The organism is Ensifer sp., from assembly GCF_035999135.1.
GTDB lineage: Bacteria > Pseudomonadota > Alphaproteobacteria > Rhizobiales > Rhizobiaceae > Ensifer.
The window spans coordinates 110,694-156,125 of record NZ_DASYGZ010000037.1 but is presented as its reverse complement, the minus strand read 5'-3'; the positions used below and the strand labels follow the sequence as shown (position 1 = coordinate 156,125).

The 45,432-nt window shown below is 58.6% G+C and carries 55 protein-coding genes, 5 tRNA genes and 2 pseudogenes (1 of these 62 cut by a window edge); 41 read left to right on the top strand and 21 right to left on the bottom strand.

The genetic code is table 11. The features are described from left to right. The first annotated feature begins 175 nt into the window (after nucleotides 1–175). From VGO12_RS03595 to VGO12_RS03585, 3 genes are all read left to right on the top strand, one after another. Nucleotides 176–754: a cold-shock protein gene (locus VGO12_RS03595; protein WP_327511357.1), complete on the top strand. Its 579-nt coding sequence runs from the start codon at nucleotides 176–178 to the stop codon at nucleotides 752–754. Further along, entirely contained in the window at nucleotides 754–1,236 is a 483-nt protein-coding gene (locus tag VGO12_RS03590) for a DUF192 domain-containing protein (RefSeq protein ID WP_327511356.1), read from the top strand. The genes VGO12_RS03595 and VGO12_RS03590 overlap by 1 nt, the downstream gene beginning before the upstream one ends. A 162-nt stretch (nucleotides 1,237–1,398) precedes the next feature. Then, nucleotides 1,399–2,046: an outer membrane protein gene (locus tag VGO12_RS03585; protein ID WP_327511355.1), complete on the top strand. Its 648-nt coding sequence runs from the start codon at nucleotides 1,399–1,401 to the stop codon at nucleotides 2,044–2,046. A gap of 56 nt (nucleotides 2,047–2,102) precedes the next feature. Here VGO12_RS03585 and VGO12_RS03580 read toward each other — a convergent pair whose 3' ends face one another. After that, nucleotides 2,103–2,903 (bottom strand): DUF1062 domain-containing protein, encoded by an 801-nt coding sequence (locus VGO12_RS03580; protein WP_327511354.1) that lies wholly within the window; start codon nucleotides 2,901–2,903, stop codon nucleotides 2,103–2,105. A 372-nt stretch (nucleotides 2,904–3,275) separates the two neighbouring features. Next, entirely contained in the window at nucleotides 3,276–4,457 is a 1,182-nt protein-coding gene (locus VGO12_RS03575) for a GGDEF domain-containing protein (RefSeq protein ID WP_327511353.1), read from the bottom strand. 241 nt (nucleotides 4,458–4,698) lie between these two features. On the opposite strand from VGO12_RS03575, the gene VGO12_RS03570 reads away from it, so the two are divergent. Beyond that, nucleotides 4,699–4,775: transfer RNA gene (locus VGO12_RS03570), tRNA-Pro, on the top strand. A 312-nt stretch (nucleotides 4,776–5,087) separates the two neighbouring features. Here VGO12_RS03570 and VGO12_RS03565 read toward each other — a convergent pair. After that, nucleotides 5,088–5,339 (bottom strand): hypothetical protein, encoded by a 252-nt coding sequence (locus tag VGO12_RS03565; protein WP_327511352.1) that lies wholly within the window; start codon nucleotides 5,337–5,339, stop codon nucleotides 5,088–5,090. 224 nt (nucleotides 5,340–5,563) lie between these two features. Here VGO12_RS03565 and VGO12_RS03560 point away from each other — a divergent pair, with 224 nt between their 5' ends. Both VGO12_RS03560 and VGO12_RS03555 read left to right on the top strand, forming a co-directional pair. Continuing rightward, the gene (locus tag VGO12_RS03560; RefSeq protein ID WP_034791376.1) at nucleotides 5,564–5,869 is read left to right on the top strand and encodes an ETC complex I subunit; all 306 of its coding nucleotides are present in this window, start codon (nucleotides 5,564–5,566) and stop codon (nucleotides 5,867–5,869) included. 34 nt (nucleotides 5,870–5,903) lie between these two features. Beyond that, a tRNA-Arg gene (locus tag VGO12_RS03555) sits at nucleotides 5,904–5,980 on the top strand. A 79-nt stretch (nucleotides 5,981–6,059) separates the two neighbouring features. On the opposite strand, the gene VGO12_RS03550 is transcribed toward VGO12_RS03555, so the two are convergent. Then, the gene (locus VGO12_RS03550) at nucleotides 6,060–6,269 is read right to left on the bottom strand and encodes a hypothetical protein (protein ID WP_327511351.1); all 210 of its coding nucleotides are present in this window, start codon (nucleotides 6,267–6,269) and stop codon (nucleotides 6,060–6,062) included. Next, nucleotides 6,266–6,589 (bottom strand): tyrosine-type recombinase/integrase, encoded by a 324-nt coding sequence (locus VGO12_RS03545; RefSeq protein WP_327511350.1) that lies wholly within the window; start codon nucleotides 6,587–6,589, stop codon nucleotides 6,266–6,268. The genes VGO12_RS03550 and VGO12_RS03545 overlap by 4 nt, the downstream gene beginning before the upstream one ends. Nucleotides 6,590–6,872: 283 nt before the next feature. On the opposite strand from VGO12_RS03545, the gene VGO12_RS03540 reads away from it, so the two are divergent. Both VGO12_RS03540 and VGO12_RS03535 read left to right on the top strand, forming a co-directional pair. Beyond that, nucleotides 6,873–8,222: a hypothetical protein gene (locus VGO12_RS03540; protein WP_327511349.1), complete on the top strand. Its 1,350-nt coding sequence runs from the start codon at nucleotides 6,873–6,875 to the stop codon at nucleotides 8,220–8,222. A 915-nt stretch (nucleotides 8,223–9,137) separates the two neighbouring features. Continuing rightward, a complete protein-coding gene (locus tag VGO12_RS03535; protein ID WP_327511348.1) occupies nucleotides 9,138–10,154 on the top strand; it encodes a hypothetical protein in 1,017 nt (338 codons plus the stop codon). A 102-nt stretch (nucleotides 10,155–10,256) separates the two neighbouring features. On the opposite strand, the gene VGO12_RS03530 is transcribed toward VGO12_RS03535, so the two are convergent. From VGO12_RS03530 to VGO12_RS03520, 3 genes are all read right to left on the bottom strand, one after another. After that, nucleotides 10,257–11,309, bottom strand: coding sequence for a GSCFA domain-containing protein (locus VGO12_RS03530; RefSeq protein ID WP_327511347.1), 1,053 nt, complete (start codon nucleotides 11,307–11,309; stop codon nucleotides 10,257–10,259). Next, nucleotides 11,306–12,124 carry a hypothetical protein gene (locus VGO12_RS03525; RefSeq protein ID WP_327511346.1) on the bottom strand — a complete coding sequence of 273 codons (819 nt, stop codon included), beginning with the start codon at nucleotides 12,122–12,124 and terminating at the stop codon, nucleotides 11,306–11,308. Before VGO12_RS03525 ends, VGO12_RS03530 begins: the two co-directional genes overlap by 4 nt. 161 nt (nucleotides 12,125–12,285) lie before the next feature. After that, nucleotides 12,286–12,501, bottom strand: a complete 216-nt coding sequence (locus VGO12_RS03520; protein WP_327511345.1) for a hypothetical protein — start codon at nucleotides 12,499–12,501, stop codon at nucleotides 12,286–12,288. 397 nt (nucleotides 12,502–12,898) lie between these two features. Between VGO12_RS03520 and VGO12_RS03515 the strand changes: the two genes are divergently transcribed. From VGO12_RS03515 to VGO12_RS32205, 6 genes are all read left to right on the top strand, one after another. After that, nucleotides 12,899–13,423 carry an N-acetylmuramoyl-L-alanine amidase gene (locus tag VGO12_RS03515; RefSeq protein ID WP_327511344.1) on the top strand — a complete coding sequence of 175 codons (525 nt, stop codon included), beginning with the start codon at nucleotides 12,899–12,901 and terminating at the stop codon, nucleotides 13,421–13,423. A gap of 26 nt (nucleotides 13,424–13,449) precedes the next feature. After that, entirely contained in the window at nucleotides 13,450–13,749 is a 300-nt protein-coding gene (locus VGO12_RS03510; RefSeq protein WP_327511343.1) for a cell wall anchor protein, read from the top strand. A gap of 11 nt (nucleotides 13,750–13,760) precedes the next feature. Continuing rightward, a complete protein-coding gene (locus tag VGO12_RS03505) occupies nucleotides 13,761–14,186 on the top strand; it encodes a hypothetical protein (RefSeq protein ID WP_327511342.1) in 426 nt (141 codons plus the stop codon). A 53-nt stretch (nucleotides 14,187–14,239) separates the two neighbouring features. Then, on the top strand, nucleotides 14,240–14,722 hold the full coding sequence (locus tag VGO12_RS32210; RefSeq protein ID WP_414650667.1) for an HNH endonuclease: 483 nt from the start codon (nucleotides 14,240–14,242) through the stop codon (nucleotides 14,720–14,722). Next, the gene (locus VGO12_RS03500; protein WP_327511341.1) at nucleotides 14,689–15,054 is read left to right on the top strand and encodes a hypothetical protein; all 366 of its coding nucleotides are present in this window, start codon (nucleotides 14,689–14,691) and stop codon (nucleotides 15,052–15,054) included. The genes VGO12_RS32210 and VGO12_RS03500 overlap by 34 nt, the downstream gene beginning before the upstream one ends. A gap of 913 nt (nucleotides 15,055–15,967) precedes the next feature. Further along, complete coding sequence (locus tag VGO12_RS32205; RefSeq protein ID WP_414650666.1) at nucleotides 15,968–16,114, top strand: DUF1515 family protein; 147 nt, start codon at nucleotides 15,968–15,970, stop codon at nucleotides 16,112–16,114. 26 nt (nucleotides 16,115–16,140) lie between these two features. On the opposite strand, the gene VGO12_RS03495 is transcribed toward VGO12_RS32205, so the two are convergent. The 3 genes and pseudogenes from VGO12_RS03495 to VGO12_RS03485 all read right to left on the bottom strand — a co-directional run bounded on the left by VGO12_RS03495 (nucleotide 16,141) and on the right by VGO12_RS03485 (nucleotide 18,565). Further along, the gene (locus tag VGO12_RS03495) at nucleotides 16,141–17,079 is read right to left on the bottom strand and encodes a hypothetical protein (RefSeq protein WP_327511340.1); all 939 of its coding nucleotides are present in this window, start codon (nucleotides 17,077–17,079) and stop codon (nucleotides 16,141–16,143) included. A 228-nt stretch (nucleotides 17,080–17,307) separates the two neighbouring features. Beyond that, nucleotides 17,308–17,811: a thermonuclease family protein gene (locus VGO12_RS03490; RefSeq protein ID WP_327511339.1), complete on the bottom strand. Its 504-nt coding sequence runs from the start codon at nucleotides 17,809–17,811 to the stop codon at nucleotides 17,308–17,310. Beyond that, nucleotides 17,808–18,565: pseudogene (locus VGO12_RS03485) on the bottom strand (SOS response-associated peptidase). Before VGO12_RS03485 ends, VGO12_RS03490 begins: the two are co-directional and overlap by 4 nt. A gap of 133 nt (nucleotides 18,566–18,698) precedes the next feature. On the opposite strand from VGO12_RS03485, the gene VGO12_RS03480 reads away from it, so the two are divergent. Continuing rightward, nucleotides 18,699–18,881, top strand: a complete 183-nt coding sequence (locus tag VGO12_RS03480) for a hypothetical protein (protein ID WP_327511338.1) — start codon at nucleotides 18,699–18,701, stop codon at nucleotides 18,879–18,881. 23 nt (nucleotides 18,882–18,904) lie between these two features. On the opposite strand, the gene VGO12_RS03475 is transcribed toward VGO12_RS03480, so the two are convergent. The 5 genes from VGO12_RS03475 to VGO12_RS03460 all read right to left on the bottom strand — a co-directional run bounded on the left by VGO12_RS03475 (nucleotide 18,905) and on the right by VGO12_RS03460 (nucleotide 22,504). Further along, entirely contained in the window at nucleotides 18,905–19,318 is a 414-nt protein-coding gene (locus VGO12_RS03475) for a hypothetical protein (RefSeq protein WP_327511336.1), read from the bottom strand. A gap of 252 nt (nucleotides 19,319–19,570) precedes the next feature. Then, nucleotides 19,571–19,798, bottom strand: a complete 228-nt coding sequence (locus VGO12_RS03470) for a hypothetical protein (protein WP_327511335.1) — start codon at nucleotides 19,796–19,798, stop codon at nucleotides 19,571–19,573. Nucleotides 19,799–19,933: 135 nt separating this feature from the next. Next, the gene (locus VGO12_RS03465) at nucleotides 19,934–20,197 is read right to left on the bottom strand and encodes a hypothetical protein (protein WP_327511334.1); all 264 of its coding nucleotides are present in this window, start codon (nucleotides 20,195–20,197) and stop codon (nucleotides 19,934–19,936) included. 594 nt (nucleotides 20,198–20,791) lie between these two features. Next, on the bottom strand, nucleotides 20,792–21,634 hold the full coding sequence (locus VGO12_RS32200) for a DUF1036 domain-containing protein (protein WP_414650665.1): 843 nt from the start codon (nucleotides 21,632–21,634) through the stop codon (nucleotides 20,792–20,794). Nucleotides 21,635–22,312: 678 nt separating this feature from the next. Then, complete coding sequence (locus VGO12_RS03460; RefSeq protein ID WP_327511333.1) at nucleotides 22,313–22,504, bottom strand: hypothetical protein; 192 nt, start codon at nucleotides 22,502–22,504, stop codon at nucleotides 22,313–22,315. A gap of 299 nt (nucleotides 22,505–22,803) precedes the next feature. Between VGO12_RS03460 and VGO12_RS03455 the strand changes: the two genes are divergently transcribed. Further along, nucleotides 22,804–23,787, top strand: coding sequence for a GlxA family transcriptional regulator (locus VGO12_RS03455; protein ID WP_327511365.1), 984 nt, complete (start codon nucleotides 22,804–22,806; stop codon nucleotides 23,785–23,787). 64 nt (nucleotides 23,788–23,851) lie between these two features. Here VGO12_RS03455 and VGO12_RS03450 read toward each other — a convergent pair whose 3' ends face one another. From VGO12_RS03450 to VGO12_RS03435, 4 genes are all read right to left on the bottom strand, one after another. Beyond that, the gene (locus VGO12_RS03450; protein ID WP_327511332.1) at nucleotides 23,852–24,112 is read right to left on the bottom strand and encodes a hypothetical protein; all 261 of its coding nucleotides are present in this window, start codon (nucleotides 24,110–24,112) and stop codon (nucleotides 23,852–23,854) included. 156 nt (nucleotides 24,113–24,268) lie between these two features. Continuing rightward, nucleotides 24,269–24,523 carry a YMGG-like glycine zipper-containing protein gene (locus VGO12_RS03445; RefSeq protein ID WP_327511331.1) on the bottom strand — a complete coding sequence of 85 codons (255 nt, stop codon included), beginning with the start codon at nucleotides 24,521–24,523 and terminating at the stop codon, nucleotides 24,269–24,271. A gap of 220 nt (nucleotides 24,524–24,743) precedes the next feature. Then, on the bottom strand, nucleotides 24,744–25,556 hold the full coding sequence (locus VGO12_RS03440; RefSeq protein ID WP_327511330.1) for a hypothetical protein: 813 nt from the start codon (nucleotides 25,554–25,556) through the stop codon (nucleotides 24,744–24,746). Nucleotides 25,557–26,029: 473 nt separating this feature from the next. Continuing rightward, a complete protein-coding gene (locus tag VGO12_RS03435; RefSeq protein ID WP_327511329.1) occupies nucleotides 26,030–27,205 on the bottom strand; it encodes a site-specific integrase in 1,176 nt (391 codons plus the stop codon). Between the two features lie 181 nt (nucleotides 27,206–27,386). Between VGO12_RS03435 and VGO12_RS03430 the strand changes: the two genes are divergently transcribed. The 24 genes and pseudogenes from VGO12_RS03430 to VGO12_RS03315 all read left to right on the top strand — a co-directional run. Further along, nucleotides 27,387–27,590 (top strand): helix-turn-helix domain-containing protein, encoded by a 204-nt coding sequence (locus VGO12_RS03430; protein WP_327511328.1) that lies wholly within the window; start codon nucleotides 27,387–27,389, stop codon nucleotides 27,588–27,590. Between the two features lie 97 nt (nucleotides 27,591–27,687). After that, nucleotides 27,688–28,263, top strand: a complete 576-nt coding sequence (locus VGO12_RS03425; protein ID WP_327511327.1) for a hypothetical protein — start codon at nucleotides 27,688–27,690, stop codon at nucleotides 28,261–28,263. Beyond that, nucleotides 28,263–28,547, top strand: coding sequence for a hypothetical protein (locus tag VGO12_RS03420; RefSeq protein ID WP_327511326.1), 285 nt, complete (start codon nucleotides 28,263–28,265; stop codon nucleotides 28,545–28,547). Before VGO12_RS03425 ends, VGO12_RS03420 begins: the two co-directional genes overlap by 1 nt. Further along, the gene (locus tag VGO12_RS03415; RefSeq protein ID WP_327511325.1) at nucleotides 28,516–30,693 is read left to right on the top strand and encodes a bifunctional DNA primase/polymerase; all 2,178 of its coding nucleotides are present in this window, start codon (nucleotides 28,516–28,518) and stop codon (nucleotides 30,691–30,693) included. The genes VGO12_RS03420 and VGO12_RS03415 overlap by 32 nt, the downstream gene beginning before the upstream one ends. A gap of 154 nt (nucleotides 30,694–30,847) precedes the next feature. Beyond that, nucleotides 30,848–31,252: a hypothetical protein gene (locus VGO12_RS03410; RefSeq protein ID WP_327511324.1), complete on the top strand. Its 405-nt coding sequence runs from the start codon at nucleotides 30,848–30,850 to the stop codon at nucleotides 31,250–31,252. Next, on the top strand, nucleotides 31,249–32,415 hold the full coding sequence (locus VGO12_RS03405; protein WP_327511323.1) for a hypothetical protein: 1,167 nt from the start codon (nucleotides 31,249–31,251) through the stop codon (nucleotides 32,413–32,415). The genes VGO12_RS03410 and VGO12_RS03405 overlap by 4 nt, the downstream gene beginning before the upstream one ends. Before the next feature lie 336 nt (nucleotides 32,416–32,751). Next, nucleotides 32,752–32,826 (top strand) — tRNA-Met (locus VGO12_RS03400). Between the two features lie 148 nt (nucleotides 32,827–32,974). Further along, nucleotides 32,975–33,093, top strand: a tRNA-Ser gene (locus tag VGO12_RS03395). Nucleotides 33,094–33,099: 6 nt separating this feature from the next. After that, nucleotides 33,100–33,185 (top strand) — tRNA-OTHER (locus VGO12_RS03390). Between the two features lie 490 nt (nucleotides 33,186–33,675). Continuing rightward, nucleotides 33,676–34,074, top strand: a complete 399-nt coding sequence (locus VGO12_RS03385) for a hypothetical protein (RefSeq protein WP_327511322.1) — start codon at nucleotides 33,676–33,678, stop codon at nucleotides 34,072–34,074. Continuing rightward, a complete protein-coding gene (locus VGO12_RS03380; protein ID WP_327511321.1) occupies nucleotides 34,031–35,983 on the top strand; it encodes a terminase large subunit in 1,953 nt (650 codons plus the stop codon). Before VGO12_RS03385 ends, VGO12_RS03380 begins: the two co-directional genes overlap by 44 nt. 8 nt (nucleotides 35,984–35,991) lie before the next feature. Continuing rightward, entirely contained in the window at nucleotides 35,992–37,245 is a 1,254-nt protein-coding gene (locus tag VGO12_RS03375) for a phage portal protein (RefSeq protein WP_327511320.1), read from the top strand. Beyond that, nucleotides 37,242–37,841 (top strand): HK97 family phage prohead protease, encoded by a 600-nt coding sequence (locus VGO12_RS03370; RefSeq protein ID WP_327511319.1) that lies wholly within the window; start codon nucleotides 37,242–37,244, stop codon nucleotides 37,839–37,841. The genes VGO12_RS03375 and VGO12_RS03370 overlap by 4 nt, the downstream gene beginning before the upstream one ends. A gap of 83 nt (nucleotides 37,842–37,924) precedes the next feature. Beyond that, nucleotides 37,925–39,208 carry a phage major capsid protein gene (locus tag VGO12_RS03365; protein ID WP_327511318.1) on the top strand — a complete coding sequence of 428 codons (1,284 nt, stop codon included), beginning with the start codon at nucleotides 37,925–37,927 and terminating at the stop codon, nucleotides 39,206–39,208. Between the two features lie 48 nt (nucleotides 39,209–39,256). Beyond that, nucleotides 39,257–39,487, top strand: a complete 231-nt coding sequence (locus VGO12_RS03360; RefSeq protein ID WP_327511317.1) for a hypothetical protein — start codon at nucleotides 39,257–39,259, stop codon at nucleotides 39,485–39,487. Next, nucleotides 39,447–39,992, top strand: a complete 546-nt coding sequence (locus VGO12_RS03355) for a head-tail connector protein (RefSeq protein WP_327511316.1) — start codon at nucleotides 39,447–39,449, stop codon at nucleotides 39,990–39,992. Before VGO12_RS03360 ends, VGO12_RS03355 begins: the two co-directional genes overlap by 41 nt. Before the next feature lie 18 nt (nucleotides 39,993–40,010). Then, nucleotides 40,011–40,415, top strand: coding sequence for a hypothetical protein (locus tag VGO12_RS03350; RefSeq protein ID WP_327511315.1), 405 nt, complete (start codon nucleotides 40,011–40,013; stop codon nucleotides 40,413–40,415). A 3-nt stretch (nucleotides 40,416–40,418) separates the two neighbouring features. Next, nucleotides 40,419–40,601: a hypothetical protein gene (locus VGO12_RS03345; protein ID WP_327511314.1), complete on the top strand. Its 183-nt coding sequence runs from the start codon at nucleotides 40,419–40,421 to the stop codon at nucleotides 40,599–40,601. After that, nucleotides 40,585–40,938, top strand: coding sequence for a head-tail adaptor protein (locus tag VGO12_RS03340; RefSeq protein WP_327511313.1), 354 nt, complete (start codon nucleotides 40,585–40,587; stop codon nucleotides 40,936–40,938). The genes VGO12_RS03345 and VGO12_RS03340 overlap by 17 nt, the downstream gene beginning before the upstream one ends. 27 nt (nucleotides 40,939–40,965) lie before the next feature. Next, nucleotides 40,966–41,457 carry an HK97 gp10 family phage protein gene (locus VGO12_RS03335; protein WP_327511312.1) on the top strand — a complete coding sequence of 164 codons (492 nt, stop codon included), beginning with the start codon at nucleotides 40,966–40,968 and terminating at the stop codon, nucleotides 41,455–41,457. 18 nt (nucleotides 41,458–41,475) lie between these two features. Next, nucleotides 41,476–41,892 carry a DUF3168 domain-containing protein gene (locus VGO12_RS03330; protein ID WP_327511311.1) on the top strand — a complete coding sequence of 139 codons (417 nt, stop codon included), beginning with the start codon at nucleotides 41,476–41,478 and terminating at the stop codon, nucleotides 41,890–41,892. A gap of 65 nt (nucleotides 41,893–41,957) precedes the next feature. After that, nucleotides 41,958–42,389, top strand: coding sequence for a phage tail tube protein (locus VGO12_RS03325; protein ID WP_327511364.1), 432 nt, complete (start codon nucleotides 41,958–41,960; stop codon nucleotides 42,387–42,389). A gap of 24 nt (nucleotides 42,390–42,413) precedes the next feature. Further along, nucleotides 42,414–42,779 (top strand): hypothetical protein, encoded by a 366-nt coding sequence (locus tag VGO12_RS03320; protein WP_327511310.1) that lies wholly within the window; start codon nucleotides 42,414–42,416, stop codon nucleotides 42,777–42,779. A gap of 38 nt (nucleotides 42,780–42,817) precedes the next feature. Further along, nucleotides 42,818–42,994, top strand: a pseudogene (locus tag VGO12_RS03315) (phage tail assembly chaperone); the annotation flags it as partial. Here the strand turns inward: VGO12_RS03315 and VGO12_RS03310 are convergent. Further along, entirely contained in the window at nucleotides 42,991–43,236 is a 246-nt protein-coding gene (locus VGO12_RS03310; protein ID WP_327511309.1) for a hypothetical protein, read from the bottom strand. The pseudogene VGO12_RS03315 and the gene VGO12_RS03310 overlap by 4 nt on opposite strands. Nucleotides 43,237–43,296: 60 nt before the next feature. Between VGO12_RS03310 and VGO12_RS03305 the strand changes: the two genes are divergently transcribed. Then, on the top strand, nucleotides 43,297–45,432 hold the 5' portion of the coding sequence (locus VGO12_RS03305) for a M15 family metallopeptidase (RefSeq protein WP_327511308.1). It continues 930 nt past the right edge of the window; only the first 2,136 of its 3,066 coding nucleotides appear in the window; the start codon lies at nucleotides 43,297–43,299; the stop codon falls past the right edge of the window.

The following is a 45,432-nucleotide window of genomic DNA, read 5'->3' as shown; positions in this document are numbered from 1 at the left end:
AAGATGGCGTATAGTGGGCTGTCAGCAAGCCAGAGGCAAGGCTGCGTCCCCATATTAGTTCTCGGCCAAAATATGCCGAGGGTCTTGCGTATCCGCGGCGGGACGATGTTATTCTGGTCAATAAGAATCAGTTAACCGTATTGGTAGTCGCGCGTAAACGAGGGGCTGGGAGAGAATGGCGGATAGGACATCTTCAAAAGACGTCATGCACGGTGACGATTTTGGCAGCGACGCTCTCGACCTCATCGAAATCACCGGCGTGATCAAGTGGTTCGACGTCGCCAAGGGCTTTGGCTTCATCGTGCCCGACAATGGCATGCAGGACGTGCTGGTTCACGTCACCTGCCTCAGGCGCGATGGATACCAGACGGTTCTCGAGGGCGCGCGTGTCGTCGCCCTCATCCAGAAGCGGGATCGCGGCTACCAGGCGTTTCGCATCCTTTCCATGGACCAGTCGACGGCCGTGCACCCGTCGCAGCTTCCACCGGTCAGAACCCACGTCCAGGTCACGGCGACGAGCGGCCTGGAACGGGTCCTGGTGAAGTGGTTCAACCGCACCAAGGGGTTCGGCTTCCTGACCCGGGGCGAGGGGACGGAGGATATCTTCGTCCATATGGAAACGTTGCGGCGCTTCGGCCTGACGGAACTGCGGCCGGGACAGGTCGTGCTCATTCGCTTCGGCGATGGCGAGAAGGGCCTGATGGCGGCGGAAATTCACCCTGACGGCCCGTCGCCGACAACGCGGTCGCACTGATGGCAATTCTGCGCGATCTCCTCTCCAAAAGCGCCCTCCTGGCGCTTTTTTTGTTCGCCCTGGCGACGGCGAGCCTGGCGGAAGTCGAGTTCGCCACGGACAAGATGCGCCTGGTGACGGCGGACAAGGTTGTTCACGAACTGACGGTTGAGCTGGCGGTCGAGCCGGATCAGCGTGAGCAGGGGCTGATGTTTCGCAAATCCATGCCAGCGGACCACGGCATGCTGTTCGATTTCGGCGAGACCCGCCGCGTCATGATGTGGATGAAGAACACCTACCTGCCGCTCGATATGCTTTTCGTCGACACCAAGGGTACGGTGCGCACGATCCGCGAAGGTGCGGTACCCTTTTCCGAGGCGATCATCGATTCCGGCGAGCCGGTTGCCTTCGTGCTCGAGCTCAATGCCGGCACGGTCAAGCGGCTTCAGATCCGCCCCGGCGATCGCCTCGAAGGTGCCCGCGTTCCCGCTCAGCACCCGTGATTTTTCAGGCGGCATCAGATTCCGCCTTGTTCTTCCGCGATCAGCCTCTAAATTATTGGCGACGGTGATTTGGTTTTCCCGGTAGTGACCGCAACGTTCATATCGGCAGATATGACCTTTCGGTTGCTCATGTTCTTCTGAGTACAACAGGAGGCATCTGCGGTGATCCGGAATGTGCTTGTTGCAGTCGTTGCGGCCTTTGCATCTGCCGAGGCGTCGCTTGCTGCCGATCTCAGCGAAACGCTGCAGCCCCCGCCGCTTGTCGAGACGACGCCGGTGTTTGTCTGGACCGGAGGATATGTCGGTCTTCAGGGTGGTGGCGGTTGGCTGAACGGCGATTTCAGTGCGCCCGGCGGCAGCGCGTCGCGGGATTTCAATGGCGGCCTGCTCGGCGCCTTCGCGGGCTTCAATTATCAGCAGGGCGATTGGGTGCTCGGCGTCGAAGGCGACGTCAACTACAACTGGAATGACAGGACGTTCGATATTTTCGGAACGTCGACCGAGGTCGGCACGGATGTCTCCGGCTCGATCAGGGGCCGCGTCGGCTACGTGCTGAACGACAAGGCGCTGCTCTACGGCACCGGCGGATGGGCTGTGACGAGGGGCTTCGTCGACGTGCCCGGGGCCTCGAAAGAAAAGGAAACCTTCAACGGCTGGACCATCGGCGCCGGTGTCGACTATTCGTTCACCGACAAGGTTTTTGGACGCGCCGAGTACCGCTACAACGACTTTGGCGACAAGGATGTCGGTGGCGTCAACGTCGATGTCGACCAGCACCAGTTTACGGTCGGTGTCGGCGTAAAATTCTAATCTTGGCAATGATCGAAAAGGGCGCCGGCACCGGCCGGCGCCCTTTTTTTTGACATTCAGCCTGGAGGTGGCTCCGCCAGCGCGCGCTCGATGATCTCGGCCCGGTCGGGTTGCGATGACAGGTCGAGAACGATTCGTGTTCCGTTCCGGATGGGCCGCTGCAGACCTTTGCGCGTGCTCGGCGTGACAACAAGCCGCTCGGCGTCAACGAGCCGGGCAAGCCTTGCGCGCGACAAACCGAGCTCCGCTGACAGCAGGCGATCGAGGCGCAGGCTTGCCGTCATCGCCACGATGAGATCGATCCCAATATGGGTGCAGTCTTGCGGTCGACCGCTCAGCGCGCGGCGCATTACGCTGGATGCCGAAAATTCCTCGACGCGGTCGCAACTGCGGCGAAGGTCGTCGATGTCGAACGCGAAGCGGCGAATCCAGGGCCCGTCGTTGTTCTGAAGCGCATCGAGCAGTGCTGGCGAAATGTCGCGCACGTTGCGACGCTCGAAAATTGGCCGGTTCCATGAATCGTCGCATTCGTTGCAGCGGTAGATCAGCCAGGCGTCGAGGCGCTGGCCGTTGGCGTTGAGCCGTGTCTTGCCGCTCGATTCGAAGGGACGCTGGCGGCGGCAGCGACTGCAGGCAAGCCACGGTCGTGGCGCGGTTTGTGGTTCGATGGTCCACTGGACCGTCAATGTATGGGACATGTCGTCTGGTTCTTCCGATTGGAAGTCCATCGAGACGACGGTTTGAGCACCCGTTCCGGGGACACGGTCTGGCAGCGTTTGTAGGTGACGGTTCCGCCCCGCGACTTCGTGCGTCCGATAAGACGCGCTGCGCGTTAGGACCTGGATCGGCAATGCCATTCCGGTCTCGAACCGTCACCTCAACGAACGCAAGAAAAATCAATCCGATAGCGGTTGCTGCCATCGGGCGTGCGGGGTGAAACTAGCGAGACCGGATTTTACAAAGGCAAAGCGAAACTCCCGGAGGGACAGCGCGGAAGGTGGCTGCCGGACTGTACTATCCGATCGCGACTGCCGTGAAAAGTGCGCTCACGTCATGCTGCGCGCCAGGGTCGCATTTTCGGACATGTAGGTGAAATTTTGCCACACGCGAATTTTGAAGCTTGGGGTAGAATAGACCCTATACCTCCAAGCTGAAGCGGCTCTGAAAAGCGTGAATGCGAGCCGCTTCCCTTTTTGTGGGTGCAACCGCAACTGCCCGATCCACGCGCGTCAACTGGCGCGGTTGAGGCGCGCGACGGGAGGTTCCGGCATCAGCGAAGGGCAGGATGAGACGTCGCGGTTGCGGCCACCGCGTTTGGCCTCGTAGAGCGCGCCGTCCGCCCGGTTGAACAAATCCTCCCACGAACGTTCCACACCTTCGGCAACGGCGAGCCCGAGGCTGACGGTCAATCGCACCTGCTCCCCATTGCTGGGAACCCTGAGATCTTCAACGGCGAGCCGCAGGCGTTCAGCGATGGATTGTGCCTGTTCTTCGCTCGTTGCGGGAAGGTAGAGCCCGAATTCCTCGCCGCCGAGGCGGGCAAAACGATCCCCCTTGCGCAGGTTGTCCCTGACGAGATCGGCAAAGGCCACCAGGACCTGGTCGCCCGCGCGATGACCGTAGCGGTCGTTGATGCGCTTGAAGAAATCGATGTCCATGAGGATCAGGCAGTCGCCGCGCCAATTCGAGGCGGGCAACCGTGCGAAAAACGAGCGGCGGTTCCCAGCACCTGTCAACGCATCGGTCTCCGCCGAACGCCGCAATTCCGCCCCGGCCCTCTCCTTGACGAGCACGAGCGCGAAAAGAGCGATCGCAAAGTGGCAGATGATCGAGAGAAAGAAGGCGTAGGATGGGGTGATGGGGATGATGCCCGGCCTGATGACGCCGGCAACGACCGCAAGGCACAGGCTGGCGCCAACCGCCATCGCCGCCGCCAGGAGCACGCGCGCTGGCAGCGGCTCCTTGGCGCGGTCGGAAACGATCGCCAGTGCGGCCGCCGCGAGGAAGGCGGAGGCCGTGGTGTTGAAGAGCCCGGCGCGAACCCAGTTGACCACGTGGAAGTGCGTGGCAAGGCCGATCAAGGCGCCAATGAGCGGAACGCCAAGCGCCAGCCAGTCCGTCTTGCGGCGCCGGCCGGCGCTCAGGCGACGGATGCCGATCCAGAACAGGGCATATCCACCGATCCCGAGGGAGAAACTCGAAAGCGTCCAGAGATAGGCCGGCAGCAACTTCTGCTCACCGTAGCCCGCAAGCGTCGACGCCAGAGCCAGAAACAGAAAACCGCTCGCAAGGATGCCAAGTCCCTCGTCCCGCGGTGATTGCCAGCGCGCATAGAGAAAGCAGACGGCGCCGACAAGGAACGACGATCTGTGAAGCAGCAGGACAGTGGCGAGGTCGAGTTGGGCTGTCATCGGAGGGCTCGGTCGGCGTGGAAAGGAGAGGGCACGGCGCGGTTGCGTCCGGTTGCCAGTAACCGCAATGAATTGAGCGATTGCTAAATTCGAATGACAAACCCGTGATTGCTCGCGTTTCGGGAAATTTTGTCGTCTCCGAAAGCCGTTGCCCCGCGCGACGACGGCGCAATCCGCTGTGGGCAAGGAAATTACATCTTGCAGCCCCCGAGCGAAGCGTGTATCTCCGGCGCCGTTGGCACGGAGTGTAGCGCAGTCTGGTAGCGCATCTGGTTTGGGACCAGAGGGTCGGGAGTTCGAATCTCTCCACTCCGACCATCTAATCATATGAGATCATCCATATTTTAGAGATCGTTTCGTCACTCGCACATGGCCTTGTGAGTGTGTTGCGAGCGTGCGTTGAATTCGCCTGCCGCGCTTGCTGACGTTTTAACATGATCTGGTCCGCCGCTGTCACAGGCGATCGGCGATCCGCCGGGCCTTGATTTTTCGGATCAAGCCGACGTCTTGGATGCTCTCGTTGATCGATCGGGGGCGACCACCGCGGATGTCGTGAATTTCACTCGCGGCGAGACCTGGTCGTCAGTTCCAACGAAGAAATTGAAGCGCGTCGGGCGTTCGCGCAGGGCGTCAGTTCAATTTCGCGTTCCGGGTCGTCATGCCCATCTGCGCGCTCATGCGATCCCGGGCCTCCAGCGCAATGCGATGGTTGTGCGCCAGTTCGATTAGGGCGTCGGCCACTTCGTGTTCTGGCCATCCGGATGCTTCGGCATACTCGGCCACGGTTTGGAACACGTCCGCAATCGCCAGCTGGCAGTCGAGATCCCTTTGCGGATAGGCGCCGGTTCGCTTCGGTGAGATGAATTTAGGATGTTTTGCCATGGCGAATCTCCCTCTTTCGGGAGTAGAGCGCGCGAACCTATTCTCAAGCTTTCGCTAAAACGCACACGGCGTACCCGCGGTTCCGGAAATCCGTCCGTCTCATGCAGAAAAGCCGCATATATCCGGGCAAAAATCATTTCGTTTTAAATCATTCTGCGTTATGGGAGGACGGAATGCTGGCGCCCGTGAATGTTGCCAGCGACAGTATGGAGCCGTTCGAAGCCATGTCCGCAAAGATCTATCGTCCAGCAAAGACCGCCATGCAGTCTGGCAAGGCCAAGACGAATCTGTGGGTGCTGGAGTTCGATCAGGAAAAGCCGCGCACGATCGATCCGATCATGGGCTACACCAGCTCCGGCGACATGAAGCAGCAGCTGCGGCTGACCTTCGAAAATGCCGAACAGGCGATCGCCTATGCCGAGCGCAACGGCATCGAATACCGCGTGATTGCGCCGAAGGAAGCAACGCGCAAGAGCGTCTCTTATCCGGATAACTTCCGTTTCAACCGGATGCAGCCCTGGACCCACTGAGGTCCGGTCGCATTCGACGGGCGCAGCCCGGGACGGCCCCTTAGCTCAGTTGGATAGAGCACCTGCCTTCTAAGCAGGTTGTCGCAGGTTCGAATCCTGCAGGGGTCGCCAACAATCTCAAGGGCTTATAGGCAGTTTCTCGCCTTTTACTGGACCCCGTTTACAGCTTTTCCATAGCCGTTTACACAAATCACTCTCCTGATGTTCTTTCCATCCGCAGAATGACCGCGTCGCTGGTCTGCTGATCCGTCGCCAGATAGAGCTTTTCAAGCACTCTTCCCACCTCTGCGATCGAGTGTCCGGTGATCGACGCGATCTGCTCTGTCGTCGATCCTTCCCGCCGCCGTTCGGTGATGAACGTGCCGCGCAGATCGTGGAACGTCACCCCCTCGATCTTCACGTCTGGGCTTCCTTATTCAGCCTGGCGACCTCTTTCGCCCATGACGTTTTGAAGCCGTCTTTTGTCCACGGCCGGCCGCGCGAATTGTTCATGATTCGCATCTTGTCCTTTGGCAAGTCGTCGATCATTGCCTTGAGCTTGGTGTGGACTTTCACGCGGACGCGCTTCTTGGTCTTTCCTTGCTCGAAGGAAAGGTGCGTGCCGTCGTATTGCTTCCAGGTGAGGGATAGCAGGTCGCCCTGGCGCTGACCGGTGTGTATCGCCATCTCGAAGGCGAGGAGCATGTGTGATTTGGCTTTGGCCCGGAACAGCGCGGTCAACTCTGGCGTCCAGACGATTTCCTTGCGCGATCCGTTGACGAGCCGAGCAGCCCTGTTCGCAGATCTCGCGCACGCAGCAGACAAGACGGCGTGGGTCCTCGGCGACCCCACTGTTGGGTACAATGGGATCTATGTTAAGTCGGGAGCACCCGGTACGGGGTCGTGGACCCGTGTTTCGGACCTGCCGTTCTCGTTCATCATAGCGTCTGATGCCGGTGCAGGTACCGCCAACGCCATCCAGGCGACATCAAGTCTCCCTGTAAGTGCCTCGGCCCTGATTTGGATGAATGTCGCGAACACGAGCACTGCTAGCCTCGTGACTGTGAGCTTTAACGGCGCGTTTCCCCTAACGATCAAGACGAATGCCGGCAACAACCCGGTGGTCGGCGGCCTCGCCGCCGGCATGATCATTATGGGTATCGTTGCGGGCAGCACCTTCCGGTTGGTCAGCGACCAAGCGAGCGCGGCGATCGCTGCCGCCGCTGAAGCGTCAGCGACGGCAGCGGCTGCCAGCGCTGCTGCCGCAGCGGCGAGCCTGATGGCTCTCCGGGAAACTCTCGAAGATGGGGTCAACCCCATCAACAGCTGGCGCGGGTACGCAGAGCTGAATTCCTTCAATGCGACAGGCGCTGCCAAGTCGAATGTTGATGGTTATCTGAAGCTCATTGCTTCCGGTGCAAGTGCACAGATCACCTTGAGCGGTCTGGCCATCAATGGCGCGACTGAACGCTATCTTGCCGTTCGGTATCGGCGCACTGTTGGTACTCCTGGTTGGGACTCCGACGAAGATGCCTTTGGTTGGTCCACGTCCGGACATAGCTTTTCGAGCAGCTTCCTTGCCAAGATCGTCAACACGACTTCTACCTGGAAAACCGCATATCTCGATATGTGGGCCCCTTTTGCTGGCGGCTCTGACTCGAAGGAAAGTGCCCCTGACGTCCCGCAAATCGTCACCGGCCCTCGCTTTTTCGCCGCTAATGGCGTTGGGGCGAACATCGATATCGCGTGGATTGCGACCTGTGCCGATGCTCCCCGACGCGGTGATGCGCAGAACGATGCACGCTTTGCTAAGGTCGATGACAAGCGGTTCCGCGATGATGAGCTGAACCTCATGATGTATTCGCCATCTTTGACGAATGGCGCGAACGTTTCTGCGGCCATCCAATCTCTATTGACTGACGCGGCGGCAGCCAAGAAGTCTGCCTATATCCCAGCTCATCCGAGCGGGTTTGACTGGCGGGCAAGCACGGCCATTTCTATCCCGGCTGAGCCTCGGATTATTATCGGGCAAAAGGCGCGCGTCATCACCTCTGCCAGCATCAACCTTTTTACCTGCGCAGGGGACAATATAACCTTTGACGGCGGGTTGTTTGGCAGGATCACCCATGACGGGGCGGGGCAGTTCTTGACTGCAACCAAAGGAACGGCATCCGGTTCACCCGCATGTTTTGCAACGTCGCCGGCTCGGGCGATGCTTTCAAGATTACTGGTTCAGACACCTATATCGAAGATTGCCGGTTCGGCACCTTCCGCACGGCTGACTATCTCTTCGCCATCACAAAGAACGCCGGCCAGAGCGTCATCAACAACAGGATCGAAAGGAACCAATTTGGAGGTACTGGCCGATTTCTGAAGGTCAATACGACGGACGGCTCAAACCGCCCGGAGGGTTGGAGCTTCTCGGATAACAAGAGCGTTGCAACCGGATCGACCATCCTGCAGCTAGAGAGCTTCCTGCATGGGGCAGTTGTCGACAACATACTCGATCAAGGCAGCAACGTCGTAATCAATCTGGACTCGAAGGGCGCAGGCATTTCTTCGCTCGATATCAGCCGGAACTCTATCGCCTCGGCATTCGGTACTGGCCCTACGACAGGAGTGGCGATCAACACAGCGGCTAGTGCCATCCTCATCAAGGATCTACGCATCGTTGAGAACACCATCGGTTTCAGTGGGTATGGTTTTGTCGGCATGGACAATATCAACGACGCGTTGATCGCAGAAAACGCATTCACTGTTATCGCCGCCAACGCGATCACGGGGCCTGCTGATGATTGGACGATGCGGGATAACTCCTACACGTCCGTCACTCAAAACCTCTCTCTCACAGAGGGCTCTGGGGGCGGCTCTATCACGATCACGAATGAGAATTACGACCCGACCGGAACTATTACGCTGCCTGGTTCGATCACCCGCGATCGGTTGAACATTGGCCGGACCTTCGGTAAGCTTCGGAAGATATCCAGCGCCACGGCAGCAAGTCCTGCCAACCAAGCCTATCTACCCATACCACATGGGTTGATCCGCGCTCCTGCTGCGGTAACCGGCTTGACCGCTATCGTGGCAAACGGCGCCGTCTACCAGAGCCTCCGATGTTTCGTCGTGGCGATCGACGCCACGAACGTCGCAGTCCAGATCTGGCACGATGGCGCGGTCACCCCCGGGAACATCACTGTTTTCATCGATGCCTCAATTTGAGGTGGCGACTGATCGTTGCAAGTTGCACCCTCCTCATCTAGACGAGAGTACTTCTAGATGAGGAGGGATCATGTTCAGCAAGGGCCAAGTAGTAACCGATGATGCAGATTTGGTCAGGCGCGTTCGTGCGGCCTACGCTGCGTCAATGTCTTCGTTCGGTGATCTCGGCGACTCTCAATGGGCGACCTTGACCGGCTGGAAGGCGCCGATCCATGAGGCGCTTCTCTCTGGGGACGAAGAAGCAGCCGCGGTTTTGCGAGATCCGGGAGCATCAAATTTCTTCGTAGGCTTTGATGTTCTCGACAAAGAACGTACCGAGCGCTTGTCGGCTTCGAAAGAAGCGATCCAGTACGAAACCGCAGTTGTTGACTATGCGATCAAGCTCGTCGCCGTTGCGACGGGTGCCGCAAGGATCAACAATCCGGAAGCGCCAGACCACCGACCACCTGAGCAGCGATCTGCAGCGGAAAGCCTCGACGAGATCGAGAAATATGTTCCGTTCCTTGTCGAGTTCCCGAACCCTTTCAAAGATGAGTTCGGCATAGAATACGAGGGCGAGTACGCAAGCGTTCGGGCTATCTTCGCAATCTATCAGGCGTATAAGACTGCATTGCTCGCTAAGTCCCTTGGCTGCAATTCCGTGTTGGAGATTGGCGCCGGTCTCGGCCGCTCTGCCTTTTACAGCTACAAGGCTGGTATCAAGAATTATACCATCATCGACATTCCTCTCACCAGCGCGGCTCAAGCGTACTTCCTCGGTCGCACCCTGGGTGAGGATAGGATTTCCCTCTACGGCGAGGAACCAAGAGCCGGCGCCATCCGCATCTTGCCGCCGGCAGCGATCGGAGAGGCTGCGTGCGATATGACCGTGAACGTCGATTCCTTGACCGAGATGGATCGTGGTGTGGCCGAAGGATACATCGCTCACGCCCTCGATAAGTCAAAGGTGCTGTTCTCGATCAACCATGAAGTGAACAGCTTCACCGTCAACGAGATCATTCGCTCGAGGCGGCCAGACGCGAAGATATTCCGGAACGGTTCGCCTGTTCGGGCCGGTTACATGGAAGAGATAGTCTTCATCCGCTAGCCGAAGCATCACTGCACAACCATGAAGCCCCGCCTCAGAACAAAGTTCTTCCGCGCATGGCTGAAAACTGCAATAGCTGCCGTGACGTGAGTGGCGTAACGTCTAGCGTTCCGCCATCACTTCCTCACACTCAGCGTCAACGAGAACCTCGGAGATCCGGACGGGGGCAGTAGCCCTGGCTTTCCTCGCCACTTGCCCATGGATCTCGCAGTGGGCAAGCATGGCAGCCATCACCGTGTCGACGGCCTCCGGCGTCACGTCGCGTTTATCGTCTTTGAAGAAGCTATCGGGGGCCTGTGGGCCAGTAACGATCTCGTAGGCCGGGAAGTATGTTACCCCTGTGAAGCGATGCGCGGCCGACTCTGCCGCCACCCGCAGCACGGACTTGCTATAGGTCGAAGCCGGTAAGACGTGGCCGCCTGTAGCCGTAGCGACCAGTGGGACCGGCGAAACGGTGACAATAAACCGGAGGTCAGGGTTTATCTGACGGACCTCAGAAATGAAGGTTGCCAGGTCTAGCTCAACCTCGCCGACCGTGAAGTTGTGAAACTTGTGGCGGTTGGCGTCGAATTGCCCCGCGATCGTGCCGGGGCATGCGGGAAAAACGGCGCCGTCAGCGTTGGAAACCCAGCTCTCGGTCAATCCGAGTGTGAGCACGAAAACGGTCGCTTCCTTGAACGCGGAAAAAGTCCGATCGAGATGCTGGCGCGTCAGAGCGTGGAATTCACGCTCCGATCTGGCCCGGTATTTCAGGCCGGGGCGGAATGGGTCGACATAACTGTGCTTGTCTATCCAGAAGCTCTCCTCAGGAGTGAACTGGCCGCGGCATCTGCGAAGGAGTTGGAGTAACTGCCGAACCGTGTAGATGTTGCCGTATGAGGCGCTGAACTCGGCGTAGCCGAAGGTCTCATCAACATGGTCCGAAAAAGCCGGGTGCATGGTCTCGGTCCGGTGGTAAGTTAGTCCGGATCTTTCGAGATAGGGCACAAGGTTCGATGCAAAGCAGCTGCCGGCCGACACCACTTTGTCGTTCTTTGTGATGAGAACAGTTTCAAAGCTGGTCAGGTCCGCCGAGTTGTATGACTGAGCAACAGCCCTTGACCAGAATGAACGGTCCGGCGCGGTCTTGTAGGGGTGCTTGGCAACTTCCGTCATGCTGCAATGACTTTCGACAACATCGAGTCCCAGAAAACTCGACCGTATTCAGGGTTGGCGTGGGTGGCGTCTTCGCGCCAAAGCTCTTTCTTCAGGAAGCCTTCGTCATCCATCACCGCCTCAGGAACCGGCATAAAGGCTGATCCGGCAGCATCTGCCGCTTCAGCAAGTAGATCCTGCACAACAAGCCAGAGTTTCCGACGCACCAACCTGTCGGTGAAAGTGATGGTGTTTAAATCAAAGCCCATCCTCTCCGCCATCTCCACGAAATACACTTCCTTGGAGACGAGTTGCCGCAGAACTCCGTCATCGCCTTTGGGAGGGGGTGTCCCCAACAAGACGGTTTTGCAACCAGGGACGCCCTGCAGGCGCTTCAAGAATGGTTGAAGCAAGGCGTTTCCTCGATCGAGGATCTCGCGGATCAAGGACTCTGGAATGAGGTCGACAGGTTGAACCGCAATGTCTGGGCGGTTGGCAATGTAGAAATCAAATGGCTTCCCAGCCTCAAAGAGAAACTTCGCAAGGTGCTGGTTGCCATTCCAAACGAGCAAGACGGTAGTATCCACGGACTGCTCAACCACCGCATCCCAGTAGGCTGGTGTCCTTGAGCCTGGGACAGGTAACGCAATAACGCGGCCACCCGCGATGTCTATGGGAACGGCGCCAAATGGCGCATCGGGCGATGTGTTGGGCACCCCGAGCGCTGTCGAATGGGAGTGCCCGGCAAGTAAGAGTCGCCGTCCTGTCAATTTAATGCCTCTGCCATTGCTTGCTTGATGGCTGGCGAAATAACCACACGCGCGCGGCGCGTTCAAGAAAGAATCAACGACAAGGTGAAACGTATGGCTCGGGAAGCTCCTCCCATCGCCCGATTCGCCTTGCCGGCCATTCCCCACAACAATCAGGAGTAACCGATGAGCGTCATCATCGCTCAGCAGGTTCGCGATGCCTCAAAGGGCAATGAACGAGAGCAACCTCATAACCAGATGATAGCGCCGCCGATGACGATCAGCGCTGCTCCCGGCCAGGTCGGAAGAGCCGCGAGCCATTCAAGTAATCGGCCACGGGCGGCTACCTGGTCGGCGGGAAGGTCTCGATTCCGGTCGAGATTGCGCAGCATCATTTCAGCCAAAGACACTCTAGTCAGCCAGAACAGACCCGCTATTGAGACCAGAGCTCCGAAAGCACCCATTGACACATTCTCCCTCTAGATTCCACACGTTGCTTGCATCTGTCCCAGCTTAAACCTGGCCGGTCTTCTGCAGCTGTTTCTCTGCGACAAGCGCCCACATGGCGGCCGAGAACGCGGCCAGCCAGAGCGCTCCTATCAACGCAGCATGGCATTTGCCCAACTTGGTGGCGAAGTAGCGCCGGTACCTGATTAGGCCCCACGGATCGTCGCAGACACGTTTCGATGCCGGATCCCACGCGACGTAACGCGGCACCAAAGAGAATTCGACCGATCAGAGCGAGCGTTTCTGGGTGCATTTCGTCATTCCTGATGCTTGCGCAGGGCACACAATCAGATCGCCGACAAGTTGTCGAGACGACGACATTCTCCTCAGTAGTCAAACCACAAGGAAGTCGCTATGAAATTCCACCTACCGCTGGAATGGCTCCAGCCGGTGAAGATGTCGCGTATCATCGCGCATTGGTCTGCAGGCGCCTACAAGGCCTCTCATCTCGACAAGGAGCACTATCATTTCATGGTCGAGGGCTCCGGGAACGTGGTCCGCGGCGACCACACGATTGCCGACAACGTGAACACGGCTGACGACGACTATGCGGCCCATACTCGTGGCTGCAACACCGGCTCGATTAGCGTTTCGCTCGCCTGCATGGCGGGCGCGATCGAAAGCCCGTTCCATGCCGGGAAGTTCCCGATGACGGAAACGCAGTGGCACCGCGCCATGGACGTCATCGCGCATCTGGCCGAGTTCTACAAAATCCCGGTCACCTCGAAGACGATCCTTTCCCATGCAGAGGTCCAACCGAACCTGGGCATCAAGCAGGCCGGCAAGTGGGACTTCACCCGCCTCCCGTTCGCGCCGAACGTCATCGGCGCCAGAGCATGCGGCGACAAGATGCGCGCCGAAGTTAAAGCTCGCCTCTAACCCTCTCCAACATTGAAGGAAACCAAATGCGTTCGCTGATCATTGTATCGGCGGCGGCCATTGTGCTGTCCGCTTGCACCACCATCCAGAACAGCCTGCCGCAGGTCTGCTCCGCAGCAACTGCCGCGCATTCGGCATTCGTGGTCGTTGCGGCTACCGGCGACCTCAAGCCGAAGCTCGTCGCCAAGGAGGCGGCAGCGTGGGCAGCGGTCGAAGCCGTTTGCAAAGACCCGGGTGGCATCACCGCCGAGAACGCTTTGGTGAAGGCCGCCGAGGCCTTTGCGGCGATCATGCGAGCGCTGCGCGAAGCCAAGGCCGCAGGCTGAAGGATCGCGACATGAACGCAGCAAAGAAACACCTGGAAAGCAAAATCGCCTCGGCGGTCATCGACGTTGTCGGCAACCCGGCGGTGCCGGCTGAAGCAGCCGCTGCCGCTCCGATCATCGACGCGGTCACGAAGAAACTCGCCCCTGAAATCGTCAATGCGACGAACAGCGAACCCATCTGGCAAAGCCGGGTGACGATCGGCGCGGTGGCCGGTCTCATTGGCGGCACCTATGGCCTGGTGCTCGACTTCCTCGACGGCACCTTGCCGACGGCGGAAAGCCTCACGGCTCAAGTCCGTCGTTATCGCTGGCGCCGTACTCACGCTCTATGGGCGATGGGCGGCAAAGAAGCCGCTCGGCGAGTAACCCTTAAGGGCCGCTCTGTTACCTCGGGGCGGCCTTTTCATTTCATCGACGCGAGGGGCGCGAATGACTGAAGAATCACAAGAGCGTGCGATCGGCCGAATCGAAGGCAAGTTAGATATGATCCTTGCCGGTTCCCTATGAATATGACCACTTCCGCATACCTTGGGCGGAAGCCGTGGAACACGATCCAGAGGATATAATCCTGCTGTGTGATCGTTGCCATAAATTGAAGACTACCGGTTTGCTTTCAACTCATGCGATCGAGGGGGCGTTGAAGAAGAGGACCGCGACTAGATCCGAAACTAGATTCAAGATCCCGGTCACGGCTAACGACTTTTTCGTCGACTGGTGTGGGACCAGGATTCTCGCGACCAAGAACGCAATTCTTGTCGATGATGAGCCAATCCTCGATTTCACTCTGACCGAAAACGATCTGGAACCAGTCGTTTTGAATGGAGTATTTCGCAGTCCGTCGGGCGCGGTAGTCTGCCGCATCGTGAACAACGGGATCGCCGCGCGAGCTGATGCGATTGGCGACTTCACGTTAGAGGCCAACAGATTTCGTTTAAGGACGTGGATGGCAGGGACGTCCTGCTATTTCAGCTGACAGAGCAATCAATCAACATCAGGCATATCCGGCACACCAAACAAGATGCGTTTGTTTACGGTAGTGGCGACGATCTTTTGGTCGGGAACCTGTCCCAAGCGATCTCCTACAAGGAATGCTTTTTTAGCCACGTGGAGGCGGCTATTGCAGTAGGGGCCACCACTAGGGCTTTCGATCTGTCGAAGATTGATGTTGAAAAGATTCCCGGAGGATTACTAGAAGGGGCATCGATAAGCAACGCTATGTACGGAGTTTATGTGGCAGGCCGCAGCTATCAACGACTATCCGGCACTTTTGGAGAGTCGTTCATCGCTGGCGATGTCGCTATTTAAGATTTCTGGGTAGCGGTCGTTTGGCTGGAATGGGTTGACGGCCCCATCCCGCGGTACACCGGCTGGAAGTACGTGCTTCGTATCTGCTCGTGAGGGCTGCCAGCAGCGTTTCCGCAATCGATCTCTTGGCGTCGTCTCTTTTATTGGCATCGATGCCGACAAAGGTCATTCACCGTGGACCCCGGCAGCGTCCAGAGTTCCCCCGCCAGGAGGCCGACTATCTGGGCTTCATCGACCGCGGCGCCGGCGCCCGCAGTTCCTCATTGGTCATTTTGGCGACGTCCGGTCTATTGTCCATGTCAGGTCGTCCGTTGAGATTGGATGGAAGGCTAAGACGAGACCCACGGCGGTCGAAAGGGACAAAAGTGTCCACCGAAAAGAAATGGCCCCGTCCGGGGATGACGAGGCCATATGGACCAATGAAAGCTTTCACTTCCGGAGGGATTGTGAAGATGAGTACCTTGATGGGGGGAATCAGGTTCTCATGGACCTCGAAACGCCGATATCGAGTGTGGGTTCCGCGATTGCAAAAATATCGACTGAAGGGTTTGGCTCAACCACTGCCCGGAACAACGGCGTCATCATCCTTGTCGGGCAGCAGGCCAGCGCCTGGCGTCTTGCTCTTGTCGGTGAGGTGGTCCCTAGCATGAGGCCCGGGGGCCGGTAGATGTTCGCCGCCCGTTGGCTTCTTGCCGGTTTCCTCAACAGCTTGCTGGGCCCTTTTTGTCTTTGCTCATTCGGGTATCCCTCCAATAGACACCAATGAATGTCGGACGCGAGGATTAGTTCCCCGGCGACGCGGGAAAAAAATGGCCCCGAAAGGCTGACTGACGGGGCCAAGTTTCCGGTGTCATCATGGGTCCGGCGCCGGAACGGCAACCGCACCCGGTGCATCAACCACGACCAATAAGGGTTGTTCCCTCGTGCGGAAGACAAAGCCACCGAAAGCCGCGCCGCTGTCCATCGCCGGATGGACGAGTTGGTCGGGCGCGTTGGTCACCTCGGCGCCTTAACCGCTACGATCGTCGCCGACATCACGGAGATCGCCGGTAAGGGATGAATTCTACGGCTTGTAGCTTCAGTCGACTAGTGAAGGTTCTCTGAGTCGCCTACGCTCGATTTCGATCGAGCCCATCGCAAAAATTTTCCATATCGCTTGCGCGTGTACGCAAATGCCGCGACGAGAAATCCTCCAACGGCCACCCACATAGTTGTTGCTTCGCTGACAGCGGTTTTGATCCCCTCCCAAACATCGCGAGCTGTCATCGGCTTCGTTTCAACCACTATGTCCTGTTCGTAGGAATCGATCATGATCTCAACCTCTTCATCAGCACTTTGGACGACCGCATAGATAATCGCCGTTAGTGTTTGTGTGCCTTCGGTTGAAGCGTTGACCTTCCATTTCCATAAACTAGGTACGCCTAGAGCAACTACCTGCTCCTCAGTTGTCACGCCTTCGACCTTGAAATTCACTCCAGTTAGTCGCGCTCTCATCTTGTGGCTGATTTTCGCGGCGCCTGCGAAGTGCTGATCACCTTCGCGAAAGACTGCCTCAAGCTTCTCCCTTGGTACTCCAACGCCAACGAGTGCACTGACCTCTCGCATTTCGCCGAGCGTCATTCGCTTTGGCGCATTTAAGGTTACTCGGCCATCGGGAAGCGTCTGGATAATCGCTCCTAAAGTCTTCATTTGGAGGTACGCCAGGCTCAACTCATTTGCGGTTTCTGGTAGCGGTGGCAAACGAGAAAGTTGTGCAACAGCGTCAAGGGGTACCGACAAAAGAAGCCGATTGTCAGAAGCTGCAACTAACGACACCGACGATGTGAGGCCATGCGTAGCGTACGTTAATCTTGCCATTAGCCGTTCTACCGATTTCTGCTGCTCAATTTTTTGGCGGGCCGCCGCGAGCTCAGATTTTAGGTTATTCGATTGAACCGTCTGACGTATGAGGAACCCGGTAATCATCAGGCTGAGCGCCAAGGGCGCTACCACCAAGACAAGCTTCTCGATTGTTTTGAATTGCATCAATTTGACCGCCCCCTCGCGCTAAAAAAGTAGTTGAAAAGCAAGTCGTCTTCAACGAGATGCCGCGGGGCGGTCCCAAAATGAAGGCCTCGTCGGGTGGCGACGAGGCCTGAAGTACTTCAGCTGCACCAGGGGACATTGGTGAAGCCTGGATGTGATCCCAAGGGGCATCGGGGATCATTTATAAAACTCGCCGCGTCATGAAATGTTCCCAGTGTCGGGAAAAGGTCAACAGCTGGATTTTTGCCTCGAACGTTCGGCGCGGGCCTCACACGGAAGCTGGAATCTACCCTGCCAAATTCCCAAGGCTTTAGCTCTCGCGCCGTCCTGATCAGAGGCATATGCACCGCGGCTATACTTGGCCCAATCGAGCGTATAGCCGTTGGCGACAAGCCAGTGGTTGACGCTGGCACCGTCGGCCCGGAAGCAGGCGCCGACGATGCGCCCGTAACGATCGATATCGACGGGCTCGCAACGCGTGGGCCGCGAGGCAGCAAGGAAGCGATCGAGCGCACGCGCGGCTTCCCGCCCGCACCTGTAGGCGGCGCCCCTACCATCCGTGCAGCGCTGGCTGCTTTCCGGTGCGTCGACGCCGTGAATGCGGACGCGCTGACAGGTGGTCTCGATCGTGTCGCCGTCGATCACCGAGGGACGCCCGATGAGCGGTCCATGGGCAGCGGCAACATTCAGTGCGATGAGCGCGGCGGCAAGACCAGCAATCCACGTTTTCACAGCAGCAGGGCCTCCTGAGATCCTATCGTCGGCGGGGGTGCTGCGACCTGGATGAGCTGAAGGAGGTTGTCGGGTAGGGGCCGCTGCAGCGCGCGCGCCTCCTCCCACGGTGCTGTCAGCCAGGCTTCCACCTCGTCCTTGGACGTCAGGAGCACAGGCATTGCCTTCGGGTGGATGGGCTTCACGATGGTGTTTGGCTCCGTCGTGAGGAAGGCAAACAGGTCGATCGTTACCAAGCCGTCTTTGACCTTGCGAACGCTCGTCCAGTCCTTGGCCCTGATGCCGGCGAAGAACATCAACGGTTCATCCGGCGACCTTGCGAACCAGGCGTTCGGTGTGCGTCCGCCCTCAACCTTACTTGCCGGGTCCGGTTCAGCGAACCGCGTGAGGGGAACGACGCAGCGGTTCTCGACGCCGAGCCAGCGCTTCCAGTGTTTGCTCGAGGTATTGCGAACGTTAGTCGTGCCGCCGTCCGGCTCCATCTTCAGGAGTTGGTCGAAGTCGACTTCCTTGCCCTTGGCGCGGAGCTTGTCGGAGCGCTTCTTCACAGCTTCGAACAGGGCCTGGCTCGATGACGGCATCCCCAACGCACCGAGGCCAACTCGCGGCGGCCCTCGTTGTTGCGGACGATGGGTGCGAACTGGTCGGGATAGACGTCGATCGACGGTTGAAGGTTGCCGACCAAGTCGTTCGTGATGGAGACGAAGTCCCGGATCGCCTGCTGGCTTGTCGTCACATTATAGAGGTTGCACACACTCATCTCCCTCAGAAAACGTCGTCTTTCCAAACTGGCTTCCGAACCAACTTCACCCTGACCAGTTTTCGCAGGCGCAGCTTCCCAAGGTCGGGACCTCGGGCAACTCGAAAATTGCTCGGAGGTAGTCTTTGTGTCCGCATTTCTCGCAACGGAAGTTCGCCGCGATTTCATCAATCGACACGTCGCCGCAGAGCTCCAACAGGTCTCGGCATCGATATCGGTGCACAATCCGACAAAGCGTGCAGTCGATCTTGACGACCTGTCCCGTTTCCTCAGCCTTGGAAAGGGTGTGCATGCGCTGCTGGCGCGTTAGTCCATTCTGCTCTGGCATCCACTTTACTCACGGGCACCATAGGTCGACGACGGCCCCATCCCGCGATATTTCGGCACGAAGTGCGTGCAACGGTATTTGGAGGTGAGGGCAGCCAACAGCACGTCGGTGATCGATCGTTTGGCAGCGTCCCGCTTGTTGGCGTCGACGCCTACCAATTCCTTCGCGATCGTCTCTGGCACGTTCCATAGCGCTTCTGCCAACAGATCGATGACTTCGGCTTTGGGCACGGTCTCCCCGTGTCGTTCGATGCAGTGGTTGATGAGGATCCCATTGACGACCGAAGTCGCGATCGAGTGAGCGCTTTGCCTTTCGCGTCGTCGTGATTGCCCCGTGCCGGCGAGGGCGCGTTTCGAAGGCTCGCCCGCTGTGGTGAGGCGGGTATAGATGGAGTGACCAAGTTTATCGTGATCGGGCACAGGTTTTCTCCCTGGCAGGCTACCTGCCGGCTGGTGTTGTGCCGCACTGTTGGTGAAAGGCGCGCCCCCGGCGCCACGTGATCAGGTTTGTTTTATCGGCGGCGAGGTCTCCGGCCGGTGCTCAAGCTAAACCACTTCGACGGCCCTCTGCCGATGGCAAAGCCGAAGCCTCCCCACTTCTTGCAGCTCGGGTGCTCGCATAGGTGCACCCAAGGGCCGTCGCTCGTCTTCTTGGCGCGGCCGGATCGTCGCTCATGTTTCGTCCACCGGTCGCTCAAGGTTCGGCCGCCAGCCGCGAGCAAAGCCGACGCTCATCGAGCCTTCGGCCCGCGTCAATTGCTGGCGAAGATGCCGGCAGTCGTCCAGCAGAGTGCGGATCGTGGCATCCTTGTCACCCGCGTGCCAAGCAACGGCAACTGCGGCCTCGTCAATGGGCTGGCCGTCGTCGTCGATCTGGATTTGAACTTGGGGGGCGGGCATGGCTTATCCTTCTCCGGTGTCGTTCCCGGAGGTTTTCATTCGTCAGTTTGTCAGGTTGGCGGCCGCATCGCCCTAAGATGTTCTTATAATGTTCTCATGGGTGCAGAGAGTCAACGCCCAGATTTTGGGAGGCGTTCAATGAACTGGGGACGGTTTCGCTTTGCGAACTGCAACACCGGCGGCGTCATCGAACATTCGGTCCTTGGCGTCCAAGGCGGCCCAGTGATTATGCGCCAGCTCGATCAGGGCAGCAGCCACCTCGCGCTCAGCCCAGCCGAAAGCCTCGGCGTAGTCGGTTACAGTCCGAAAGACATCCTCAAGCGCCATCTGGCAGTCGAGATCCCGGTCGGGACAAGCGCCCGCCCGCTTTGGCCTCAGAAAAGTGGGTTGTTTCGCCATAGCCGTCTCCCCCTTCCGAGCGTAGAGCCTACTAACTAATCCTCAAGCTTTCGCTAACACGCTTGCGACAATCTCGCGGTTCCTTGCGTTAATGCGGAATGGCTAAAACAGCGAAGAAGACACCGCCGTTCGTGCCGCCGGCCGATCCGATGCCGCGGCGCGTCGATCATGAACAGCTATGGACTTTAGTTCATGCGGCCTTCGGCTAAAAACAGAGACCTAGCTTGCAGATCTCGTTATTTGGGCCCGGTCCCTCAGTTATGTCTGACCATGCGTTTCGCATGGTTCTAACAAGAGCGCCATCCTCGCCGACCAAGTCGTTGCTTGGTCCCGGGCCTTCAGTTACGTCCTTCCATGCATTTTTGTGAAAATTAACTATTGTGTTGTTGTCGCCGAAGCAGCCATCGCCACCAATTCCTTGCGAAAAACACTTATCAATCTCATTAAGTGTAAGCCGAGTTCCAACGCAGCCAGCGTATGCATAAGGTTGACCTCCCGTCTGGATGGCGCATTCTAGGAAGGCCTGCTGCTCGGGAGTCAGGCTGTTTCCGGCCGCGCACACGCCCATCTGAATGTAACTCCCTCGATTGTTCATCACGCAGTTGCAATCGTTCGCTGCTCTGGAGATAGTCGATCGGCGACAATACAGGTTGCAGCGGCCTTATAATCTTGATTGTTCTCAGCGACGCAGTTTACTAGTCGTCTCTGCTTTTCTGTCATTTGTACGCCCGCGGTACAAATGGCGATAGAAGATAGAGAATTGTTTGTTGCGCAGCGAATTAGATCTTCAGTTTTCTCGTCAATCTGACCGCGAGCTAAACATCTAGCGAGGAGGCGAGGCGTTTTGGTCTCAGCATATTCTTGAGCGCATTCCGCCACTCTTCTCCCGTCGCTGCTCAGCGAGCCTTTGGTCGCGCAAACTGCCATCGCAGCCGCTGAACTCGTTTGGGACACGCAATCTAAAATATGCTTCTGCTTGTCGGTTGCAACCTGTTTCATCCAGCATTTAGCGAACGCGGCTTTGCCATCATTGATGTATCCTGCGCAGTTTCTTGCCGCCACCAATGGGTCTTTCGACGTCTCCGTAAGGCTAAAAGTGTATTGATCGGATTCACCTACGTCTATTCGGCGAAAATTCTTACCGGTACAGCCAGGCGCCTGGGAGTAGTAGAACTTATCCTTGGGGTGTATGCAGAAGAAACCAGAATTATCTCCGCCGCCATAAACTAGATTGCCTCCCTCCGCGTAGTAATAGTAGTATCTGTTCGGTAGTGCCCCGTGCACCGGATTTATGCATTCACGGGGGGATACCGAAAACCACCCGCGTGACGACCAGTCATCGTTTTCTTGAAATCCGATGGCGACGTAAAGCTTTGTTCCAGTGTCATTACATATAAAAATTCCCGCCTGGGCGGGTTTAAGGAAAATAACCCGCAAGCAAAACAAATAACAGCCATTGCGAGATACCTGGGCATCTCACGCGCCTTTCAGCTATTTTTTTTGAAGGACGTACTCTATCACAATTTGTAAAGTTGGTAGATATGTACTTCTGATTAGTAGGTAACTACTTTTAGTTAGTCAAATTCGTGGATTGTGTTCGAGAGTGTGAAGAAGCGCGACGACGACGCGATCCTGATCTGTGAATTCGAACGGTGAAGGCGCAAAACCGTTTACATCGAACCCGGATTATTCAACGAAAAGTGGGGCGGTGATTGTAAACCGTTTCTCTGGGACTCCTCAAAACCCTAAGTTCGCTTTCTGCCTTCTAAGCAGGTTGTCGCAGGTTCGAATCCTGCAGGGGTCGCCAAACCTTTCAAGCACTTAGACGGTGTTTGGGGCGTGGCTGGCCCCCGTTTACAGCTTCTCATGGCCGTTTACAGAATTCATTTCAAACACTCGCTCCACCTCTGCGATCGAGTCGATGTAATCGATCCTTTCTGCCGAAGGGACGGGCCGTTAGACCAGCCCGCCGGGTTCGCTGTGGCGAGCTTCTTCGTTTCCGCGCCCGACGGTACCGCGCCCGCGGTCGGCGTCGCCGCCTATCGCGTCGCAGGGGGAGCCAGACCTAAGGTCCTGTTCCCCGATGTCATGCGGCACCTGCCGGTTCAGGGATGCCTAATCTGCATCTGTCTCAGTGGATAGATCACGCAGCGCAGCCTGAGCCGCGACTTCGGCATTGCGTCGTGAACCCGAGATAGTGCCGGATTTGATGAGCTTCTTGCCATCAAGCAGCAGCTGCCAGTTCCATGTGTTCAGGCCACGTCCTTGGATTCGAACTTTCAGTCTATCGGGATGGTACTTCGTCACTTTTTGCTCCTTTGACCGGACTCTGACAGATCTACGGCCAAAGCAAAACTCAATGACGAGGTCAAGGCCTAGATGGTCAGTCCTTCGGTGGCAGGCGCGCATACAGCCGAGACGCTGCGTGGCAAAAAAAAACGGGCCGGTGGAGACAATCCAGCCGGCCCGTTCCGGCAAAGGCGGAAAGGGGAACGTTCTCTGCGCGGGGCTGCAGCGCCGCGCGTAGGGAGATCGATACGGACCGATAATGCCCGAACGCCGGAACTGGAATTGACATTTCCCGCGTGAAATTTGACATTTCCCGCATGCTCGCCGATGGTCCCTCACAATCGCTGATCGAAGTTTCCGTGGTCATTCTGCCGGAATCGTCGATCATGTCGCTCGCGTCCGTGCTGGATCCGATGCGCGCCGCCAACCGGATTTCCGGCCGCGAGGTGTTTCGCTGGCGGTTGCTTTCGCCAGATGGCGGGCCGGTGACGCTCACCTGTGGCGTGCCGATCGCCGTCGACGGCCGGTTCCGACAGCCGCTTGCCGGCGACGCACTGCTTTTGATCGGCGGTTTCAACATCGATCGCCACGCCGGCCGGAAATTCATCGGCGCGCTGCAGGAATGCTCGCGCCATTTCGACATCGTCGCCGGCATCGAATCGGGCTGCTGGCTGCTTGGCCGCAGCGGGCTCCTCAACGGTCGCAAGGCGACGGCCCATTGGGAAGAGCTCGAGGATTTCAGCCAGGCCTTTCCGGCTCTTACGGTTCTCGGCGATCGCTTCGTCACCGATGGCAAGTTCTGGACGTCGGGCGGCGCGTCTCCGACATTCGACATGATGCTGCACTGGATCACGCAGCGGCTGGGCTCGGCCCTTGCGCTCGATGTCGCCAGCATCTTCGTCTATGACCAGACCCACAATGCCGCCGACGTGCAGCCCTATGTCTCGCTTGGCCGGATCGAGGTGCGCGATCCCGAGCTTGCCAAGGCGATCCGGATGATGGAGCGCACGCTGGAACGCCCGTTGACGATCGCGGCGCTGACGAGACGGCTGTCGATCTCGCAGCGCAAGCTGGAACTCATGTTTGCGCGTGGGCTGTCGACGAGCCCCGGAGCCTATTATCTTCGCCTCCGCCTGCAGGTCGCGCACCGGCTGGTGCGTGATTCTCCGAGCCCTATCCGCGAAATCGCGCTTCGCTGCGGCTTCGACAGCCTGTCGGCCTTTTCGCGTGCCTATGGCCGGGAGTACGGAAAAAGCCCGCTGAAGATGCGGCAGGCGCAACGGGAGGCCCTGGCTCGGTGAATTGCTGTGCCCACGGCGATGAGTGGGGCGATAAGTCGGGCACCTGACGAACACGCGACAGAAGTCAGTGGATCGTGCTTGGCGGATCGTCGGTAAACGCGTGAATTCCGTCACGCTGGACGGTTGCGATAAATTCTTCGAAGGCTTCGCGGTCGGTCGGGAAGGGCTCTTCCCACGTGGTGGAAAAGCCCTCTTCGTCGATCACTTCCAGCACCCAGTCATGATTGGTGCCCGCCGGTCGATAGATCCGCAATTCGACGACCACACCGTCGTCACTGAACTGGCCGGAAAACTCTGAAAACTCGTAGGCTTCTTCATCACTCATGTTGAAAGTCTAACACGCTTGTTCGGCGACGTTCCAGAGCGTTCGGGAGAGCGTCATTCAATTGAGTGTGCACCGATCGGCGCTTTGGTGGCCAGGTGCGAGCGCGCGTTGGCCCATGAGTGCGAGCCAACGCGGCTTGATTCGAAGGAGTAGGATTTATCGGCAACGTGCCTCGTAGCGTCGGCCATAGCGATCGCGATAGATGCAATAGCCCTGGCGCTCCTGGGAGCGGCCGATCAGGTTGCCGATGACGCCACCGGCCACAGCGCCAATCGCGGCACCGCCCCAGCTGTCGCTGACAGCGCCGCCGATGATGGCACCGGTACCGGCGCCGATTGCCGTCCCCTTCTCGGTCTGCGTGCAGGATGCAAGCGTACCAATCATTCCAAGCGCAATGATAAGCTTCTTCATGCCTTCCCCCTTTACCCGATACTCAAACGCGGAGTTCATCGTGATGCAACTGCGGCCTGAAGGTCAAGCATCTACGCAACACGTGAAATTGTCGAGAGGGATGATTCGCGGTAGGGGGCGTGGTTGAGGCTCATGCCCGATCTCCCCAGGCGCCGAGCGTCGACAATTTTTCGGCATGTCGCGAGCCGGTTTCAACAACCGGCAGTTTCGAAGCGGAGATTCATCCGGACGGCTCGGGGTCGAAATAGTCGGGTGGGAGAGTATCAAATATGAAATCCCGCTCCAGGTATTCCGCATCTCCGAACTTGAAGCGCATTTTGAAATAGGATCCTAAAAACTCCGGATCGCCACCGTTGGCCACCTCCAGGGAAAATCGCAGCGCGCTGTCGCTTTGGACTTGCAATGGCGAATCGAGCACGGTTCGAACGTACGTAAACGGCCAGCAGACTCCGGCGGCCATTTCTGCGAATTCATCACCCAGCCATGAGGGGAGGGTCGGATCCAGCGGCGCCTCCGTGCTCGACGGTAGCGAAATTTTGACCTCTGCCCGGGTCTCCATCGGGCCGTTTTGGGCAGGTAGTCCGGCTCCGCCGCCACAGATTGGTTCGGCGCTGCGTCGGATGACATCCACTGCATCGATCACGATATGGCGACCGCTAAAATTGCTGATCACCACGTCGACCTTCAAGTTCGCTCCAATCAACGGAAAACTTTCTTCACATTCACTCAGATTTTCCCCACCTTGCTCGGCATCGGGGTCCATGGTGAAGCGGTCAATTTCACGGTCGATGAATATGAAATCCTCTTTGGGCAAGGCTCCAGTTTGCATGCGCATTGTCCGAATGCATTGACTGGTACTCGCAAGATGGAACCTCGACAGCTTGATCGGCGCACCTTGAGGCCCTTGACTTAAGAAAAAACTGAGGAGGGTACCCGTCAACCCGAAGAGACCGGCAAGCGCCACCCCCACCAGCCCCATCTTGACCGGATGTGACTCGACGTTGAGATCTAACGCCCTTCGGAGTGCCGCCACTAGCCGTCTCAATACCGCCCCCGCCGCAAAACCCAAGGGTTGTTAATGCGATGCTAATGCACGAGGTGAGGGGAGCGCAATCCGGGAGGACCCAGACGATGCCGGTTCCGTGGCTCAGACGCTGGCAACGGCAGGTGGGGCGGCAAGATCTCGGCCCAGCGTCGGCTGCTCGCTACCGGTTACCAATGGCCGGCGCGATAACCACGTGTACCCACACCGGCAGCGCGCCCTGCGGAAAACGATCCTGACGACGTGGTACGATTGTCAATATCAGAGGGCGTTTGTTCGAAGCGCCGCTTATCATGCGCTTACCACGATGCGATCGGGGCGATACTGGTTGGGACGATTGGAAACATCTGATTTTGGGTGGTGAGCGCGCAGGGATTCGAACCCTGGACCTACTGATTAAAAGTCACACGGTAAAGCCTTGTATATCAGGTTGTACAGCCTGTCGTGTGCCTTGCATGTGCCATCTATGCCAAAGTTGCAGCGATCTTGTCAAATGCTGCTTGATGGTCGTCAGACGGGAACAGGTGGCCATAGCGGTTCATTGTGATCGCGAATGATGCGTGACCGGCGAGTGTTTGGACCGCCTTTGGCTGCAGCCCGGCTTCGATCCACGTGCTGACAGCAAAATGGCGGAGAGCATGCCAGCCAATGGGCTCAATTCCGGCAGCTTTGACCAGCGGATTCCAGAAGCGCTTCGTCTGATTCGTGTGCCTTGTGAAGCTCCCGCGACCATCAGGGAAGACAAAGCCGTCGTTGGATTTTTGTTTCGAGCGGTCTCGCCACGCTTTTAGCTCTTCGATCATCGTCTTGCCGATAGGGATGGTTCGCTTGCCGGCCGCTGATTTCGTTTTGTCGATGCTTCCAAATGCATCGACGCGTGAATCGACAGTTACCTTTCCTGTATCGAGGTCGATGTTGCTCCACCGCAGCGCCCATTGTTCCGATGCGCGCAGCCCAGTAGTGGCGGCAAACTGAACCCGTATCTTGTAATCAGGGGAGGCGGCCTTCAGCAGCGCCGTGAGGTCAGCTTTGGATGGAGGCGTGACGCGCTCAGAGTCTTCGTCTCGGGTTCCGATTACACGGACTCCCTTCGCCACGTTCATCGTTGCCATATCTGTTTCCACGGCATGCTTCAGGACGCGGGATAGGGTTCCTAAGACGCGCCTAGTCGTGACGATGCCTGCGCCGTGTTTTCGCATGTCGTCGCGGAACTTCACGACGCGTGCCGCTGTAAGGTCAGCCAACTTGATTGCGCCTAGCCCGCCCTTGAAGCCGATAGAGTCTTTCTTCTTTAGTCCTGGTCGGCGCACAACGTATTCACCATTCGGATCGATATAATTTTCGCAGTGTTGGCGTGTCGTCCGCAAATACGTTTCTGTGACTTTTTCCCCGCGGTCACGACGGTCGGTCATGTACTGGCAGAACACCTTGCATCCTTCTGCCACGTCAGATCGATCGGCGAGGGGGCGGTAGGTGCCGGCACGCGTTGTTCCCTGAAGTTCCGCCAAACGGCCCTCGGCGTCGCGCTTCAAGGCGAACTGTTCTCGATGGCGTTTCCCGAAACGGTCGGTGAAGTCGAGTTGCCAGGCGACATGCTCGCCGCTGCCGTTTGTCCACTTCCTTCGCTTGATTACCGCCACGTTGACCTCCTGATCTGGAGGCACACGGATATCACGACACGCGCGAGGGCACAATCAAGGCGCGTAGACCTTGACAAAAATGTAAAACGGACATAGAAAGGAAGATATCGAAAGACACAGGTATCCACCTTCGAAAGTACACCAGTTTTACAAATCGTGTCAACCCCTGAGGAGGAAAAAAATGAAAGCAGCGAACGATAATTCTGAGGGCGATCTGCTGATGGGGGCAAACGCCATTGCCGCCTACTTGGGTGTTAAGCCGAGGCAAGCTTATCGCCTTTCCTATGACCGCATCATACCGTGCTTCAAGCTCGGTGGTACGGTTGCCGCTCGTCGCTCGTCACTCAATAAGTGGCTAGCCGAGGTCGAAAAAAGCGTTGCCTAGCCCTTTACGCTCGGCGACCATCGCCAGTTAATATTCTCGCATTCCACAATTCATCACCATCAGCCGACCGGCGTCTTCGCCGGCGCAGGAGGAGTTTTTGCGCATTTCTGAACCACAACGTCCCGTTCATGGATACGGCCTGTTCTTGTATCGCAGCGGCGACGGAGACACCTGCGGCTTCCTCGACGGTTCTCCCGTCCTTGTCCCGACCAGTATCGAAAAAGACCAGAATAGGCGCCGCTTCCGGTTCTCGGAAGGGCGCCGGCCGCTCCGTACCCTTGGCGACATATTCTGCCCAGATATGCAAACCGCAGGCTTCGTCCGTGAGGCCATAAACGAGAAATTGCAGCGCGAGCGGGAGGAAAAAATCGAGCGCGAACTGGATGCTGCGAACGCATTCCAGGTCACGCGCACGAACGTCACGCGTCGTCGGCTGTACCTTTTCGTCCACGTTGATGTCGTTTTCCTTGCTTCGGGCAAAACCGACACTTTCAGCTTTGCACTCGAGGCCCCAAGCCGCGAGCTGCGGGAAGACGCGCAGCGCGAGTTTGGCCAGCTTCTGCGCGCTGTCGGCCTTACCGAAATCGAGGACAGCGACGAACTGCTCGGGAGAACCGCGACGTTAGAGCGTCGTAATGAGGGGGTGGTCTTCAAGCGGTGGGTGGCTGCCTGATGACACCAATCATCCAAACCATTGAGGCGGTCGACAGACCGCCGTCATCACCAGGCGGCGCGAAAACCATCGCACGGTTCACCGTCCAGCTTGGCGACGTCCGCCTCTACAACCTTCTCCTTCGCGAATTTCCCGACGGCACTCGTCGGACGATTTCACCCAACGTCGGCGGTCAGCACTGCGCTTCGTTTAAGCCTGCAGTCGCAGAAAAAATCACAGCAGCAGCAACATTAGCACTTTTGGGAGGCCAGCTTGCCGACAACCACAGTCGCCGTTCAGCCTAAATCAGACACTCCAACGATCGCGGGCAACCTTTCAGTCGCGCTAGAATACATCGCGGCGGGGATCCCCATATTTCCCTGTAGGGCATGGACAGAGACAGACCCACACACTGGGGAGATCTACGACCCGAAGAGCCCGCTGACATCAAATGGCCTATACGGGGCGAGCACGAATGAGCGCATCATTCGTGAATGGTGGCGCCGCAATCCTAAGGCTCTGGTCGGCATCCCGACGGGCGAGAAAACAGGGTTTTTCGCGCTGGACGTCGACGTCAAGGAAGGCAAGGCAGGCGACCGCAATCTCGCCGCGCTGGAAGCCGAGCACGCGCAGCTTCCGCGAACCGTTGTCGTCCAAACAGCCACGGGGGGATTCCACTACCTTTTTAGACACGTCGACGGTCTGACCACATCAACCGGCAGCCTTCCCGAACACATCGATATTCGCGCGCAAGGGGGATATGTCATAGCCGCCGGCAGCGAGTTCCCCGATGGGAGCCGGTACGATTATCTAGGCGGCACGCCTGCGGACCTCATTGCGGCGATCGGTGGCGTTGCAGAGGCCCCGGCTTGGCTAGTCGATGTCATCCGCACTCCGCGGTACAGGGCGACTTCTAGCCCAACTATACCCATGCCGCGCAACGATGACGTTTCGGCAGCCGAGGTCGAGGAGCTGCTTTCCTACATCAGCCCTGAGTGCGGATACCAGGACTGGATTAATGCCCTGATGGCCGTCCATGGGGAGCTCGGCGAGAGCGGGCTTGCCGTCGCCGACTCATGGAGCGCGACCGGATCCAAGTACAAGAGGGGCGAGGTAGCAAGAAAATGGAAAACCTTTAAAGCAGGCGCGGGAATCGGTATGGGCACCCTAACCGTTCTCGCGCGAGACGGCGGCGCTGACTTGTCGGCCATAGGCAAGAAGCATCGCGGTCGTCAGCATGACGACACGCAGCCGATAGACCCGGACAAGGTCGAGGCGTTCGTGGCCAGGGAGCTTGCCAAGAAAACGCCTGTGGCGGCCAATGACAATGAACCTACCAAGCCGACGGCGGACGCCGCAGATGAACCGTCGTCGCTGCCTGTAGTCAACCCTGTCAACTGGCACGGGCAGCCCGTTCCAGAGCGTGAGTGGTTTATTGAGGGGCTAGTTCCTCACCGGCAGGTGACAATCTTGGCTGGCGATGGCGGCGTCGGGAAATCGCTACTTGCTTTGCAGTTCGGCGCTGCGTCAGCGCTTGGTGTCGACACAGCAGGATACAGTCCGACTCAGGGAAGGGTTCTGTATCTGGGCGCGGAAGATGAAGGGGAGGAATTCCATCGGCGCCTCGTCGACATCGTTCGTGGACATGGGCGACAACTGTCCGACCTTGGGGACTTTAGGCTTATCCCGATGGCCGATGCGGATGCCTTGCTTGCGATACCAGATAAATCTGGCGTCATGCTGCCAACGGCGGTCTGGCGACAGTTCTGCGAATTGGCTCGTGAATTCCGGCCGCGCTTGATCGTCCTCGATACAGTTGCTGATCTTTTTGGTGGCGATGAAATCAAGCGTGGGCAAGCGCGGCAGTTCATCGGGATGTTGAGACGGCTGGCAATCGATCTCGATTGCTCGATCATCTTGCTTGCCCACCCGTCGCAGGAGGGCATTCGATCTGGCTCAGGTTCGTCCGGCAGTACTGGATGGAAGAATAGCTCGCGGTCACAACTCTATTTCAGCCGCCCAGATGGCGACAAGGAAGCTGACCCCGACATTCGTCTCTTGAGCACGAAAAAGATCAACTACGGCAAGGTCGGAAACGAGACGAAGTTGCGTTGGGAGCACGGGTGTTTTGTTGCAGAGCCCGCTGGAGGTTCATCTCAGGCCATCGGGCTGATCAATCGCAAAGCGGAGAAGGTCTTTATCGAACTTCTCCGCACCTTCTCAAGGACAGGGCAGAATGTGGGCGCCTCTGCGGGAACGAACTATGCGCCAGCCAAGATGGCAAAGCACCCTGCCGCTGAGGGGCATTCCAAGAAGGCACTTGAGGGCGCCATGCAGCGACTTCTCGAGGACGGAACCATCAAGCTTGTTTGGGACGGACCTCCGTCTAAGCCGAGACAGAGATTGATGGTTAGCGCTGATGATTACGGCCGTAAGGAAGGCGACGAATGAAATTTCCACCGCACGTTCCACCGCGCTTCCACCACCCTTCCACCGCCTTCCACCGCATGTTCCACCTCTCCCCCTATAACCCCCTGCGAGGTGGAAGCACCTCGCGGTGGTGGAAGCCACCGCGGTACTCCCACGCTCTAAAAGGAGGAAACACATGAGCCGCCGCATAAAAACTGCCGAGCAATCCGCCCGGCGCGAAAGCGCGCTGGCCAAGGAGGCGCTGCGCACAGCAGTGGCAGACTCGACGGCGCCCAGGGATCCACGTCGTCAAGGCGAACACTATCGCACGCACCTAGCGGCTGCGCATCTGGTAATCGAAACCCTTCAATTGCGGATCAAGGAAATCGAAAGCGAGCGGGACCGTATCAAACGGCAGTCTGAATACGACCTGTCGCTATGTGTCACCCGGTCAGCAGCCGAAGAGGCGAGGTTGAGAGCTTTCCGCCTGGCTCGCGAAAAGGCAGCGCTGCTCATGGAATTCCCACCCGGCATCCTGAACCAAGCGTCGGAGGACATCCGCGACATTCCAGACCCGAAGCCAAAATGGAGCAAAGCATGAAGAAATCCCGTCATCGTGATCTTTCGCAATTGTCCGCGCTCCTGGCCGCACAAGCGCAACCAGCCGAGAAAAAGCAAGCGCCGGCCAAGACAAAGATGCTCACCCCAGCCAACGACAACAGACCGGCCCGCGAGCAACTGGCGTGGCCGGCACTTGAACGGCTTGCCCATCGCGGCGACTATCGGCGTCTCTTCGCCCTGCGCCACTGGAAGAACATGGCATTTCCTGGGTCTGCAATTGATCCCCCAGAACCAAACGATCTCAATCCGGAGACAACCATCGAAATCCGTCCGTCAGAGGCGGAGCTCCTCGGCGCCCTCGGCTGGAAGGTCATTGGCCGCGACCGTTGGCAGTTCACCGCCGAAATGGTCAACGTCTATGAGCCGAAAGATTCCACACCGAGCCACCACAAGAACAAGAACGGCGGCACTGATACTCAGCTCGGCGATCTCCTTTTCCGCGACGGGAGACTGGTTGAGTGGGGCAAGACGCGAAAGGGCAGGTCGCTACGCCCCGTCGAACGTCCTCGCGGCGTCAAGGGTGGAGCGTCGCCCACCAGGTCCGACGCTGCAATCTTGGACTACCTGGAGCTTCCTGGAGCTGTGGCCTCACCGTTGACGGCGAAACCGTATTCGAAGCCTCTTTCAGGCGAGGCGGCCATCGGCGATTTCTATTCGCCCCTGCCGCGGGAAGAGCCAAACGCAAAGGATAAGCTCGGCCGTTTCGGCGTTGAAGAGGGGCGACAACTTCTGCGCAGTTTTGGTGTGGACGGCTCGGTCCCGTTCGACCGCCTCCCAATTCCGGCAACACGATGCCCTGATGGGCTGGTTTCGGGACCGCAGTGGGTCGGCGGGGTGAAAAAACCAAAGCCACTCGGCGAGATTTCGGCCGCCGCTGGTCGGGAGCCTGATTTCGCGCGGCAGGTGGAGACAATGTCTTATGTCGAACATCTCCGTCGGCATCTCGGCCAGCATGCCCTCGTGCTTGACATGGCGATTACCGATGCGACCGCCAAGGCCATTGGCATGGCAATGAAGAAGGCGCCAACCTACGCTGAAAAGTGCGGGACCGCGCTCATTGATGCTGCGATAGACGCTCTGATCGTTCTGGACGAAACGGCGCGCGGGGAATTTGTACCAGTGGAAGAAAAAATCGCAGCATGATGTCCGGTCGGACGCATGCTCGCACCGTATTTAATTGAATGGGTGAATTTCCCAAAGGCCGCCAGTGTGCGGCCTTCTCCTTTTGGAGCGCTGAAGATCCGCGGACGTTCAAACTCGCGACGATCGCCGGGACTGCTCCAAACCCTGTCGACCTGGCCTAGCGCCGGATCCACCCTATCTGCGGTGCTGGCGTTGTAAACCAGTAGCCGTCAAGCAGGACCGTGAATGGCTATGCCACGACGGATAACCAAAGAAGTCTGGCTATACGCCGACCGCCTGCTTCAAGCCCTGCGCTAGACGTGGCACATGACACGTTCTGGCGTAGGCACCAATAACGCGGGTTAGAGAAGCGGTCATCTCGCCAGCCTCATAAGCTGGAAATCATGGGTTCGAGTCCCATACCCGACACCAATCAGTCACGCTGCCCCACTCAACGATGCGCACGTGTCACCCCCATCGCCATGGCGCGCGCTCCTCTCGCTGCCGTGGTGGTCGTGCGCCGGGCTCCCTTCGGGTCGAGCTCGGCGCTTTCTGTTTTCAAGGATACCGGGTGTAAACCGGGCCACTGGGTTGATCGCCAGTGAGCGTGCGGCGTTCCCTTGCCGACCATTCGTGGTCTCGGTTGCTAACCGGTACAGCCGAAAGGCTGCGATGGTTCGATCCCATCACTATCCGCCAAAATCTGGAAGGCGCCGCTAAATGGTTGGCAATCGGTCTTGAAAACCGAGGGGACCGCAAGGTCAGGGGTTCGATTCCTCAGTCTTCCGCCAGTTTGCGCTATAGGCGCTTCTCCCGGCACCGGGCGTTCGTGGTGCGTTAATCAGCGAGGATGTCATGCGCAGCAATGAAACCGGCATCTAGTTCAAATGCCCGCTCCGAACAGGCGGCACGCTACAGGCGTCTCTACAAGACAGCCCGTTGGCGTCGTATCCGCGAGTACCAACTTGCCCTTCATCCATTGTGCGCCTGGTGCTTGGAACGTGAGGACGTCACCGAAGCGACAGAGGTCCACCACTCCATCCCTCATCGCGGCGATGAGGCGCTGTTCTGGGGTGGCCCATTCGTCAGCACATGCAGCCCATGTCACTCATCGAGAGGCCAGCTAGAGGACCACGGCAAGACGGTCGTGGTTTATGGGGCGGATGGGTGGCCATTGTGAGGGGTAGGGGGTGCCTCGAGAGTCTAGGCCACCGGGCAGCGGGAACCGGCGCTGACCAACAACGCACATTTTTCCAAATCAGATGTTGGGGTTAAATTCCTATGGCAAGGCCGCGGACGCCAAAAGCCAAGGCCGAGGTTACCGGTCAGGCCAGCGTAAGGCGCAAGAAATTTGAGGCTCGAAACGAGCCTAGCGTATCGGACGAACTCGGCGATCCGCCTGAGTGGATCAAGGATACCGAACAGAACAAGGCCAGGGAGGCGTGGCAAACATTGCGCCTTGATATCCCATGGCTCAACAGCAGCCACCGAATCCTGGTGGCAACAGCGAGCAATATTTTGGGGCGCATGATCGCCGGCCAGGACTGCGGCGTCCAGGCGATGAACCTTCTTCGGCAATGCCTAGGCCAGATGGGCGCCACGCCGGCTGATGCTAGCAAGGCTGGAGCAAAACCGGATGGCGAGAAAACAGATCCAGCCGACGAATTCTTCGACACCTGATCTCCCTGCCCATTTCAACCCGGCATACCCGACAGGGCCGGTCGACGAGTACGCTGAGAAAGTCATCAGTGGCGATATCGTGGCGGGGCCGCATGTGCGGAACGCTTGCCGCAGGCACAAAGACGACCGGCTGAACGGGCCGAAGCGAGGCATCCACTGGGATCCCGAGGCGGCAAGCCGAGTGCTCCGCTTCTTCCCGGCGGTTCTGAGACTGAACGGCGGCCAGTTCGAAGGAAGGCCGTTTCATCCGCACCTTTCGCAGCAGTTCAAGATTGGCTCCATCTTCGGCTGGAAGCGTGTCGAATCTGACGGCGCAATTCTGCGACGCTTTCGACGCGCCTACATCGAAGAAGGTAAGGGCAACGGCAAGTCTCCGCTTGCGGCCGGGATCGGGCATTATTGCCTGACCTCTGACGGCGAGGCCGCTGCCGAAATCTACGCTGCAGCCGCAAATAAGGATCAGGCTTTCGTTCTGTTCCGCGACGCTGTCGCGATGTACGAGCAATCGCCGGCGCTGAAATCGAAGCTGACGCCGTCTGGCGGCAACCCGGTGTGGAACCTTTCGTATCTGAAGAGGCGGTCGTTCTTCAGGCCGATTTCGCGCGAAGGTGCACATTCCGGCCCGCGTCCGTACATTGCGCTTTGCGACGAAATCCACGAGCACCCCGATGGCAAGGTCGTCGAAATGCTCGAGCGCGGCTTTAAGTTTCGCCGGCAGCCTCTGCTGTTCATGATCACGAACTCCGGTTCGGATCGCAACAGCATCTGCTGGGACGAGCACCAGCACGCGGTCAAGGTTGCAGCAGGCACGCAGACGCCTGACGATGACTTTTCCTATGTCGGCGAGGTCATCGACGACACGACGTTTTCGTATGTCTGTGCGCTCGACAAGGACGACGACCCCTTTACGGATCCGACGTGCTGGCAGAAGGCAAACCCGCTTTTTGGTGTCACGCTGAAGCACGACTATCTTGCCGGTGTCGTCAATCAGGCGAAGGACATTCCGTCAAAGCGGAACGGCATTCTCCGATTGCACTTCTGCGTTTGGACTGAAGCCGACACAGCTTGGATACCGCGGCCCATCCTTGAAAAGGTGATGGTCGATTTCGACCCTTACGAAGAGCACAAGGGTAAGAAGATCACGGCGGCTGGCCTGGACTTGTCCGGCGCGAAGGATCTGACCGCGGCAGCATTCACGATCGAAACCGGATCGAAGCGCATCACGCGCGAGGACGGGACTGAGGTCGACCTGCCGACTTACGATCTCTGGATTGAGGCGTGGACGCCTCGAGACACGATGGACGAGCGGTCAAAGCAGGATCACGTGCCTTATCGCCTCTGGAATGAGACGCATTATCCCGGCACGTCCTGGCCCTACATTCACGCCCCTGAAGGCGCTCGGGTTCGCTACGACCATGTTGCTGCACTATTCGCTCGCCTCAATACCGAGCATGGTATCGGCGTTTTGGCTTTCGACCGTTACGCGTTTGATAAGTTCGAACAGGAGCTCGACGACTACGGTGTCGAGATCAAGACGGTAGCGCACCCGCAGGGCGGCAAAAAGCGAGCAAAACCGGACGAAGAAAAGGTCCAGGCGGCGAAAGACGCCGGGTTGGAGCCTCCTTTGGGGCTCTGGATGCCCGGCTCTGTTTCGGCGCTGGAAACACTCATCCTCGAAGAGCGCATTAGGTTGCGCCGATCGCCAGTTCTGCTCGGCGCGCTGATGGGCGTGGCAATCGAGACTGACCCGCTCATGGGCAATCAGTGGTTCTCCAAGAAAAAATCAACGGTTCGTATCGACCCGGCAGTCGCGAGTGCAATGGCTGTGGGTGCGGCGGTTGATGGCTTTGTCGAAGTCAAGCCTGTGGTCAGCCCATGGGACGACCCGGAGTACTCTCTAGCGGCATAGGAGGCCGTATGAAATGGCCATTTAGCCGCGAAAAGTCGGCAGAAACGCGCTCAAGCATCGAAAATCCCACTGTGCCGGTGAGTGCCGAGAATTTCATGGCGTTCTTCGGCGTCCAGCAGGCCAGCATGCCAAGGGTCACGATCGACACGGCGCTGACTGTGCCGGCGGTACTTGCAGCGGTCGCGTTCATGTCTCGCACGCTGGCGGCGCTCCCGCGGCACGCTTATCGCGACAGCAAGGACGGCGCGAAGCGGGTGGGCGGCAAGCTGGAGACGGTTGTGAACCGCGCTCCAAACGAAACGATGGGCTCATTTGCCTTCTGGCAGTGGTTCTGGCAGCAGGTCTTTACCGGCGGCCGCGGACTGGCTTACATCGAGCGCACGCCGCAGGGGCTCGACTCGCTCTGGCCAATGGATCCTGCGAAGACCGTCGTCAAGCGGATTGGTCTCAGGACCGTCTATCAGTTTGAGGGTCGAGATTATCCCGCTGAAGACGTTATCGATGTGCCGTTCATGCTGCACTCCGATGGCGTAAAGCACTATGGGCCGATTCAGAGGGCGACCAAAGCGATTCAGCTTGCCATCGCCATGAACGACTACGGCAGCAACTTCTTCGCGGGCGGCGGCGTTCCGCCGTTGGCTCTGGAAGGGCCGTTACCAGCCGGTGCGGACGCTATGAAGCGCGCTCAGACTGATATCAAAAGGTCAGTCGACGCGGCCAAGAATGCCAGCGACCCGATCTTCCCGATTCCAGCCGGCTACAAACTGGCGCCTGTCGGTATCGACCCGGCTAAGGGGCAGATGGTCGAGGCGCGACGCTTTCAGGTCGAAGAGATCGCAAGGGCCTGGCAACTCCCGCCGGTATTCTTGCAGGACTTGTCGCGCGCGACGTTCAGCAACGCCGAGCAGCAGGATTTGCATCTCGTCAAGCACCTTATCGGCCAGTGGGCCAAGGCCCTCGAAGACGAAATGAACCTCAAGTTCTTCGGGCGCAACAACAACGGCAGGTGGATCGAGCATGCGCTCGACGGAATATTGCGCGGCGACTTCGTCTCAAGGATGAACGGCTACGGAGTCGCGATCCAGAACGCCATTCGAACGCCTGACGAGATCCGAGCGCTCGAAAACCTCCCGTCCAAGGGCGGCGAGGCCGACAAGCTGCATATCCAAGGGGCAACAGTGCCTCTTGGCTCGCAGAATGTCTCACAGGCAGCGCCTCCTCCGGCAAATGACAATCAAGAAAATGAGGCGGAAGCCGCATGAGCGATTTCGAAAAGCGCATAGCGCAGCAGGTTGAACTGCGCGCAGACGAGAGCGGCACGAAGACGCTCACCGGCTACGCGGCCGTCTTCAACTCGCCGACGGATATCGGCGGGTACTTCACCGAGCAGATTGCGCCAGGCGCATTCATCGAGACCATCAAGGGCGACGTGCGCTGCTTGTTCGACCATCAGAGCGGCAACGTTCTGGGGCGGACAAAGAGCGGTACGCTTAGGCTTTCGGAAGACAGCCACGGCTTGCGTTTCGAGGTCGATTTGCCTGACACAGTACTCGGCAAAGACGTCGGAACTCTGGTTGCCCGCGGCGACATCAGCGGTTGTTCTTTCGATTTCCGCGCGATGAAGCAGTCGTGGGACGACACGGTCGACCCACCGAGGCGCACGCTGGAGAAGGTCGAAATCAGCGAGGTATCGATCGTCACGTTCCCGGCATATGCCGATACCACAGTTGGTCTTCGTTCACTCGAGGCAGCGAGGGGCGAAGGCAATGCCGCGCACAACGCGGCGGCAGCACGTCGGCGCGTGGCAGAGAAACGAGCATTGAGCGAACAGAAGTTTCGGGGCATCCGGCAGGACTGACCCGCAGTCACCCGGCTCAGCCGGAGGGCACGGACAAACGTCCTGCCATTTTACCAACCACCATCCTAGATTTGGAGACCAGCATGTCCCTTACGGAACTGCAGGAGAAGCGCGGCCGTCTGATGACGCAGGCTCGCGAAGCCCTGAACGAGATCACCAAGAATACCGACGAATCCCGCGCCGCGGAGCTCGACAAGCGCCATGACGACATCATGGCCGAGTTTGATCGCATCGAGAAGAACATCGAACGCGAAGGGCGCATGGCCACACTTGAGGCGCGCATCGAAGAGCGCGCCCGCCAGGATCGCGAGAGTCGCCGCCCCGGCGCAGGTTCCCAGTCCGAATCGCGTGGCCAGGACGGCGGTGACGAGCTCGAATACCGCTCGGTGTTTTACAAGTTCCTTGCCTCTGGCGCCGACCTCGGCGAACTCGATGCCGAAGAGCGTGCAGTCTTGAAAGCTGGCGTTCAGTCGGCCAAGGAATTCCGCATGCAGACTACCGGCACCAATACTGCTGGCGGCTACACGGTCCCGGTCGAGCTGGCCGACTTCATCGTGAAGTCGATGAAGGACTTCGGCCCGATGTACAGCGAGGACATTGCCACTGTCGTTTCGACCGCCGGCGGCAATCGCATCACCATCCCGACCGTCGACGACACTGGCGTTACGGCTGAGAAGCACACCGAAGGCACTGCGCTGACCGATGATGGCGGCAAGGATGCGACATTCGGTCAGAAACTGCTCGACGCCTACGTTTATGACACCGAGTTCGTGAAGTTCTCGATGGAACTGGCGCAGGACAGCATCTTCAACATGGAAGCCCTGCTTGGCGCCCTGCTCGGCGAACGCCTCGGACGCATTGCGAACCGCGAACTGACGATCGGCGACGGCACTGGCGACCCGAATGGCGTTGTCACTGCATCGACGCTCGGTCGAACTGCAGCTGCAGCTGCCGCGCTCACCGCGGACGAACTCATCGACCTGCAGCACTCGGTCAACGCGGCTTACCGACGGTCGCCGAAGACCCGCTGGCAGTTCGCCGATCTGACACTCGCGGCCATCCGGAAATTGAAGGACGCCGAGAATCGGTATGTGTGGACGATGGGTGACATTCAGAAGGGTGAACCCGGCACGCTCCTCGGATATCGCTACGAGATCAATGACGACGTCCCGGCCATCGCCGCCTCGGCAAAGCCGGTCATCTTTGGTGACTTCTCGAAATACTTTGTCCGCAAGGTCGGCTCGCCGGTCATCGGTGTTCTGCGCGAGCGCTTTTGGCCGGATCTCGGCATCGCCGGTCTCATCCGCTTCGATGGCGAACTCGGCGACACCGCTGCGGTCAAGCACCTTGTGATGGCTGCATCCTAATAGTCGGACGGCGGGCTTCGGCCCGCCTCCTTCCCTACGGAGGCAAACATGAAGATCAAAATGTTGGTCGGCCTGTCCGGCAATGAATATTCGCTCGCTCCAGGCGACGAGCACGATTTCAGCGACGCCGAAGCAATTCGGCTGATTGAGGCTGGCTACGGAGTGCCGGCTGTAGCGCAGCATGTTGAGCGCGCCGTTGCAGAAATAGCTCCTGAGCGCCGCAACAAGCGAGGCAAGAATGTGGTATCCAACGAAAGTGACCACGCCGGCGGCGACTGAGCCGGTAAGCCTAGAAGACGCCAAGCGTCGTCTTCACGTCACTTTTGACGATGACGACGACGACATCAGCTTGATGATTGCCTCCGTGCGCGATCATGCTGAAAAGTATTGCAATGTGCGCTTCGCCAGCCAGACCGTCGAGATGAAATGCGACGGCTTCTGCGATCTGGCCAGGCTGACAGAGGCGCCCGTCACCGAGGTGACGTCGATTGTTTACGTCGACACAGCGGGTGCCGTTCAGACGCTCGCTGACACGGTCTATGATCTTCGCAACGATGATCTCGAGGTCTCCATCGTCTTGAAATACGGCCAGCAGTGGCCAGCCATCCGAAGCGGGTCACGCATCATTGTTACTGCAGTAGTCGGCTACACAGCGGCCCCCGCGGCGGTGAAGCACGCCATTCTTCTGAACATCGTCGACGCCTACGAGAACCGCGAGAACGCAAAACTAGAAGATTGGACCGCGTTTGACGCACTTCTTTGCAACTACAGACGCGGCGCTTAAGCCGCAGGGGATTCCACCATGTCAGACATCACCATCACCGCGGCAAATGTGATCGCGGGCAGCAACGCAACGCGCGACATCGGCACGGCCGGCGAGACAATCACCGCTGGCAAGATTGTGTTTCTCGACGCAGCCACCAGTAAGTGGATGCTGTCGGATAACAACGGCACTGGCACGCGCACCGTCAACGGCATGGCGCTGAACGGCGCATCGCTCAACCAGCCTCTATCGGTCGTGAAGTCTGGCGACGTCACCGTCGGCTCCGTTCTTACGGCCGGCACTGACTACTGGCTTTCGGCGACTGCAGGCGGCATCTGCCCTCGCGCAGACCTGGCCACCGGCATGGACACGATTCAGATCGGCGTTGCGAAGAGCGCGACGGTGCTCACGATCGCGATTCAGGATCCGGGCGTGACACTTTAAGCCATGTGGATTCGCTTTACCGCCGACCACAACTGGGTGCAGCCGGGCTTCACCATCGCTTACAAAGCCGGGATGATCGAGAACGTCACTCGCGAGTGCGCCGAAGAGGCGATTACGGCGGGTAAGGCTTTGAAGGCTCCGACGCCACGGCGAGAGCGGGAGGTGGCCAATGGCAAAAAAGCCTAGTGCGGGCCGCCAACGCGAGAAGATGCACTTTCAGAAGCGCGGCGAGGGCGAGGACGAATACGGCAACCCGCAAACGGACTTCGCCACCATCTTCACCGACTTTGCCGAGCTCGTGCCGCTCCGCGGCGGCGAGGGCGTGCAAGCGGCCCGCCTGACGGGCAGGCAGCCTTACATCGTTCGGATCCGGTCGTGTGTTGCCAGCCGGGAAGTCACGCCATCCTGGCGGGCCGTCGACGCGCGCAACGACAGGCGGGTACTCAACATCCGCACCGTGACCAATCCGGACCAGAAGAACGGCTGGCTTGAATTGCTGGTCGATGACGGGGTTGCCACGTAGCGGTGGACGTAAGGCAGGAGAGACGGCATGGCGCTGAAGACGAAGATTCTGGGGCGCGAGGCGCTGACCAAGAAGTTGAACGAGATTGCGCCATCTGTCGAGAAGTATGCGGCACCAGCAAAGCTGGAGATCGCCGAAGAGGCCGCCGACAAGATTGCTGGCCGCGCGCCTACGGGTGCAACGCTGGAATACATGCACAACATCGAAGCCGGCAGGCTCGCTGATCACCCAGACAAAAAGCCAGTCGGCATCAATGCGTCGAAAGACCCATCGGCGGCTGGAGTCTTTGCTCCGTTCATCTGGCGGTTCTTGGAGTTCGGCACAGCGCCGCACAACACAGCGCCAGGTGGCGGTACTGTCCTGGGGCAGGTGACGCACGCAGAAGGCGGCGGTACGCAGCATCCCGGCACTGCCGCGCAGCCTCACATCTTTCCGACGTGGCGCGAAATGCGGGATAGGGCAAAGCGTAAAATTCAGGCCGCCGTCAACAAGGGCGTCAAAGAGGCCATGAGCAAGTAACCCGGCAAGGATTTCCGAATGGCCAGCGCTGAACTGGAATTACAGGGCGTGATCGTCACGCGCCTGAAGGCTGACGCTGGCCTCATGAGCCTTGTGAACGGGGTTTATGACCAGCCTCCTGACAATCGTTGGGCAATGCCCAAAGAGGGCTACGTCACGATCGGCGAGGCGCAGTTCATCCGCGATGATGCGACGTGCATTAGTGGAGGCGACGTGTTCCTGACCCTCCACGCATGGTCGCGCAGGGTCGGCTTTCCGGAATGCAAGAAAATAGCAGACGCGGTCGTTGAATCGCTCCATCTCGCGCCGGTCAATCTGACGACGTGGCGCCTTGTTTCACTCATGCATCGCCAGACTCGCGTCTTTCGTGACGCGGACGGGCTGACGAGCCATGCGGTCATTGACTTCGTGGCGAACGTCGAGCGCATCGCTTAGCGGCGGGCCACCACCACAAAGAACCACCACAATTGACGTCCGGCGCTGCCGGCGAAGGAGACCACATGGCAGATGGACAGCAGCTTGGCCGCCTCTTGCTTATCAAGGTAGGCGACGGCGGTTCGCCGGAAGTGTTCAGCAATCTCTGCGGCATCAAAACCCGCAGCTTCAATCTTTCCGCCAACGAAATCGACACGACCATCCCGTCGTGCACCAATCCAGGCGGCCCGGTTCAGAAGACCAGCCGTCCCGGCATCTCGAACCGCACTTTCACCGGCTCCGGCAATTTCGTGAAGAGCGCCGTATCGACTGCATTCCTGACGCACGTGCGCAACAGCGAAGCGTTCAATGCGCAGGTCGTTGTCCCCGGCGACGGCACGTATGAGGGCTCGTGGATGGTGACCGACTTCTCATTCGACGGCGACGTCGAGCCGAACTTGGAATTCAGCGCAACCTTCGTTGCCGCCGACGTACTGACGTTCACTGCCGAGGTGTAATCGATGGCAAAAGAGGAGAAGACTATGGCAACTGCCAAGGCGAAGCTGGCGGAAAAGAAGCCTTTCCCGCTTGAGGTGAACGGCGCCCGCGGCGAAGCCGAGCTCTGGGTTGGCGACGTGCCTGTCGTCGTGGCGGCAAGCATGGCCGGCTTGGCCGCTGTTTCAACCCGTCTGGAGTGCAAGTCGTTTCAGGAGCTTTTCGTGCGCCTATCCGACGTTGAGGTCGCAGCCACCTTTGCCGCGATCGAGCTGCTGACGGTGCGAGGCGACAAACTCGCCGCTATCCAGGCGCTCAAGCTAAAGGACCTGGCGGCATGCAAGGCTGCCTTCCTCACCGTGCTCGGCCATCATTTCGACGGTGACGAGGGAAACGCGGAAGCCGCCGGCTAGGCGGCCAAGTAGAGCGGGAAGAGCCGTTTCCGTGGCGCGACTGGATACGGATTGCCCTTGGCGGGCTTGGTTGGCGTCCCACTGATTTCTGGGCCGCCACCATGACTGAGTTTTTCGAAGCCATCCACGGTCGAAACGAGGCCAATGGCGTCGACGACGCTCCGAAGGCGCCTTCTAAGAGTGAGATGGACGCGCTGTTGGAGAAGTACGGTTAGTTGGAAGCTGCGTTGAATTCACTTTGAGTGATGTAGCCGCGATTCAAGCACGTCTCGCGCAGTAGAGAATAGTCCTTGTTTTCTGGCGACAATGACTGCCGGCAGCCGGAGCGCATTGTCGATTCCTTCTGCGCAGCTTCTGCCTCGCCTGATTTTCGATACTCTCCTATTGCGAACCAGCCACCACCCGCGATCACCACAACGCAGGCGGCTGCGACAAGCGCCTTCAGCCATCCATCCATCTTCACCACCTCAGAAGCCCGCCACCACGCGGGCTTCTGCTATTCTAGGATATACGCCTGATGGTTGAAAAGACCGACGATCTTGTAATTTCCATCAGCGCCGACCTTGCGACCGTCAAGCGCAGCCTCAAGCGGCTCGAGCAGGACATTTCGTCGACCACTGGCAAGGTCCAGAAGCAATTCAACGACCTGGGCAAGGGCATCGACAACTCGATGACCTCTTCGCTGCAGGCCCGCATCGACAAGATGGTCGGAATCGGAACCAAGGGCGCCAAGGAGTGGAGCGGCGCGCTCGCGGATCAGGGCAAGGAACTTGAGCGGCTGCGCTCAAAGTACAGCCCGCTCTTCGCGACCATCAACAACTACAAATCGGCTGTTTCTGATATTCGCCGCGCGCATGCGGTAGGCGCCATCTCTGCGAACGAGATGACAGCAGCCATCCAGCGCGAGCGGCAGGCGGCGCTCCAAGCAACCGCCGCGATTCGCGGCAAGAACGCAGAAATAAACAAGACAAGCGGTCGCGGCAGCATGGGAGCCGGGGCGTTCAATACGTCCAACCTAGCCGCGCAGGGATTTGACACGCTCACCACGGCACCATTCATGCCATGGTACACTGTTGCGCTTCAGCAGGGGCCGCAAGTTGCGCAGGTCTTTAACGACATTCGCGCCAAGGGCCAAGCAATTGGACCTGCGGTCGCTGGCGCATTCACGCAGCTTCTCAATCCGATCTCCCTGGCAACGATCGCAGCTATCGGCGCGACGGCAGCGGCAGTCCAATACTTCTCCACCATCGAATGGGGCGGCGGCAAGTCAGAGGAAACTCTGAAAAAGGAAGCCGAGCTCGTTCAGGCTGTCGTCAATAAGTGGGCTGAAGCCGTACCGGCATTGAAAGCTTACTACGACGAACGGCAGAAGGCAGCCGACAACAAGGATTTGAAAGAGGCGGCAAGCATCGCCGCCGATGAGCAGTGGACGGAGCTTCGTAAAGCGCTCGGTGACGTAAACACCGAGATTGCCGACATCGTGTCGCGCTTGTCGCAGATGGGCCAAGATACAGACAAGGTCACCAGTCTTCAGCGGGCGTTTAGTGAACTTGTCGCCGGCATCGAAGACGGCACGGCTAGCTCGGACCTTGCCAAGAAGGTGCAGTCGGAACTGGCGGCGGTCATCAAAGACAACGCTACTCCGGAACTGCAAAAGTACCTCGAAATATTCGAGAAGCTCGCGCCGTCGATCGATAAAGCCGCGACCAGCGCATCGAAGTTCAAGACCGAGGCGGCGGTTCTCGCCGACCTGATCAAGCAACTTGGCCCTCTCGGCCAGCTTTCGCCAATACTGAGCGGCGACGGCAGGTTCCTCGTCAACCAGAACGATATCCAGGACTATCGCTTTCGGCAGGCGCAGAACGAAAATCCGACCATCGTCAATGGCGACGGCCGCACTGTCTCCGTTCCGACACCTGGCGCCAAACCGATCCAGTTGGGCGACGAGCCCAACAAGAAAGCTGAGACCTCTGCGGAGCGCGCAGCGAACGCGTATCGCGACCTTATCAAGAGCGCGGACGACAGAATTGCGCAACTCCGGTTGGAAACGGAACTTTCCGGCCAATACGGCGTCGCCACAGATGCCGCACGGTTCCGGTTGGAATTGCTGCAGCAGGCCGAAGACAAGGGCCGATCGCTGTCTGAAAAGCAGCGCATTAAGATCGAGGAGAAGGTAGCCGCCTACGAGAAATACTCGCAGGCGCTGTCTGAAGCCAAGCTAAAGCAGGATCTGCTCGACGACGGCGTCTTCGCCGGCATGTCGAAGCAAGAGCAGGCCGTAAAGCAACGGCTGCGGTCTTACGGCCTATCTGAAGACATGGGCGGAACGAACGCGGCAATGATCCGCGATCAGTTCCAGCGTGAAGAGTTGTCGGACCTGACGCAGTCGTTCCTGTCGGAGTTTACAACTGGCGTCGTATCGGGCGGCAAGAGCATCGGCGAGTCCTTCGCGGATGCCATCAAGAACGCCGCCGCGAATGCCATGCAGAAGTCGCTGGATAGCCTCTTCACGCAGATCGGCAACGCGCTGGCATCGGCTGTGTTTGGGGCAAAGGGTGGCGCGGCGAGCTCGACGTTATCGGCCTTCCCGGCTGCACCTTCTTCGCTCGCATCTGCCTTTGCCGCGCCAGTGGGTGCGGTAACGCGCGGAGCA

What these genes read in the sequence shown, in the direction of transcription:
- VGO12_RS03520 (WP_327511345.1), bottom strand. Translation starts at nt 12,501, where the DNA reads ATGGGTGCTTTCGGAGCTCTGGTCTCAATAGCGGGTCTGTTCTGGCTG.
- VGO12_RS03445 (WP_327511331.1), bottom strand. Translation starts at nt 24,523, where the DNA reads ATGAAGAAGCTTATCATTGCGCTTGGAATGATTGGTACGCTTGCATCC.
- VGO12_RS03505 (WP_327511342.1), top strand. Translation starts at nt 13,761, where the DNA reads ATGAACGCAGCAAAGAAACACCTGGAAAGCAAAATCGCCTCGGCGGTC.
- VGO12_RS03430 (WP_327511328.1), top strand. Translation starts at nt 27,387, where the DNA reads ATGAAAGCAGCGAACGATAATTCTGAGGGCGATCTGCTGATGGGGGCA.
- VGO12_RS03405 (WP_327511323.1), top strand. Translation starts at nt 31,249, where the DNA reads ATGAAGAAATCCCGTCATCGTGATCTTTCGCAATTGTCCGCGCTCCTG.
- VGO12_RS03385 (WP_327511322.1), top strand. Translation starts at nt 33,676, where the DNA reads ATGGCAAGGCCGCGGACGCCAAAAGCCAAGGCCGAGGTTACCGGTCAG.
- VGO12_RS03350 (WP_327511315.1), top strand. Translation starts at nt 40,011, where the DNA reads ATGTCAGACATCACCATCACCGCGGCAAATGTGATCGCGGGCAGCAAC.
- VGO12_RS03540 (WP_327511349.1), top strand. Translation starts at nt 6,873, where the DNA reads ATGAATGTCGCGAACACGAGCACTGCTAGCCTCGTGACTGTGAGCTTT.
- VGO12_RS03450 (WP_327511332.1), bottom strand. Translation starts at nt 24,112, where the DNA reads ATGAGTGATGAAGAAGCCTACGAGTTTTCAGAGTTTTCCGGCCAGTTC.
- VGO12_RS03365 (WP_327511318.1), top strand. Translation starts at nt 37,925, where the DNA reads ATGTCCCTTACGGAACTGCAGGAGAAGCGCGGCCGTCTGATGACGCAG.
- VGO12_RS03580 (WP_327511354.1), bottom strand. Translation starts at nt 2,903, where the DNA reads ATGGCATTGCCGATCCAGGTCCTAACGCGCAGCGCGTCTTATCGGACG.
- VGO12_RS03455 (WP_327511365.1), top strand. Translation starts at nt 22,804, where the DNA reads ATGCTCGCCGATGGTCCCTCACAATCGCTGATCGAAGTTTCCGTGGTC.
- VGO12_RS03470 (WP_327511335.1), bottom strand. Translation starts at nt 19,798, where the DNA reads ATGCCCGCCCCCCAAGTTCAAATCCAGATCGACGACGACGGCCAGCCC.
- VGO12_RS03495 (WP_327511340.1), bottom strand. Translation starts at nt 17,079, where the DNA reads ATGCAATTCAAAACAATCGAGAAGCTTGTCTTGGTGGTAGCGCCCTTG.
- VGO12_RS03510 (WP_327511343.1), top strand. Translation starts at nt 13,450, where the DNA reads ATGCGTTCGCTGATCATTGTATCGGCGGCGGCCATTGTGCTGTCCGCT.
- VGO12_RS03575 (WP_327511353.1), bottom strand. Translation starts at nt 4,457, where the DNA reads ATGACAGCCCAACTCGACCTCGCCACTGTCCTGCTGCTTCACAGATCG.
- VGO12_RS03465 (WP_327511334.1), bottom strand. Translation starts at nt 20,197, where the DNA reads ATGGCGAAACAACCCACTTTTCTGAGGCCAAAGCGGGCGGGCGCTTGT.
- VGO12_RS03590 (WP_327511356.1), top strand. Translation starts at nt 754, where the DNA reads ATGGCAATTCTGCGCGATCTCCTCTCCAAAAGCGCCCTCCTGGCGCTT.
- VGO12_RS03360 (WP_327511317.1), top strand. Translation starts at nt 39,257, where the DNA reads ATGAAGATCAAAATGTTGGTCGGCCTGTCCGGCAATGAATATTCGCTC.
- VGO12_RS03345 (WP_327511314.1), top strand. Translation starts at nt 40,419, where the DNA reads ATGTGGATTCGCTTTACCGCCGACCACAACTGGGTGCAGCCGGGCTTC.
- VGO12_RS03370 (WP_327511319.1), top strand. Translation starts at nt 37,242, where the DNA reads ATGAGCGATTTCGAAAAGCGCATAGCGCAGCAGGTTGAACTGCGCGCA.
- VGO12_RS03310 (WP_327511309.1), bottom strand. Translation starts at nt 43,236, where the DNA reads ATGGATGGATGGCTGAAGGCGCTTGTCGCAGCCGCCTGCGTTGTGGTG.
- VGO12_RS03380 (WP_327511321.1), top strand. Translation starts at nt 34,031, where the DNA reads ATGGCGAGAAAACAGATCCAGCCGACGAATTCTTCGACACCTGATCTC.
- VGO12_RS03595 (WP_327511357.1), top strand. Translation starts at nt 176, where the DNA reads ATGGCGGATAGGACATCTTCAAAAGACGTCATGCACGGTGACGATTTT.
- VGO12_RS03560 (WP_034791376.1), top strand. Translation starts at nt 5,564, where the DNA reads ATGTCCGCAAAGATCTATCGTCCAGCAAAGACCGCCATGCAGTCTGGC.
- VGO12_RS03375 (WP_327511320.1), top strand. Translation starts at nt 35,992, where the DNA reads ATGAAATGGCCATTTAGCCGCGAAAAGTCGGCAGAAACGCGCTCAAGC.
- VGO12_RS03330 (WP_327511311.1), top strand. Translation starts at nt 41,476, where the DNA reads ATGGCCAGCGCTGAACTGGAATTACAGGGCGTGATCGTCACGCGCCTG.
- VGO12_RS03340 (WP_327511313.1), top strand. Translation starts at nt 40,585, where the DNA reads ATGGCAAAAAAGCCTAGTGCGGGCCGCCAACGCGAGAAGATGCACTTT.
- VGO12_RS03535 (WP_327511348.1), top strand. Translation starts at nt 9,138, where the DNA reads ATGTTCAGCAAGGGCCAAGTAGTAACCGATGATGCAGATTTGGTCAGG.
- VGO12_RS03335 (WP_327511312.1), top strand. Translation starts at nt 40,966, where the DNA reads ATGGCGCTGAAGACGAAGATTCTGGGGCGCGAGGCGCTGACCAAGAAG.
- VGO12_RS03410 (WP_327511324.1), top strand. Translation starts at nt 30,848, where the DNA reads ATGAGCCGCCGCATAAAAACTGCCGAGCAATCCGCCCGGCGCGAAAGC.
- VGO12_RS03355 (WP_327511316.1), top strand. Translation starts at nt 39,447, where the DNA reads ATGTGGTATCCAACGAAAGTGACCACGCCGGCGGCGACTGAGCCGGTA.
- VGO12_RS03420 (WP_327511326.1), top strand. Translation starts at nt 28,263, where the DNA reads ATGACACCAATCATCCAAACCATTGAGGCGGTCGACAGACCGCCGTCA.
- VGO12_RS03515 (WP_327511344.1), top strand. Translation starts at nt 12,899, where the DNA reads ATGAAATTCCACCTACCGCTGGAATGGCTCCAGCCGGTGAAGATGTCG.
- VGO12_RS03325 (WP_327511364.1), top strand. Translation starts at nt 41,958, where the DNA reads ATGGCAGATGGACAGCAGCTTGGCCGCCTCTTGCTTATCAAGGTAGGC.
- VGO12_RS03565 (WP_327511352.1), bottom strand. Translation starts at nt 5,339, where the DNA reads ATGGCAAAACATCCTAAATTCATCTCACCGAAGCGAACCGGCGCCTAT.
- VGO12_RS03320 (WP_327511310.1), top strand. Translation starts at nt 42,414, where the DNA reads ATGGCAACTGCCAAGGCGAAGCTGGCGGAAAAGAAGCCTTTCCCGCTT.
- VGO12_RS03530 (WP_327511347.1), bottom strand. Translation starts at nt 11,309, where the DNA reads ATGACGGAAGTTGCCAAGCACCCCTACAAGACCGCGCCGGACCGTTCA.